The sequence below is a fragment of the Micromonospora sp. CNZ296 genome (assembly GCF_007827635.1).
Map to the genome: position 1 here is coordinate 224,047 of NZ_VISW01000004.1, position 57,394 is coordinate 281,440.

51 protein-coding genes and 1 tRNA gene (2 of these 52 running past the window's edge) are annotated in these 57,394 nt (G+C 72.2%); 16 read left to right on the forward strand and 36 right to left on the reverse strand.

What is annotated here, in order from left to right:
* Together FB455_RS09055 and FB455_RS09060 are read right to left on the reverse strand one after the other, a co-directional pair.
* Window positions 1–400: the 5' portion of an ABC transporter ATP-binding protein gene (locus tag FB455_RS09055; RefSeq protein ID WP_013288240.1), read on the reverse strand. The gene continues 281 nt to the left of window position 1, outside the view; only the first 400 of its 681 coding nucleotides appear in the window; its start codon is at window positions 398–400; its stop codon lies off the left edge, out of view.
* Window positions 397–921, reverse strand: coding sequence for a PadR family transcriptional regulator (locus FB455_RS09060; protein ID WP_013288241.1), 525 nt, complete (start codon window positions 919–921; stop codon window positions 397–399). The genes FB455_RS09055 and FB455_RS09060 overlap by 4 nt, the downstream gene beginning before the upstream one ends.
* Before the next feature lie 86 nt (window positions 922–1,007).
* Here FB455_RS09060 and FB455_RS09065 point away from each other — a divergent pair, with 86 nt between their 5' ends.
* From FB455_RS09065 to FB455_RS09075, 3 genes are all read left to right on the forward strand, one after another.
* A complete protein-coding gene (locus tag FB455_RS09065; protein WP_013288242.1) occupies window positions 1,008–1,856 on the forward strand; it encodes an ABC transporter ATP-binding protein in 849 nt (282 codons plus the stop codon).
* Window positions 1,853–2,698: an ABC transporter permease gene (locus tag FB455_RS09070; RefSeq protein ID WP_013288243.1), complete on the forward strand. Its 846-nt coding sequence runs from the start codon at window positions 1,853–1,855 to the stop codon at window positions 2,696–2,698. The genes FB455_RS09065 and FB455_RS09070 overlap by 4 nt, the downstream gene beginning before the upstream one ends.
* Before the next feature lie 86 nt (window positions 2,699–2,784).
* Window positions 2,785–3,594 carry an alpha/beta hydrolase gene (locus tag FB455_RS09075; RefSeq protein WP_145752877.1) on the forward strand — a complete coding sequence of 270 codons (810 nt, stop codon included), beginning with the start codon at window positions 2,785–2,787 and terminating at the stop codon, window positions 3,592–3,594.
* A gap of 57 nt (window positions 3,595–3,651) precedes the next feature.
* On the opposite strand, the gene FB455_RS09080 is transcribed toward FB455_RS09075, so the two are convergent.
* The gene (locus tag FB455_RS09080; protein WP_013288245.1) at window positions 3,652–4,500 is read right to left on the reverse strand and encodes a 3-hydroxyacyl-CoA dehydrogenase family protein; all 849 of its coding nucleotides are present in this window, start codon (window positions 4,498–4,500) and stop codon (window positions 3,652–3,654) included.
* 69 nt (window positions 4,501–4,569) lie between these two features.
* On the reverse strand, window positions 4,570–5,991 hold the full coding sequence (murA, locus tag FB455_RS09085) for a UDP-N-acetylglucosamine 1-carboxyvinyltransferase (protein ID WP_030271442.1): 1,422 nt from the start codon (window positions 5,989–5,991) through the stop codon (window positions 4,570–4,572).
* Here murA and FB455_RS09090 point away from each other — a divergent pair.
* Together FB455_RS09090 and FB455_RS09095 are read left to right on the forward strand one after the other, a co-directional pair.
* Entirely contained in the window at window positions 5,990–6,562 is a 573-nt protein-coding gene (locus FB455_RS09090) for a cob(I)yrinic acid a,c-diamide adenosyltransferase (protein ID WP_047893386.1), read from the forward strand. The genes murA and FB455_RS09090 overlap by 2 nt on opposite strands.
* A complete protein-coding gene (locus FB455_RS09095; protein WP_145752879.1) occupies window positions 6,538–6,954 on the forward strand; it encodes a VOC family protein in 417 nt (138 codons plus the stop codon). The genes FB455_RS09090 and FB455_RS09095 overlap by 25 nt, the downstream gene beginning before the upstream one ends.
* A gap of 59 nt (window positions 6,955–7,013) precedes the next feature.
* Here FB455_RS09095 and FB455_RS09100 read toward each other — a convergent pair whose 3' ends face one another.
* The 14 genes from FB455_RS09100 to FB455_RS09165 form a co-directional block, all read right to left on the reverse strand.
* Window positions 7,014–7,589, reverse strand: a complete 576-nt coding sequence (locus tag FB455_RS09100; protein WP_145752881.1) for a hypothetical protein — start codon at window positions 7,587–7,589, stop codon at window positions 7,014–7,016.
* Window positions 7,590–8,460: 871 nt separating this feature from the next.
* A complete protein-coding gene (locus FB455_RS09105) occupies window positions 8,461–8,916 on the reverse strand; it encodes a DUF2550 domain-containing protein (RefSeq protein WP_013475361.1) in 456 nt (151 codons plus the stop codon).
* 12 nt (window positions 8,917–8,928) lie between these two features.
* Entirely contained in the window at window positions 8,929–9,207 is a 279-nt protein-coding gene (locus FB455_RS09110) for a F0F1 ATP synthase subunit epsilon (protein WP_047893558.1), read from the reverse strand.
* 109 nt (window positions 9,208–9,316) lie between these two features.
* Window positions 9,317–10,462 (reverse strand): LCP family protein, encoded by a 1,146-nt coding sequence (locus FB455_RS09115; RefSeq protein WP_041799109.1) that lies wholly within the window; start codon window positions 10,460–10,462, stop codon window positions 9,317–9,319.
* 214 nt (window positions 10,463–10,676) lie between these two features.
* Window positions 10,677–12,122 carry a F0F1 ATP synthase subunit beta gene (atpD, locus tag FB455_RS09120; RefSeq protein WP_013288253.1) on the reverse strand — a complete coding sequence of 482 codons (1,446 nt, stop codon included), beginning with the start codon at window positions 12,120–12,122 and terminating at the stop codon, window positions 10,677–10,679.
* Complete coding sequence (locus tag FB455_RS09125) at window positions 12,122–13,051, reverse strand: F0F1 ATP synthase subunit gamma (RefSeq protein WP_013288254.1); 930 nt, start codon at window positions 13,049–13,051, stop codon at window positions 12,122–12,124. The genes atpD and FB455_RS09125 overlap by 1 nt, the downstream gene beginning before the upstream one ends.
* 4 nt (window positions 13,052–13,055) lie before the next feature.
* Window positions 13,056–14,708, reverse strand: a complete 1,653-nt coding sequence (gene atpA / locus FB455_RS09130) for a F0F1 ATP synthase subunit alpha (protein WP_145752883.1) — start codon at window positions 14,706–14,708, stop codon at window positions 13,056–13,058.
* A gap of 85 nt (window positions 14,709–14,793) precedes the next feature.
* Window positions 14,794–15,615: a F0F1 ATP synthase subunit delta gene (locus FB455_RS09135; protein WP_047893557.1), complete on the reverse strand. Its 822-nt coding sequence runs from the start codon at window positions 15,613–15,615 to the stop codon at window positions 14,794–14,796.
* Window positions 15,615–16,154, reverse strand: coding sequence for a F0F1 ATP synthase subunit B (locus FB455_RS09140; protein ID WP_013288257.1), 540 nt, complete (start codon window positions 16,152–16,154; stop codon window positions 15,615–15,617). The genes FB455_RS09135 and FB455_RS09140 overlap by 1 nt, the downstream gene beginning before the upstream one ends.
* A 27-nt stretch (window positions 16,155–16,181) precedes the next feature.
* Window positions 16,182–16,415 (reverse strand): ATP synthase F0 subunit C, encoded by a 234-nt coding sequence (locus tag FB455_RS09145; RefSeq protein WP_013288258.1) that lies wholly within the window; start codon window positions 16,413–16,415, stop codon window positions 16,182–16,184.
* 70 nt (window positions 16,416–16,485) lie between these two features.
* Window positions 16,486–17,283 carry a F0F1 ATP synthase subunit A gene (gene atpB / locus FB455_RS09150; protein ID WP_013288259.1) on the reverse strand — a complete coding sequence of 266 codons (798 nt, stop codon included), beginning with the start codon at window positions 17,281–17,283 and terminating at the stop codon, window positions 16,486–16,488.
* Window positions 17,284–17,294: 11 nt separating this feature from the next.
* Window positions 17,295–17,531: an AtpZ/AtpI family protein gene (locus FB455_RS09155; protein WP_013288260.1), complete on the reverse strand. Its 237-nt coding sequence runs from the start codon at window positions 17,529–17,531 to the stop codon at window positions 17,295–17,297.
* A gap of 174 nt (window positions 17,532–17,705) precedes the next feature.
* Entirely contained in the window at window positions 17,706–18,137 is a 432-nt protein-coding gene (locus tag FB455_RS09160; protein WP_013288261.1) for a Cg1360 family ATP-synthase-associated protein, read from the reverse strand.
* The gene (locus FB455_RS09165; RefSeq protein ID WP_030271779.1) at window positions 18,130–19,419 is read right to left on the reverse strand and encodes a serine hydroxymethyltransferase; all 1,290 of its coding nucleotides are present in this window, start codon (window positions 19,417–19,419) and stop codon (window positions 18,130–18,132) included. The genes FB455_RS09160 and FB455_RS09165 overlap by 8 nt, the downstream gene beginning before the upstream one ends.
* 35 nt (window positions 19,420–19,454) lie before the next feature.
* Between FB455_RS09165 and FB455_RS09170 the strand changes: the two genes are divergently transcribed.
* The gene (locus tag FB455_RS09170; RefSeq protein WP_013475359.1) at window positions 19,455–20,921 is read left to right on the forward strand and encodes an SDR family oxidoreductase; all 1,467 of its coding nucleotides are present in this window, start codon (window positions 19,455–19,457) and stop codon (window positions 20,919–20,921) included.
* Here FB455_RS09170 and FB455_RS09175 read toward each other — a convergent pair.
* Window positions 20,918–21,760, reverse strand: a complete 843-nt coding sequence (locus FB455_RS09175; protein ID WP_435820488.1) for an SDR family NAD(P)-dependent oxidoreductase — start codon at window positions 21,758–21,760, stop codon at window positions 20,918–20,920. The two genes, FB455_RS09170 and FB455_RS09175, sit on opposite strands and share 4 nt — an antisense overlap.
* 61 nt (window positions 21,761–21,821) lie before the next feature.
* On the opposite strand from FB455_RS09175, the gene FB455_RS09180 reads away from it, so the two are divergent.
* On the forward strand, window positions 21,822–22,448 hold the full coding sequence (locus tag FB455_RS09180) for a TetR/AcrR family transcriptional regulator (RefSeq protein ID WP_145752885.1): 627 nt from the start codon (window positions 21,822–21,824) through the stop codon (window positions 22,446–22,448).
* Window positions 22,449–22,458: 10 nt separating this feature from the next.
* On the opposite strand, the gene FB455_RS09185 is transcribed toward FB455_RS09180, so the two are convergent.
* The 4 genes from FB455_RS09185 to prmC form a co-directional block, all read right to left on the reverse strand.
* Window positions 22,459–24,567, reverse strand: coding sequence for a transglycosylase domain-containing protein (locus FB455_RS09185; RefSeq protein ID WP_145752888.1), 2,109 nt, complete (start codon window positions 24,565–24,567; stop codon window positions 22,459–22,461).
* 116 nt (window positions 24,568–24,683) lie between these two features.
* Window positions 24,684–25,295, reverse strand: coding sequence for an arsenate reductase/protein-tyrosine-phosphatase family protein (locus FB455_RS09190; RefSeq protein WP_013475356.1), 612 nt, complete (start codon window positions 25,293–25,295; stop codon window positions 24,684–24,686).
* Window positions 25,296–25,940 carry an L-threonylcarbamoyladenylate synthase gene (locus FB455_RS09195; protein ID WP_013288268.1) on the reverse strand — a complete coding sequence of 215 codons (645 nt, stop codon included), beginning with the start codon at window positions 25,938–25,940 and terminating at the stop codon, window positions 25,296–25,298.
* Complete coding sequence (gene prmC / locus FB455_RS09200; RefSeq protein WP_013475355.1) at window positions 25,940–26,830, reverse strand: peptide chain release factor N(5)-glutamine methyltransferase; 891 nt, start codon at window positions 26,828–26,830, stop codon at window positions 25,940–25,942. The genes FB455_RS09195 and prmC overlap by 1 nt, the downstream gene beginning before the upstream one ends.
* Window positions 26,831–26,960: 130 nt before the next feature.
* On the opposite strand from prmC, the gene FB455_RS09205 reads away from it, so the two are divergent.
* Window positions 26,961–28,514 carry a GGDEF domain-containing protein gene (locus tag FB455_RS09205; protein WP_013288270.1) on the forward strand — a complete coding sequence of 518 codons (1,554 nt, stop codon included), beginning with the start codon at window positions 26,961–26,963 and terminating at the stop codon, window positions 28,512–28,514.
* A 68-nt stretch (window positions 28,515–28,582) separates the two neighbouring features.
* Here the strand turns inward: FB455_RS09205 and prfA are convergent, their stop codons facing one another.
* The 12 genes from prfA to argS form a co-directional block, all read right to left on the reverse strand.
* Entirely contained in the window at window positions 28,583–29,671 is a 1,089-nt protein-coding gene (gene prfA, locus FB455_RS09210; RefSeq protein WP_013288271.1) for a peptide chain release factor 1, read from the reverse strand.
* 91 nt (window positions 29,672–29,762) lie between these two features.
* On the reverse strand, window positions 29,763–29,987 hold the full coding sequence (rpmE, locus tag FB455_RS09215) for a 50S ribosomal protein L31 (RefSeq protein WP_013288272.1): 225 nt from the start codon (window positions 29,985–29,987) through the stop codon (window positions 29,763–29,765).
* Window positions 29,988–30,343: 356 nt separating this feature from the next.
* On the reverse strand, window positions 30,344–33,769 hold the full coding sequence (locus tag FB455_RS09220) for a phosphodiester glycosidase family protein (protein WP_145752890.1): 3,426 nt from the start codon (window positions 33,767–33,769) through the stop codon (window positions 30,344–30,346).
* Window positions 33,770–33,910: 141 nt separating this feature from the next.
* Entirely contained in the window at window positions 33,911–36,016 is a 2,106-nt protein-coding gene (gene rho / locus FB455_RS09225) for a transcription termination factor Rho (protein ID WP_013288274.1), read from the reverse strand.
* 337 nt (window positions 36,017–36,353) lie between these two features.
* Window positions 36,354–37,256: a homoserine kinase gene (gene thrB, locus FB455_RS09230; RefSeq protein ID WP_013288275.1), complete on the reverse strand. Its 903-nt coding sequence runs from the start codon at window positions 37,254–37,256 to the stop codon at window positions 36,354–36,356.
* A gap of 64 nt (window positions 37,257–37,320) precedes the next feature.
* A complete protein-coding gene (locus tag FB455_RS09235) occupies window positions 37,321–38,565 on the reverse strand; it encodes an MFS transporter (protein ID WP_013288276.1) in 1,245 nt (414 codons plus the stop codon).
* Between the two features lie 9 nt (window positions 38,566–38,574).
* Window positions 38,575–39,396, reverse strand: coding sequence for a polysaccharide deacetylase family protein (locus FB455_RS09240; protein WP_013288277.1), 822 nt, complete (start codon window positions 39,394–39,396; stop codon window positions 38,575–38,577).
* Between the two features lie 117 nt (window positions 39,397–39,513).
* Complete coding sequence (locus FB455_RS09245; RefSeq protein WP_013288278.1) at window positions 39,514–42,759, reverse strand: efflux RND transporter permease subunit; 3,246 nt, start codon at window positions 42,757–42,759, stop codon at window positions 39,514–39,516.
* A 544-nt stretch (window positions 42,760–43,303) separates the two neighbouring features.
* The gene (gene thrC / locus FB455_RS09250) at window positions 43,304–44,353 is read right to left on the reverse strand and encodes a threonine synthase (protein ID WP_013288279.1); all 1,050 of its coding nucleotides are present in this window, start codon (window positions 44,351–44,353) and stop codon (window positions 43,304–43,306) included.
* A gap of 112 nt (window positions 44,354–44,465) precedes the next feature.
* Window positions 44,466–45,770: a homoserine dehydrogenase gene (locus FB455_RS09255; protein WP_013288280.1), complete on the reverse strand. Its 1,305-nt coding sequence runs from the start codon at window positions 45,768–45,770 to the stop codon at window positions 44,466–44,468.
* Window positions 45,767–47,152, reverse strand: a complete 1,386-nt coding sequence (lysA, locus tag FB455_RS09260) for a diaminopimelate decarboxylase (RefSeq protein ID WP_013288281.1) — start codon at window positions 47,150–47,152, stop codon at window positions 45,767–45,769. Before lysA ends, FB455_RS09255 begins: the two co-directional genes overlap by 4 nt.
* A gap of 4 nt (window positions 47,153–47,156) precedes the next feature.
* Window positions 47,157–48,824: an arginine--tRNA ligase gene (gene argS / locus FB455_RS09265; RefSeq protein WP_013288282.1), complete on the reverse strand. Its 1,668-nt coding sequence runs from the start codon at window positions 48,822–48,824 to the stop codon at window positions 47,157–47,159.
* A 98-nt stretch (window positions 48,825–48,922) separates the two neighbouring features.
* Here argS and FB455_RS09270 point away from each other — a divergent pair, with 98 nt between their 5' ends.
* From FB455_RS09270 to FB455_RS09305, 8 genes are all read left to right on the forward strand, one after another.
* Complete coding sequence (locus tag FB455_RS09270; protein ID WP_013288283.1) at window positions 48,923–49,759, forward strand: thioredoxin-like domain-containing protein; 837 nt, start codon at window positions 48,923–48,925, stop codon at window positions 49,757–49,759.
* Between the two features lie 10 nt (window positions 49,760–49,769).
* The gene (locus tag FB455_RS09275) at window positions 49,770–50,444 is read left to right on the forward strand and encodes a DUF305 domain-containing protein (protein ID WP_013475348.1); all 675 of its coding nucleotides are present in this window, start codon (window positions 49,770–49,772) and stop codon (window positions 50,442–50,444) included.
* 425 nt (window positions 50,445–50,869) lie between these two features.
* Window positions 50,870–51,565 carry a winged helix-turn-helix domain-containing protein gene (locus FB455_RS09280; RefSeq protein WP_013475347.1) on the forward strand — a complete coding sequence of 232 codons (696 nt, stop codon included), beginning with the start codon at window positions 50,870–50,872 and terminating at the stop codon, window positions 51,563–51,565.
* A gap of 76 nt (window positions 51,566–51,641) precedes the next feature.
* A tRNA-Arg gene (locus FB455_RS09285) sits at window positions 51,642–51,713 on the forward strand.
* Between the two features lie 174 nt (window positions 51,714–51,887).
* Entirely contained in the window at window positions 51,888–52,283 is a 396-nt protein-coding gene (locus FB455_RS09290) for a GntR family transcriptional regulator (RefSeq protein WP_013288286.1), read from the forward strand.
* Entirely contained in the window at window positions 52,280–53,179 is a 900-nt protein-coding gene (locus FB455_RS09295) for an ABC transporter ATP-binding protein (protein ID WP_013475326.1), read from the forward strand. The genes FB455_RS09290 and FB455_RS09295 overlap by 4 nt, the downstream gene beginning before the upstream one ends.
* On the forward strand, window positions 53,176–54,147 hold the full coding sequence (locus FB455_RS09300; RefSeq protein ID WP_145752892.1) for an ABC transporter permease subunit: 972 nt from the start codon (window positions 53,176–53,178) through the stop codon (window positions 54,145–54,147). The genes FB455_RS09295 and FB455_RS09300 overlap by 4 nt, the downstream gene beginning before the upstream one ends.
* Window positions 54,148–54,262: 115 nt before the next feature.
* A complete protein-coding gene (locus FB455_RS09305; protein WP_145752894.1) occupies window positions 54,263–56,272 on the forward strand; it encodes a helix-turn-helix domain-containing protein in 2,010 nt (669 codons plus the stop codon).
* Between the two features lie 61 nt (window positions 56,273–56,333).
* Here FB455_RS09305 and FB455_RS09310 read toward each other — a convergent pair whose 3' ends face one another.
* Window positions 56,334–57,394, reverse strand: partial view of a cupin domain-containing protein gene (locus FB455_RS09310; protein ID WP_013288290.1) — the 3' portion only. 40 nt of this gene lie beyond the right edge of the window; the window shows 1,061 of its 1,101 coding nt (coding positions 41–1,101); its start codon lies off the right edge, out of view; it ends in the stop codon at window positions 56,334–56,336.

Sequence of the window (57,394 nt, forward strand, 5' to 3'; positions counted from 1 at the left end):
CCAGGCCGGCCAGGCCGAGCCGCTCGAACCAGCCCCGGGCGGCGCGCAGCGCCGGAGTGCGGCGGACGCCGCGCAGCAGCAGTGGCAACGCCACGTTCTCCGCCGCGGTGAGTTCCGGCACGAGCTGCCCGAACTGGAAGACGAAGCCGAAGCTGTCGCGGCGCAGCGTGCTGCGGTCGGCCTCGCCGAGGGTGTCGATCCGGGTGCCGTCGAACCGGACCTCGCCGGAGTCGGGGCGCAGGATGCCGGCCAGGCAGTGCAGCAGCGTCGACTTGCCGGAGCCGCTCGGTCCCATCACGGCGACGACCTCACCGGCCGACACGGCGAGGCTCGCGCCGCGCAGGGCGGGTGTCTCGCCGAACGCGTACGTGACGTCCCGGGCCTCGATCATCGGGCTCATGGCCGAACCGCCTTTCTCAGGGCGTCCAGCCGGGCGCCCGTCGTCTCGATCCACCGCAGGTCCGCCTCCAGGTGGTAGAGGCCGTGGTCGGCGAGCATCACGTCGACGAGTTCGCCGCTGCGTTTGATCTCGGTGAGTTCGCGCATCCGGCGCAGGTGGGCGGCGCGCTGGGTGTCCAGGTACTCCTCGGCCGGGCGGTCGAGCATCAGCGCGAGCACGACCTTGGTGAACAACAGGGTCTGGAGGTGCGGTTCCGGCTCGACCGGCTCGGTCAGCCAGTGCTCGACCTCGGTGGCGCCCCGGTCGGTGATGACGTAGCGCTTGCGGTCCGGCCCGGCGCCGGGAGCGACGTCACCGACCACCACCTTGCCGTCGCGGGCCAGCCGGCTCAGCGTCGAGTAGACCTGCCCGTACGGCAGCGGCTTGCCGCGCCCGAAGAAGGTGTCGTAGTCGCGCTTGAGGTCGTAGCCGTGGCTCGGTTCGCGTTCGAGCAGCCCGAGCAGGGTCAGGGGAACCGTCATGACCAGAGACTACACTGAGTGTATACCCCGCGTATATAGCTGACCCGGCAGTGGAACGGGCGACCGCACGACGCACACTTGACGTCATGGAGAACGAGCTCGCGATTTCCGTGCGAGGGCTGCGCAAGGCGTACGGCGACAACGTCGCGGTCGCGTCGGTGGACCTGGACGTCCGCCGGGGCGAGGTGTTCGCTCTGCTCGGTCCCAACGGCGCCGGCAAGACCACCACGGTCGAGATCCTGGAGGGCTACCGGCAGCGCGACGCCGGCGAGGTACGCGTCCTCGGCGCCGACCCCGCCCACCCCGACGCCGGCTGGCGCTCCCGCGTCGGCATCGTGCTCCAGGGCACCGGCGAGTTCGACGAGCTCACAGTCGGCGAGGTGGTCCGCCACTTCTCCGGCTTCTATCCCGACGCCGACGACCCGGACAAGGTGGTCGAGCGGGTCGGGCTGGGGGCCAAGGCCAAGGCGCGTACGCACACGCTCTCCGGCGGGCAGAAGCGCCGCCTCGACGTGGCGCTGGGCATCATCGGCCGCCCCGAGCTGCTCTTCCTCGACGAGCCGACCACCGGCTTCGACCCGGAGGCCCGGCGCGAGTTCTGGGAGCTGATCCGGGACCTGTCCGCCGCGGGCACCACGATCGTGCTCACCACCCACTACCTGGACGAGGCCGAGGCGCTCGCCGACCGGGTCGGCGTGATCGCCGCCGGACGGGTGATCGAGGTCGCCCCGCCGAACGCGCTGGGCAACCGGCAGGAGTCGCTCGCGACCGTCTCCTGGCGTACCCCCGACGGGACGCCGGCCTCGGCGGAGACCGCGACGCCGACGGCGCTGGTGGCCGACCTGGCCGCGCGCTTCGGCGGCGAGGTGCCCGGCCTGACGGTGACCCGGCCGACCCTGGAAGACGTCTACCTGCGGATGATCGGACACTCATGACCACCACGACGAAGCCGGCGGCCCCGGTCGCCGCCACCTCCGCCCGGCGGTCCGGGGCGGGCGCGCTGGCACTGCGTCAGGGGCGGCTGGAGATCACCCAGTTCCTGCGCAGCCGGGAGTCCGTCGTGTTCACGATGGGCTTCCCGATCATCATGATCCTGATCTTCGCGGCGATCTTCAGCGACGAGATCGCGCCCGGGGTCAGCTACACCCAGTACTTCATCACCGGCATGATCGCGACCGGCCTGATGACCGTGAGCTTCCAGAACCTCGGCATCTGGATCCCGATCGAGCGGGACCGGGGCGTGCTCAAGCGCTACCGCGGCACGCCGATGCCGAAATGGGTCTGGTTCGCCGGCAAGGTGATCATGGTGGTGGTCATCGGCATCGCCGAGACCGCGCTGCTGCTCGCCGTCTCGGTGGCGATGTTCGACCTGCAACTGCCGCAGACCACCGGCAAGTGGCTGACGTTCGCCTGGGTCGCTGTCCTCGGCGTCACCGCCTGCACGCTGTGCGGTATCGCCATCTCGTCGCTGGCCCGCACCGCCCGCAGCGGCTCGGCCGTGGTCACCCCGGTCGCGCTGGTGCTCCAGTTCATCTCCGGCGTGTTCTTCGTCTTCACCAGCCTGCCCACCTGGATGCAGCAGGTCGCGGCGATCTTCCCGCTCAAGTGGATGTGCCAGGGGCTGCGCTCGGTCTTCCTGCCGGACAGCTTCGGCGCCCGGGAGCCGGGCGGCTCGTTCGAGCTGGGCACCGTCGCGCTGGTGCTGGGCGCCTGGTGCGTCATCGGCCTGGTGCTGTGCCTGACCACGTTCCGCTGGACCACCAAGCGCGACGGCTGAGGTGTAAGGAAGGGCCCCCTCTTAACGCCTGCGGTAGAGGAAGGGCCCCTTCTTAACGCGCGCCTCGCGGTGCCACACTCGCCGGCATGGCATCGACGCTGACCCGGCGTACCCTGCTCGGCGCCGCCGCCGGCGTGGCCGGCGCCGCGGTGGTCGGCGGCCTCGCCGCCCGGCAGCTCTCCGGCCCTCGCCCGGGACCGGCACCGGCCCTGCCGGACGCGCCGGCCGGCGACGAACGGCTCATCCGCATCGCGTCCGGCGCGCGCGGCCGCGAGGTGGACTTCTGGACGGCCGTGCCCGAGGGGTACGGCGACGGCCGCGGCCTGCCCGTCTGCCTGGTGCTGCACGGCGCATCGGCCACCCCGCGCGACTACGGCCGGTTCGGGCTGGCCCGCTTCCTCACCGACGCGGTACGCCGCGGCGCCCCGCCGTTCGCGCTCGCCGGCGCCACCGGCGGGCGGCTGTCCTGGCGCGCCGCCGGTGACGACGACCCGCAGCGGATGGTGCGCGAGGAGGTGCCCACCTGGTGCGCCCGGCGCGGGTTCGACAGCAGCCGGCTGGCCGTGTGGGGCTGGTCGATGGGCGGCTTCGGCGCGTTGCTGCTCGCCGAGACGTACCCGAAGTGGCTGCGGATGACCGCGGCCTTCTCCCCCGCGGTCAGCGCCGGCGACGCGGTCTTCACCGGCGTGGAGAGGCTGCGCGGCACCCCGGTCGGGCTCTGGTGCGGGCGGCAGGACAATTTTCTGAAGGACGTGCGCGCGCTGGCCCGGGCGCTGCCCGAGGAGCCGGTACGCGCCGCCTGGGCCGACGGGCGGCACAACTTCGGCTACTGGGGCACAGTCATCCCGGACGCGTTCGCGCTGATCGGCGCCGCGCTCGACCCGCCCCGGACGTGAACCGGCACCGCACGTGAACCGCCCCCGGCCGCGCGGGCCGGGGGCGGAACGGGCCGGTCAGTACGAGTAGAAGCCCTGGCCGGTCTTGCGGCCCAGGTCGCCGGCGGTCGCCATGCGCTGGAGCAGCTCCGGCGGGAAGAACTTCTCGTCGGCGGTGTCGGTGTAGATGTTGCGGGTGGCGTTGAGCAGCACGTCCACGCCGGTCAGGTCGACCGTCGCGAGCGGGCCCATGGCGTGACCGAAGCCCAGCTTGCAGGCGGTGTCCAGGTCCTCCGCGGAGATCACGCCGGACTCGACGAGCTTGACCGCCTCCATCGCCAGCGCGCAGATCAGCCGGGTGGTGACGAAACCGGCGATGTCCCGGTTGACCACCACGACGGTCTTGCCGATCTCCTCGGCGAACGACTTGACCGTCTCCATGGTCGCGTCGCTGGTCTTGTAGCCGCGTACCAGCTCGCAGAGCTTCATCATCGGCACCGGCGAGAAGAAGTGCGTGCCGACGACCGACTCCGGGCGCTCGGTGGCGGTGGCGATCTGGGTCACCGGGATGGCCGACGTGTTGGTGGCGAGCACCGCGTCCGCCTTGCAGATCTTGTCGAGCGCGCGGAACACCTCGTGCTTGATCTCGATCTTCTCGAAGACCGCCTCGACCACGATGTCCGCGTCGGCGGCGGCCTCCAGGTCGGTGGTCGGGGTGATCCGGCCCAGCGTCGCCTCGACGTCGGACGCCTCGATCTTGCCCTTCTCGGCGAACTTCGTCAGCGACTTCCGGATGCCGTCCACACCGCGCTTCGTGGCCGCGTCGTCGATGTCGCGCAGCGTCACCTGCCAGCCCGCCTGCGCCGCCACCTGGGCGATGCCCGAGCCCATCAGCCCGGCACCGACGACCGCGAGTCGACCCGCCATCTGCTTCTCCCTCGCCGTGTTCTGCAACGTCTGGGAGAACCCTACTTAACGAGGGATAAGCCCCGGCCGTCAGATGGCCAGGTCCGGCTCCTCCGGCGCGGTGCCGCGCTCCACCTCGACGCCGAGCGCCCGCAGGTCGGCCACGAAGTCCGGATAGCCCCTGTCGACGTGGTGCACGTGCGAGACCTCGGTGAGGCCGTCGGCGCAGAGCCCGGCGATGATCAGGCCGGCACCGGCCCGGATGTCGGTGGCGCGTACCGGGGCGCCGGACAGCCGCTCCCGGCCGCACACCAGGGCGTGGTGACCGTCGGTACGGATCTCCGCGCCCAGCCGCATCATCTCGTTGGCGAACATGAACCGGCCGTCGAAGATGTTCTCGGTGATCAGCGAGCCGCCCTCGCTGACCGCCGCCAGCCCGATCGCCATCGGCAGCAGGTCGGTGGCGAAGCCCGGGTAGGGCAGCGTGACCACGTCGACCGCCCTCGGGCGGTCGTCCATGCGTACCCGGAAGGCGTCGCCTCGCGTCTCCACCAGGCCGCCGGCCGCGACCAGCTTGTCCAGCGCGACCTCCAGGTACGCCGGGTCCAGGCCGGTCACCGTCACGTCGCCGCGGGTCATCGCGGCGGCGAACGCCCACGTGCCGGCCACGATCCGGTCCCCCACCGTGGCGTGCCGGACCGGCCGCAGCTCGGGTACGCCGACGATGTGCAGCGTCGACGTGCCGGCCCCCTCGATCCGGGCGCCCATCCGGTTCAGCATCGTGCAGATGTCGACGATCTCCGGCTCCCGGGCCGCGTTGTCGATCGTCGTCGCGCCCCGGGCCAGCACCGCCGCCATGACCAGGTTCTCGGTCGCGCCCACGCTCGGGAAGTCCAGCACGATGTCGGCGCCGTGCAGCCCGCCCGGCGCCTCGGCGATGACGAAGCCGTGCTCACCGGAGATCTCCGCGCCCATCCGGGCCAGCCCGGCGATGTGCATGTCCAGACCGCGCGAGCCGATGGCGTCGCCGCCCGGGTGGGCCACCCGGACGTACCCCCGGCGGGCCAGCAGCGGGCCGAGTACGCAGATCGACGCGCGCAGCCGCCGCACCAGGTCGTAGTCGGCCTCCGCGCCCGGCCGTTCCGGCACGTCGATGAGCACCGAGCGGGACCGCTCCACACCGCCGTGCGCCACCATCGGGTCGACCGGGTCGTCCGGCCCGAAACGTACGCCGCAACCGAGCCGCCGCAGCACCTCGCCCATGATCGCGATGTCGGTGATCCGGGGCACGTTGGTGATCAGGCTGCGGCCGGGCGCGAGCAGCGCGGCGGCCATCAGCTTCAGCGCGGAGTTCTTCGCACCCACCACGTGCACGGTGCCGGCGAGCCGGGCGTCACCGCGTACCCGGATGACGTCGACGTCGTTGACCGCCGGATCTCCCGCGTCCCCTGGCCCCACCGGGCTCGGCCGGGCCGGGATGGTCAGGTCCGGTATCCGTAGGCTGTGCGTCATGGCCGTCCACCTCACGCGCATCTACACCAAGGCCGGCGACGCCGGCATGACCAGGCTGAGCAACAACGAGCAGGTGCCGAAGACCGATCCGCGCATCGCCGCGTACGCGGACGTGGACGAGTGCAACGCCTCGATCGGCGTCGCGCTCGCCCTGGGGCAGCTCCCGGACGAGCTGCGGGCCGTGCTGGAATCCGTGCAGAACGACATGTTCGACGTCGGCGCGGACCTGGCGACGCCTGTCGAACCGGACCCGAAGTACCCGCCGCTGCGGGTGACCGAGGAGTACGTCGAGCGCCTCGAGGGCTGGTGCGACGAGTACAACGCGCGCCTGAGCAAGCTCGACTCCTTCATCCTCCCCGGCGGCACCGCGGGCGCGGCACTGCTGCACGTGGCACGGACGACCGCCCGGCGCGCCGAGCGTGCGGCATGGGCGCTGGTCGCACACGACCCCGATCGGACCAGTCCCCTCCCGGCAAAGTATCTCAACCGGCTCTCCGATTTGCTCTTTATCCTGTCAAGAACGGCAAATCCGGACGGCGACGTGCTATGGGTGCCGGGCGGGAAGCGCTGACCATCGGCGGCCTCCATCACGTGGAGGTGTGGGTACCCGACCTGGCAGCGGCCAGTCGTTCCTGGGGCTGGCTTCTCGGCGAACTGGGCTGGACGCCGTACCAGGACTGGCCCGCCGGCCGCTCCTGGCGGCTCGGCGCCACGTACGTCGTGCTGGAGGCGTCACCGGCGCTCACCGGCCGCACCCACGACAGGCGTGCGCCCGGCCTGAACCACCTGGCCTTCCACGCCGGCCCGCCGGCCGCCGTCGAACGCCTGGTCGCTGCCGCCGGAGGGTACGGCTGGACGCTGCTGTTCCCGGACCGGCACCCACACGCGGGCGGCCCGGACAGCTACGCCGCCTACCTCACCGACGGGCAGGGGTACGAGGTCGAGTTGGTCGCGGAGACGTGAGAAGGCCGGCACCCCGTTGGTTCGGGGTGCCGGCCTTCAGCTTGGTCTCACTTGTTCTCTTAGCTGTTCCAGTGCTGGGCGACGAGGTCGGCGGCCTGCTGCTCCCACTGGGCGTAGTGGTCCGGGTAGGCCGACACCTGGACGGTCTGGGCGGCCTTGGTCAGCGGCATGTCCTGCCAGCCGTCGACCTGCTTCAGACCCTTCAGGAACGCCGTCGTGGAGTACTCCGGGTCGGTGATCTGCTCCACGGTGCCCCAACCACTGGAGGGGCGCTGCTGGAACAGGCCCTGCGAGTCGTGGTCGTTACGGTCACCGAGGTGGCCGAGGTTCTCCAGCTTCGACTCCTGCAACGCCGTGGCGATCGACACGACCGCGGCGCGCTCGTCCATACCGGCCTTCTTGGTGGCGGCGATGATGGCCTTGACGTTGGCGGTCTGCTCGTCGTTCAGGTCGATACGCGACTGGTTGCCCTGCACGCCGTGCGGGATCAGCTTGTCACCCTGCACGCTCACACTGACCGGCTTCGCCACGTGCGGGGTCTCCGCCGCGTGAGCGGCCACCGGACCGGCGAACACGCCACCGGTGAAAGCCAGACCAGCAACACCCAGAATGCTCTTAGCCAGGATCGTGTTCATGGGGGGCTCCATTCGGGGGATCGACGCCCACACCGACAGGGGGGCCGGCGCGGGTGCGAGCACCGTCAGGCGCTCAAGAAAGTCTTCGGGGGATCCGGCTGCTCGCGAGGGCAGGGGGGCCTCGTCGCGGCGCCGGAAGCATGTTCAACGACCCGCCACCCGCCACCATTCCCCGGGGGCGCGCCACACGCCACCGGAGAGCAGGCGCGGGGGTTCACGTCGTCGGAACCGTGTTCAACGACCAGCCGGCCAGGATGATTCCCGGGCCTGCGGATGCCGCCCCGCTCGCGGGGCGCGCCGCCGACGCTCGGTCGTTCACCCGGTTACAACGCCACCCACCCGCCAGCGATTCCACCCTCAGAGTGCCACCCACCACCCCCGAACCGGACACCCTCGCCCACACCGGCACGGGTCGCACCACAGGCACCCGCCCCCGCGCCGTCGATCATGAAGTTGACGCCGACAAACCGGACACCAAACACCGCCAACTTCATGATCGACCCCGAGCCAGGCAGGGCTGACCCGGGCGGGCTGACCCAGGCAGGGCTGACCCGGGGCGGGTTGGCCCGAGCGGGGCTGGCCCGAGCGGGGCTGGCTGGGTGCGGAGCGCGACGCCAACCGGGGTCGCCCGCACGACCACCCGCGCGATCTTGCAGTTCGAGCCCTCTGGGCGTCTCATTTGCGAGGTTTGCCGGGCACCAAAGTGCAAGATCGCGGGAGGCGCCGGGAAGAGTGCGGCGATCTTGGAGTTGTGGCACCTCACTAACGGCGCGAACCGGGCATTTCCTGGCGCCACAACTCCAAGATCGGCGTCAGCGGCGGTGCCCCGGCACGACCCCCGTGACCCGTTGACGGGGTGTTGGGGTGAGGGTCAGGCGGCGGGCCAGTCCTGGGAGGCCAGACGCGGCGAGGCCGCCCCGGGTGGGGCGGCCTCGAGCCAGGACAGGAATCCGGTGACCGTGGATCGCGCCATGGCGATCTCGATCGGCGCGTGGTGGCTGGTACAGCGCAGGATCACCCACTCGGCGGGCATCGACATGCGCTCCTGCCCCTCGGGCAGCCGACGACGCTCGACCGCCAGCCCCTTGCGGGAGAGCACCCGCTTGGGGCGCAGCGCGAAGCTGAACATGCGGTACCAGCGGAGTTCGTCGCCCACGAAGCGACCGAACCCGGGTGACCAGCCACGACCGTCGAGGATCGTGTTGACCCGGACGCTCAGCCGGATGATGCCACCGCTACGCGTGAACAGGGCCCGCCGGATGAAGAGGATCAGAAGCGCGACGACGACGATCGCGAAGCCGATTCCGATCCCTTCGACGATCTCCATCGGCGGGTCGGCTCAGCGGGCCGGGGTGGCGGGGGTTGCGCTCTCGGCGAGGACTGTGACGCCCTCACCGGTCACCGACAGGAAGCCGCCGGCCACGTCGTACGCGACCTGCTGGCCACCGGCCTGCTTGATGCGTACCTGGCTGGGTTCGGCGAGCTGGCCGAGCAGCGGTGCGTGCCCAGGCAGCACACCGAGCTCACCCTCGGTCGTCCGGGCGACGACCATCTCGGCCTCGCCGGTCCAGACCTTCTCCTCGACGGCTACGAGCTCGACGTGAAGCTGCTGTGCCACGCTGTCTCCTTGCTGCGGCGGCGGATTGCCGAAAGTCTAGTCGCGACCCCGCAGCCCACCCAACGCGGGTGGTGAGAGCCGGACCACCACGGTCCCGCACCCGCTCAGGCTACTTGGTCTTCTGCTTGAAGTCGGGGTGCTCCAGCAGGAATGCGTCGAGCTGTTCGGTACGCAGGGCGGTGAAGAAGTCCTCCGCCGGTTCGAGCAGTTGCTCACCCCGGTAGTTGCTGCCGGTACCGATCGGGCCGCCCGGCAGCTTGATCGTCTCGATCGCCTCGGGCCGGATGTCCTTCAGGGCCAGCCCGAAGTCGACCACGCTGTTGCCGCGGCCGTTGAACACCAGCGATTTCCCGGCCGCGCGCAGCACCCGGTCCAGCTTGACCGGGTTGGCCACCACGTCGGCGCTGAACGCCTGGCTCACCATCGCCTTGACGAACTGCTGCTGGTGCCGCTGCCGGCCGTAGTCGGCGTCCGGCACGCCGTTCTTCGGGTAGCGCTGCCGGACGTAGTCCAGCGCCTGCCATCCCTTGAGGTGGGCGTTGCCCTTCTTGTACACGGCCTGCGGCCCGAGGTAGCCACCACCGCCGGGCTTGAGCTGGCGCGGCGTGCCGTCCGGCTGGAGGTGCTCCGAGCGCACCTCCCGCTCGATGTACATGTCGACGCCGCCCATGGCGTCGACGATCTTCTTGAAACCGCTGAAGTTGATGATCGCACCGGCGTCGAAGCGCTTGATGCCGGTGACCTCCTGCACGGTGTTGGCGAGCAGCTCGAAGCCCTGCGGGGTGCTGGGGTTCTGCCCCGGCACGTTGCTGCCGTGCGACATGGCCGCGTTGAGCCGGTCGTTGGCGCCCGAGTAGTCGGCCTTGGGGAACTCCGGGATGTCCACCCGCAGGTCACGCGGCAGCGAGAAGAGGTAGCCGCGGTCCATGGTGGCGGGCACGTGCAGGACCATGATCGAGTCGGCGAGCGGGCGGGCGGTCGCGGTCCGGGGGTCCACGCCGACGAGCAGGATGTTGAGCGGGCCCTTGATGTCGCTCTTCTTCTCGTTGGCGCCGGCGGCCTGGTCACCGAAGAGGTCGGCCTTGCCCACCGATCCCTCGTAGCGGGCGACGAGGGCGCGCGAGCCGATCAGCACGGAGCCGCTGAGCACCACCATGACGATGCCCAGGATCGTGCAGACGCGGGCCCACCGGGGCACGCCGCGCCACATGGACCGCTTCCCGCGATCCGCGCCGCCCTTACCGCCCACGAGCATCTCCAATCGTCGCGCCCACGGGTAGGAAGACGGGCGCGGGGGTCCGTTTGGTTGCAGAGATCAACGGCCGGATGTGAAGTCGTGTCAGGAACGGTACCGCGCGATCCGGCGAACTGCTTGCCGGAGAACCGGGCATCTGGTAGTGCAGTGCCCGGAAAAGGCGAAGGCCGCCCCGGCTTTCGCCGGGACGGCCCTCGTGGGTGTGAGCGGGCTCTCAGCCCTCCTCGCCCATCAGCTCCTTGGCCTTGGCCCGCAGGTCGTCCAGGCCGCCGCACATGAAGAACGCCTGCTCCGGGAAGTGGTCGAACTCCCCCTCGCTGATCCGGCGGAAGGCGTCGATGGTCTCGGCGATCGGGACCGTCGAGCCGGGCACGCCGGTGAACTGCTCCGCCGCGTACGTGTTCTGCGAGAGGAACCGCTCGATCCGGCGGGCGCGGCCGACGGTGAGCTTGTCCTCCTCGGAGAGCTCCTCGATACCGAGGATGGCGATGATGTCCTGCAGGTCCTTGTAGCGCTGCAGGATCCGCTTCACCTCGGTGGCGACGGCGAAGTGCTCCTCGCCGACGAACTCCGGGGCGAGGATCCGGGACGAGGACGCCAGCGGGTCCACGGCCGGGTAGATGCCCTTGTCGGAGATCGACCGCTCCAGGTTGGTGGTCGCGTCGAGGTGGGCGAACGTGGTGGCCGGCGCCGGGTCGGTGTAGTCGTCGGCGGGCACGTAGATCGCCTGCATCGAGGTGATGGCCTGGCCCCGGACGGAGGTGATCCGCTCCTGGAGCTCGCCCATCTCGTCGGCCAGGGTCGGCTGGTAACCCACGGCGCTCGGCATGCGGCCGAGCAGCGTGGAGACCTCGGAACCGGCCTGGGTGAAGCGGAAGATGTTGTCGATGAAGAGCAGCACCTCCTGCTTCTTCACGTCACGGAAGTACTCCGCCATGGTCAGCGCGGACAGCGCGACCCGCAGGCGGGTGCCCGGCGGCTCGTCCATCTGGCCGTAGACCAGCGCGGTCTTGTCGATGACGCCCGACTCGGTCATCTCGGCGATGAGGTCGTTGCCCTCGCGGGTGCGCTCACCCACGCCGGCGAAGACCGAGGTACCACCGAAGTTGCGGGCGACACGGGTGATCATCTCCTGGATGAGCACCGTCTTGCCCACGCCCGCGCCGCCGAACAGGCCGATCTTGCCGCCCTTGACGTACGGGGCGAGCAGGTCGATGACCTTGATGCCGGTCTCCAGCATCTCGGTCTTCGGCTCCAGGTCGGCGAAGGCCGGGGCCTTGCGGTGGATGCCCCACCGGTCGTCGGCCTGGATGGTCTCGCCCTCGGTGAGGTTGAGGCACTCGCCGATCGCGTTGAACACGTGGCCCTTGACCGCGTCGCCCACCGGCACGCTGATCGGCGCGCCGGTGTCGCGCACCTCGGTGCCGCGGACCAGGCCGTCGGTCGGCTGCATCGAGATGGCGCGGATCAGGTTGTCACCCAGGTGCTGGGCGACCTCCAGGGTCAGCGTCTTCTCACCGCCGGAGAGGGTCACGTCGACGTGCAGGGCGTTGAACAGCCCCGGCATGGCGTCGCGCGGGAACTCGGCGTCGACGACCGGGCCGATGACCCGGACCACGCGACCCGTGGCCGTCTTGGTCTCAACTGCGGATACAGTCATCACACTTCACTTCCCGACGCGGCCAGCGCGTTCGCGCCGCCGACGATCTCACTGATCTCCTGGGTGATGCCGGCCTGACGAGCCGAGTTCATCTCACGCGTGTACTTCTCGATCATCTCTTCGGCGTTGTCGGTGGCGCTCTTCATCGCCCGCCGACGGGCGGCCGACTCACTGGCCGCCGACTCCAGCAACGCCGCGAAGATCCGCGTGTTGATGTACTTCGGCAGCAGGGCGTCGAGCAGCGACTCCGGCTCCGGCTCGAACTCGTACGCCGGCAGCAGGCCCTCGGACCGGGGCCGGTCCTCGACCTGCATCGGACCGACGATCCGGGTCACCGGGTTCTGTGTCATCAGGGACTTGAACTCGGTGTAGACGATGTGCAGCTCGTCCACGCCGAGGATCCCGTCGGCGCCGGCCTCGTTGTCGGTGTCGTCCGCGCCGGCGGTGAACGCCTTGATCAGCGTCTCACCGACCTCGCGGGCGTCCTCGAACGACGGCTGCTCGGAGAAACCCGTCCAGCTGGCGGCGATCTGCCGGTTGCGGAACCGGTAGAACGCCACGCCCTTGCGGCCGATGACGTAGAGCACGGGCTCCTTGCCGTCGGCACGCAGGCGGGCGATCAGCGACTCGGCGGTCCGGATCGCGTTCGAGCTGTAGCCACCGGCCAGGCCCCGGTCGGCGGTGACCAGCAGGACGCCCGCCCGCCGCACCCGCTCGCGCGGGGTGAGCAGCGGGTGGTCGATCCGCGCGTTCGAGGCCAGCGCCGTCAGCACGCCGGTGATCGCCTCGGCGTACGGCAGCGAGGCCGCCACCTTGGCCTGGGCCTTGGCGATGCGGCTCGTCGCGACGAGCTCCATCGCCTTGGTGATCTTCTTCATCCCCTTGGCGGAACGGATCCGCTGCCGGAGAACGCGTACCTGGGCGGCCATCGGATCAGCTCTCGGCCGGGCGGTCGGTGGTGCCGTCGCGGAAGCGGGTCACCGTCTCGCGGGTCTCCTCGCCCTCCAGCGGCTTGGCCGGCGCGTCGTTGACCCGGACCTCGTCCTCCTTGCCCAGGAAGACCTGCTTGAACTCGCTGATCGCGGAGTCGAGCGAGGAGATGATCTCGTCGTCCCACTTGTTGTCGGCGATTCCGGCCAGGACGCCCTCGTGCTTGTGGCGGAGGTACTGGAGGAACTCGGACTCGAAGCGGCGGACCTCGCCGACCGGGACGTCGTCCAGCTTGCCCTCGGTGCCGGCCCAGACGGAGACGACCTGCTCCTGCACCGGGTACGGCGAGTAGTTCGGCTGCTTGAGCAGCTCGACCAGGCGGGAACCCCGGTCCAGCTGGGCGCGGGAGGCCCGGTCCAGGTCGGAGGCGAAGGCGGCGAACGCCTCCAGCTCGCGGTACTGGGCCAGGTTCAGCCGCAGCGAGCCGGCGACCTTCTTCATCGGCTTCACCTGCGCGGCGCCACCGACCCGGGAGACCGAGGTGCCGACGTTGATGGCCGGCCGGACGCCCTGGTTGAACAGGTCGGTCTCGAGGAAGATCTGGCCGTCGGTGATGGAGATGACGTTGGTCGGGATGAACGCCGAGATGTCGTTCGCCTTGGTCTCGATGATCGGCAGACCGGTCATCGAGCCGCCGCCCAGCTCGTCGGAGAGCTTGGCGCAGCGCTCCAGCAGACGCGAGTGCAGGTAGAAGACGTCACCCGGGTAGGCCTCGCGGCCCGGCGGGCGGCGCAGCAGCAGCGACACGGCGCGGTACGCCTCGGCCTGCTTGCTCAGGTCGTCGAAGACGATCAGGACGTGCTTGCCGCCGTACATCCAGTGCTGCCCGATGGACGAGCCGGTGTAGGGGGCGAGGTACTTGAAGCCGGCCGGGTCGGAGGCCGGGGAGGCGACGATGGTGGTGTACTCCATCGCGCCCGCCTCCTCCAGCGTCCCCTTGATGGAGGCGATGGTGGAGGCCTTCTGGCCGATCGCGACGTAGATGCAGCGGACCTGCCTCTTCGGGTCGCCGGAGCGCCAGTTCTCGCGCTGGTTGAGGATGGTGTCCAGGGCGACAGTGGTCTTGCCGGTCTTGCGGTCACCGATGATCAGCTGGCGCTGGCCACGGCCGATCGGGGTCATCGCGTCGACGGCCTTGATGCCCGTCTGCAGCGGCTCGTCGACCGACTTGCGGGACATCACGTTCGGGGCCTGGAGCTCCAGCTCGCGGAAGCCCTCGTTGGCGATGTCGCCGAGGCCGTCGATCGGCTCGCCGAGCGCGTTCACCACGCGGCCGAGGAACGCGTCGCCGACGGGCACGGAGAGCACCCGGCCGGTGCGCTTGACGCGCTGACCCTCTTCGATCCCGCCGAAGTCACCGAGGACGACGACACCGATCTCCCGGACGTCGAGGTTCAGCGCCACGCCGAGCGTGCCGTCCTCGAACTCCAGGAGCTCGTTGGTCATGGTCGAGGGGAGACCCTCGACGTGGGCGATGCCGTCACCGGCGTCGGCGACGGTGCCGACCTCCTCGCGGGAGACGTCGGCCGTGTAGGAGGAGACGTAGCGCTCCAGGGCGCCGCGGATCTCCTCCGTCGAGATGGTCAGCTCGGCCATCCTCTGCTTCCTTAAGTATCAGGGGCCCGGGATACCTAGTACCGACCGGTCCGATGGCGTCGAATCAGGGCTGCTAAGACGCTGGTCAGCGCTTCGCGAGCGCGTTGCGGGTCTCGTTGAGGCGGCGCAGGACGGTCCCGTCGTACAGGTCGGATCCGACCCGCACGCGCACTCCGCCGAGCACGTCGGGGTCGACCGTCTGCTTGACGGAGACCTCCCGACCGTACATCTGGGAGAGGCGGGCGCCGAGGCGTCGCTCCTCCTCGTCGTTCAGCGGAGCCGCCACGGTCACGTACGCGACCTGACGGTCCCGCCGGTCGGCGGCCAGCTCGACCAGCCGGGTGAGCGCACCGGTGAAGGAGCGTCCCCCGAAGCCGGCGAGCGCGGCCTCGACGAGGCGGACGGTGACCGGCCGGGCCTTGCCGGCCAGCAGCTGCTGGGCCAGTTCGGCCCGCCGCTGCACCGGGGCCATCGGGTCGGAGAGCGCGTTGGACAGCTCGCCGGAACCGGAGACGACCTTCCCGAAGCGGAACAGCTCGTCCTCGACCTCGCCCAGATCGCCGGCCGAGTCGGCGCTCGCGAGGAGCGCCTCCACGCCGATCCGCTCGACGCCGTCGAGCAGCTCCGACGGGGCCGACCAGCGACCGGAGACCAGCGTGGTGAGCAGGTCGAGCGCGTCCGCGCCGACCTTCCCGCCCAGGATCCCGGTGAGCAGAGCCGCGCGGTCCTCACCCGAGCGCGCCGGGTCGGCCAGCGCCCGGCGCAGCCGCGGCTCGCGCCGCAGCAGGTCGGCGACGGAGAGGATGTCGTCGGCGGTGGAGGCCACCGCCGACGGCTCCGCGCCGCGGGCGTACGCGTCGAGGCGCTCGGCCCCGGCGGAGTACGACTCCCGGCTGGCGGCCTGCATCAGCGGGCCCCCGTGCTCTCGAGACCGCTCAGGAACCGGTCGACGGTGCCCTTGCGACGCGCCTCGTCGGCCAGCGACTCACCGACGATCTTGCTGGCCAGGTCCACCGCGATGGTGCCGACCTCGGTGCGCAGCTCGCGCACGATGGTGGCCCGCTCCGCGGCGAGCTGCTCCTTGCCGGCGGCGATGATCCGGTCGGACTCCTCGCGCGCCTTGGCGAGGATGTCCTGGCGGATGCCCTCGGCGTCGGCCCGGGCGTCGTCCCGGATCTTGGCGGCGTCGGTACGCGCCTCCGCGAGCTGGGCCCGGTACTGCTCGAGCAGCTGGTTCGCCTCGGCCTGCGCGGCCTCGGCGCGCTTGATGCCGCCCTCGATCGCGTCGACCCGGGCCTGGAACGTCTGCTCCATGCGCGGGAAGACGAACTTCATCAGCACGAAGCAGAGCACGATGAAGGCGATCCCACCGACCACGATCTCCTGCCAGACAGGGATGATCGGGTTGTGGGTCGTCTCACCACCCTCAGCGGCGAGGAAGTACATCGGAAACCTCCCGGTCTCAGGGCCGAATTAGAGGTTGCCCTGCCAGATGAAGCCGAAGGCGATACCCAGCAGCGCGAGGGCCTCGATGACGGCGAAGCCGATCCAGACGTACGGCAGGGTCATCCGGGACGACTCCGGCTGGCGGGCGGTCGACTGGATGTAGGCCGAGAAGACCAGGCCCACGCCGATGCCCGGGCCGATGGCCGCGAGACCGTAGCCGATGGCGGCGGTGCTGCCCTCTACCGCGGCGTAGATGTCCATTGGTTGGTTCCTCCTGGTTATCACGCGTGACGGTCACGCGGGACGACAACGGTTGGTGCGAAAGATCGGATCAGTGCTCGTCGGCGAGGGCGCCCTGCACGTAGCTGGCGGTCAGCACCGTGAAGACGTACGCCTGCAGACAGATCACCAGGAACTCGAGGAAGGTCAGCGCCACAGTCATCGTCCACGACAGCACCGAGACCGGTGCCAGCCAGGCGTTGGCGCTGATCATGGCGAACCCGCCGAGCGTGAAGACCAGCAGGAGCATGTGGCCGGCGAACATGTTCGCGAAGAGACGGACGGCCAGCGAGAACGGCCGGACGATGAAGGTCGAGAACAGCTCGATCGGGATCAGCAGCGGCAGGATGAACCAGGGCGCCGGCGGGACCAGAGCGTTCTTGAAGTACTTCACGAAGCCGTGGTGCCGGATGCCGACGTAGTTGAACATCACGTAGCTGATCACGGCGAGGAAGGCCGGGAAGGCGATGTGCGAGTTCGGCGAGATCTGGAAGAACGGCACGATCGCGAAGAAGTTCGTCAGCAGGATGAAGCAGAAGAGCGTGGTGAAGTACGGCGCGAACCGCACTCCCGCGTGACCGATCATGTCCACGGCGATGTTGTTGCGCACGAAGCCGTAGATCGACTCGGCCAGCCACTGCTTCTTGGTGGGGACCAGCTGCGGCTTCCGGTACGTGGCCAGGAAGAAGATGATCAGCACGCCGACGGCGATCCACACCATCGCCGTGATCTTGGTGAACCAGTACGAGTTCTCCGCACCCCAGGGCAGGATGCTGGGCAGGTAGAAGTCCCCCACGCTCGGTGGGAATTCCGCCTGGCCCTGAGCCAGGACGTTCGCCTGTCCGAACACCGCGTCCCTTCCTAAGTAGGCGTGCCAAGTCGGCGGACGACCAGGATGATCCCCCCGGCCATGCCGAGCACGACCCCGATACCGGTGGCGATGCCGCCGGTGTCGAGCCAACGGTCGACCAGCCAGCCGATGAAACCCCAGACGAGCATGCCCCCGATGAGGTATGAGAGCGCGGTCCAACCCTGACCGGCACCGGACGGAACGTCGCCCGAGCCGCCAGTGTTGGGGGGTTTCTGGTCACCGGCCATGACGGGGCGAACGATATCAGTCGAGCAGAAGAGGTTGTGCCTCACCCCCCGCACAACCTGGTTGTGTGGGACACGGGCGGGCGAAGTCGTCTGGAGGAACGGTACTCCTCCCCCGCCACTGAGAGAATGACCGATCGCGGACAGAACCACGCGTCGCCCGAAGGGTGGGACGGCTCAGCGCAGCATCCGTCGGGCATGGACGGTCGTGAGCCACCAGACGTGCACGCCGGTCCAGACCACCACGCCCGCGGCGATGCCGAAACAGAACGGGATCAGTCCCGGCCAGCCGGTCGAGGCCACCAGCACCATCACCCCGCCGAGCGCGGTGATCTTGGCGACGTAGAGGCCCAGCCCGAACGGCAGCACGAGCTGCGGATCCTTCGAGTCCGCCCAGGCAAGCACCACTGTGGTGAGCGTGTAGCTCGCAGCCGTGACGGCCACCCCGGCCGCCGCGCCGAGCGCGCCGTCCGCGCCGCGCCACACCCCGCCGACCACCGCGGCGACAGCGGCCAGCACCGCCACCGCGGCCAGCAGCACCGGCAGATGGCGCAGTCGCCAGCCGCGGTCCGCCGTCGCCTCCGCCGCGCGCGTCCCGGGCTCAGCCACGGGGGTACGCCGGGAACTCGGTGACCAGCTCGGTCACGTCGGCGGCGATCCGGGTCAGCTCGTCGCCGCCCCCGGGGGACTCCGGATCGGTCCGCACCGCCCGACCGATCAACGTGGCGATCCGGCGCATCTCCCCTTCCCGCATGCCCTGGGTGGTGACGCTCGGCGAGCCCACCCGGATGCCGGAGGCCACCGCCGGCGGCTGCGGGTCGTACGGGACGGCGTTCTTGTTCAGCGTGATGCCGGCGGCGTCGCAGCGGGCCTCGGCCTGGGCGCCGGTCACACCGGTCTCGCGCAGGTCGAGCAGGGCCAGGTGGGTGTCGGTGCCGCCGGAGACCGCCGGCAGTCCCTCCGCGGCCAGCCCGTCGGCGAGCGCGCGGGCGTTGGTGACCACCTGGGCGGCGTACGTGCGGAACTCGGGCTGCGCGGCCTCGCGCAGCGCGACCGCCTTGGCGGCGACGGCGTGCATCAGCGGGCCGCCCTGGGTGAACGGGAAGACCGCCTTGTCGATCCGGGCCGCCAGCGGCTCCCGGCAGAGGATCATGCCGCCGCGCGGGCCGCGCAGCACCTTGTGGGTGGTCGCGGTGACCACGTCGGCGTACGGCACGGGCGACGGGATCGCGCCGCCGGCCACCAGGCCGATGAAGTGCGCGGCGTCCACCATCAGGTACGCGTCGACCTCGTCGGCGATCTCCCGGAAGCGGGCGAAGTCGATCAGCCGCGGGTACGCCGTCGCGCCGCAGATGATCATCTTCGGCCGGTGCGCGCGGGCCAGGTCGCGTACCTCGTCGTAGTCGATCGTCCCGGTGTCCCGCCGGACGGTGTAGCCGACCGGGTGGAACCACTTGCCGGAGAAGTTCACCCGGCTGCCGTGGGTCAGGTGCCCGCCGTGCGGCAGGTCCATCGCCAGCACCGTGTCACCCGGCTGCACCAGGGCGGCGTACGCGGCCAGGTTGGCGCTCGCCCCGGAGTGCGGCTGGACGTTCGCGTGCTCGGCGCCGAACAGCTCCTTCGCCCGGGAGATCGCCAGTTCCTCGGCCCGGTCCACCTCGGCGCAGCCGCCGTAGTAGCGCCGCCCCGGGTAGCCCTCGGCGTACTTGTTGGTGAGCGTGGAGCCCAGCGCGGCCAGCACCGCGGGCGAGGTGAGGTTCTCGCTGGCGATCAGTTGCAGGCCGCCGCGCAGCCGGTCCAGCTCACCCAGCACCACCTCGGCGATCTCCGGGTCGACGGTACTGAGCTGCTGAAAGTCCGGCCCCCAGAAGGTGTCCCTCGCGTTCTCCACAGCGAAGGAGTCTACGGAGCCGCACACTGGATGCCGTGCGATGCCTCGTCACCGGTGCGACCGGCTACATCGGCGGACGCCTCGCGCCCCGGCTGCTGGCCGAGGGGCACACCGTACGCTGCCTGGCCCGCACCGCCGGACGGCTGCGGGACGTGCCGTGGGCGGCCGAGGCGGAGGTCGTCGAGGGCGACCTCCGCCGGCCGGAGACGCTGCCGGCCGTGTTCGCAGGCGTGGAGGTGGCGTACTACCTGGTCCACTCGCTGGGCCAGCGTGGTTTCGAGGCGGCCGACCGGGAGGCGGCGACGAACTTCGCCGAGGCGGCGCGCGCCGCGGGCGTACGCCGGATCGTGTATCTCGGCGGGCCGGAGCCGGCGGAGCGCGACGGCCTGCCCTCGGCGCACCTGCGCTCCCGGGCGGAGGTCGCGCGGATCCTGCTGGACAGCGGCGTGCCCACTGCGGTGCTGCGCGCCGCCGTGATCATCGGATCCGGTTCGGCCTCGTTCGAGATGCTGCGCCACCTGACCGAGCGGCTCCCGGCGATGGTCACCCCGCGCTGGGTGCGCAACCGGATCCAGCCGATCGCGGTCCGGGACGTGCTGCGCTACCTGGCCGGCTGCGCGCACCTGCCGGCCGACGTCAACCGGGCCTTCGACATCGGCGGCCCGGACGTGCTGACGTTCTCCGAGATGATGCAGCGGTACGCCCGGGTGGCCGGGCTGCGGCGCCGGGTCATCCTGCCGGTACGCCCGCTCACCCCGTCGCTCTCCTCGCACTGGGTCGGCCTGATCACGCCGGTGCCGAACGCGATCGCCCGGCCGCTCGTGGAGAGCCTGGTGCACGAGGCGGTGGCGCACGAGCACGACATCGCCCGGTACGTGCCGGACCCGCCGGACGGGCTGATCGGCTTCGACCAGGCGGTCGCGCTGGCGCTGACCAAGGTGCGGGACGCGGAGGTGGAGACGCGCTGGTCGAACGCGAGCGGGCCGGACGCGCCCGCCGAGCCGCTGCCGTCGGATCCGCACTGGTCCGGCGGCACCGCGTACACCGATCTGCGGGAGCGGACGGTGGACGCGCCACCGGCGGCGTTGTGGCGGGTCATCGAGGGCGTCGGCGGCGAGAACGGCTGGTACTCGTTCCCGCTCGCCTGGTCGGTGCGCGGCTGGATGGACCGCCTGATCGGCGGCGTCGGGCTGCGCCGGGGACGGCGCGACCCGCACCGGCTCCAGGTCGGCGAGGCGCTGGACTTCTGGCGGGTCGAGGAGATCGTCCCGGGTGAGCTGCTGCGGCTGCGCGCCGAGATGCGGCTGCCCGGCCGCGCCTGGCTGGAGATGCGCGCCGAGCCGGACGGGGACGGCCGCAGCAGGTACGTGCAGCGGGCCGTGTTCCTCCCGCGCGGCCTGCCCGGCCACCTCTACTGGGCCTCGGTGGCCCCCTTCCACGCCGTCGTCTTCGGCGGCATGGCCCGCAACATCGCCCGGGGCGCCGAACACCCCGCCGGTTAGGACGGAGAGCCGTTCTTCAGTGCGGGGCCGAGGAGCAGCCCTCCGTCGATGACGTACTCGGCGCCGGTGATGAAGGCCGCGTCCGGCGACGTGAGGAACAACAGCAGCGCGGTGATGTCGGCGGGCTGCCCGAGTCGCGGGACGGCGAACGGCTCGGGCGAGTAGAAGTCGGCGATCGGGGCGTCGCTGCCGGCCGCCGGCTCGGTGATGAACGGGGTGGCGACCACGCCGGGGTGGATCGCGTTGACGCGGATGTTGTCGCGGCCCAGTTCGAGGGCGGCGGTCCGGGTGAGACCTCGAACCGCCCACTTGCCGGCGACGTAGGGCGCGTAGAGGGCGGTACCGCCGAGGCCCGTGGTGGAGCCGATGTTGACGATCGTTCCTCCCCCCGCGCGCCGCAGCGCCGGGGCGGCTGCCCTGATGCCGAGGAACGTGCCGGTGAGGTTGACGTCGAGGATGCGGGCCCACGTGGCCAGGTCGGTGGACTCGATGACGGCCGGCGGGTTCTGCACCCCGGCGTTGTTGACGAGGATCGTGAGCGCACCGAATGTCTTCTCGGTCTCCGCGACGGCGGCGGCCCACGACTCCTCCCGGGTGACGTCCAGGCGGACGGAGAGGGCCCGGTGTCCCAGCTCGGCGGCGAGGCCGGCGCCACGGTCGGCGTCGATGCCACCGATGACGACGTTGGCGCCTTCGGCGTGCAGGGCGCGGACGTGGCTGGCCCCCTGCCCGCCGCTGCCTCCGGTGACGAGAACTGTCTGATCGGCGAAACGGGACATCGGATCCTCCGGTACGTACGGGACGACCACCCGGGACAGGTGGTGAGTCGATCGACTCACCACTCGAAGCTACGCCCCCGCAGATGGTGAGTCAACCCACTCACCTCGCTATGATGGGCGCATGACCCCAGCGCCGTCGGCCTATCACCAGCGCGTGGCGGAGGAGAAGCGCGCGCTGATCCTGCAGGCCGCCACCGAGCTCTTCCTGGAGTCGGGCTACGACCGGGCGTCACTGGCGCGTATCGCCGAGAGTGCCGGCGTGTCGAAGGCGACGCTGTTCAAGCAGTTCCCGACGAAGGCGGCACTGTTCGATGCCATCGTCATCGACTCGTGGGCCCGCAACGACGTCGCCGACGTGCCGCCCGCCGGTGACCTGACGGCCGGCCTGACGGTTCTCGGGCGGCACTACGCGACGCTGTTGAGCCGGCCGGAGATGACCGATCTGTTCCGCATCGTGATCGCCGAACTGCCACGCTTTCCCGAACTGGCCCGAGCGCACTTCTCCCAGGGCAAACTGCCGTACTTCGAGTCCGTCCGGACCTACCTCGTGACCGAGCACGAGGCGGGAGCCGCGGACGTCGACGACCCGGAGATGGCCGCTACGCAGTTCCTCGGGATGATCTCCAATTACCTGTTCTGGCCGCGCCTGGTCCTCCCGGACTGGACGGTCACCCCTGACCGCACGACAGCGGTGGTGGACGAAGCCGTCCGGACCACTGTCGCGCGGTACGGCAGGTCGACGAGCTGACGGAAGTCTCTCAGTTGCCGGTGCGCGGGCTGGTGTGCTGGAAGGCCACCGCCTGGCCGGGCGGGACGAAGTCGCGTACCGGCTCGTCGCGCAGCGACCACGCGAGGATGCGGCCCACGGCGGCGATCTGCCGCTTCTGCACGCCGCCGCCGACCGCGTCCCGGGGGTCGTCCGGGTTCGCGGCGATCGTCGCCACCGACAGCTGCGGGGTGAACGCGACGACCGTCTCGGTGGCGTTCCGCTCCGAGCTGCCGGTCTTGCCCGCCACCGGCCGGCGCAGACCAGGGGCCAGTTCCTCGGCGGTGCCGCCGTCGCAGCGCCGGTACATCGACTGGTCGCCGACCGGGCAGCGACTGGCGTCGGCCGCCGCGCGGGCCACCTCGGTGTCGAGCACCTGCCGGCAGTCGGTGTTCCCGGCCGGCACCGTCTTGCCGCCCGGATCGGTGATCGAGGTGACCGGCGTGGGCCGGCACCAGGTGCCCTCGGCGGCCACCGCGGCGTACGCGCCGGCCAGGTCCAGCGGCGTGGTGGCAGAGACCCCGAGCGTGAACGGTCCCCAGCTCTTGGCGCCCTCGCGGGCTATCCGGGCGTCCGCCGGGGCACGGAAGACGATGCCCAGCCGCTGGGCCATCTCGACCACCCGGTCCGCGCCGACGCGCTCGGTCAGCCACGCGAAGTACGTGTTCACCGACCGGCCGAACGCGTCCCACATGTCCCGGTCGCCGTCCATCCAGTAGGTGTTGGCGTTCGCCGGGCACCACCGGCCGCCGCAGCTCGCCGGGCCCGCGCCGACCGGGTACTGCGTCACGTAGACGCGTGGCGCGTCGAACTCGGTGTCCAGCGGCAGCCCGGACTCCAGCGCGGCCAGCAGGGCGAACAGCTTGAACGTGGAGCCCGCCTGATAGCCGGTGATGCCACCACCACCGGCCACGAGCTGGTTGACCGTGTTCGGGTAGTTCTGCTGCCCGTCCGGGTTGGCGGTCGTGCCGTAGGTGCGGTTCACCGCCATGGCCAGCACCCGGCCGGTGCCCGGCTGCACCACGGCGGTCGGCGCCGCCCGCGCGATCGTCTCCGGGTAGATCTCCCGCACCTGCTCGCTCGCCTTGGCCTGCACGTCCGGGTCGAGCGAGGACACGATCTTCCAGCCGCCGCGGCGCAGCGTCCGCTGCCGCTCGTCGACGTTCTCGCCGAACGCCGGCTGGGCGTTCCACCACTGGGTGAACCAGTCGCAGAAGAAGCCCCAGTCGTTGTGGTCGGCGGGCACCGCGGCGCAGTCGTTCGGTGTGGTGTTGGGCTTGAGGGCCAGCTCCGTTGCCTTCGCCGCCTCGGCGTCGGCCGCGCTGACCCGGCCGGTCTCCACCATCCGGTCCAGCACGTACGCCCGCCGCTGCCGGGCCGCCTCGGCGTCGCCGTTGATCGGGTCGTCGGCCGGGGACCGGACCAGCCCGGCGAGCAGCGCGGCCTGGGCCAGCGTGAGCCGCTCCGGGGTGGTGGAGAAGTAGCGCTTGCTGGCGGCGGCGATGCCGTACGCCCCGGCGCCGAAGTACGCGATGTTCAGGTAGCGCCCGAGGATCTCGTCCTTGCCGATCTGCCGTTCCAGCGTCAGCGCGTACCGCATCTCGCGGATCTTGCGCCCGACGGTGATCTCGGTGGCGGCGGCGCGCTGCTCCTCGGTCAGCCGGGGGTCACCGGCGAGCGCGTTGCGCACGTACTGCATGGTCAGCGTGGAGGCGCCCTGGCGGGTGCCCTCGCGGCGGTTGGCCGTGAACGCCCGCGCCACGCCGCGCACGTCGACGCCGTGGTGCTCGTAGAAGCGCACGTCCTCGGCGGCCACGATGGCGTCGCGCATCACCGGCGCCACCTCGCCGACCGGCACGTCCACCCGGTCCTCGACGTAGAACGAGGTGATGAGCGTCCGCCCGTCGTTGGCGTACAGGTTGGACCGCTGCGCCGGCTGCGGCGTCTTGAGCGCCTCCGGCAGCACCGTGTACGGCATCAGGTTCTTCACGCCCAGCCCGAAGACCAGCGCGGCCGGCAGCGCGGCTGCGGCCAGGGCCAGTCCGGCGAGCACGCCGGCGAGCACAACGGTGAACAGCTTGTCGAGATAGGCCCGGTTCATCAGCTCTCCCCGCAGGAGCCGGCCGTACGGACCCGTTCAGAATGACCGGAATGGCCGCTTTCGCCGCCGTCTTCCGCGAAATGCGCAGGAAGTTCGCGAGGAAGGATGAACCGCGATCAGGGGAGCAGCACGGCAGCCAGCGGCTGCACCGTCTCCTCGATCTCGTCGGCGACCCGGCTGAAGCACTGGTCGCCCCGCCCCCACGGGTCGTCCAGGTCGTCGGTGGGCAGCGCGGAGGCGTTCTGCCGGGCCGCGTCGACGGCCGCGACGAGGGCGACGCCGCGCGCGTACACGGCGTCCGGCGTCGGCTCGGCCGGCGGCAGGGCGGACCGGTCCAGCGCGCCGAGCAGGCGGCCGAACTCCCCGAGCACGAACGTGCGCGCGGCGGCGTCCGGCCGCAGCGCCACCACGTACTCCTGCTGGTCGGCGGTGGCGGTGAGCACCAGGTCGGCGGCGTCGATCAGGTCGGAGCGCAGCCGCCGGGCGGCGAACCCGTCGGTGTCACCGCCGCGCGAGATCACCTGCCGGGCGGCGGGCGGGTTCATCTCCTCCCCCGCGTGCCAGCCGCCGGTGCCGGCGCTGTGGCTGTGCACGAGCGCGTCCGACCCGGCCGGATCGACGTCGAGGCGGGCCAGCCGCTCCCGGACCGCGAGCAGCAGCAGCCGCTCGGCCATCGGCGACCGGCAGATGTTGCCCATGCAGACGTGCAGGACGGTGAAGGGCGGCACTCAGACCCCCCGCTCGTCGAGGATGTCCGGCACGACCTCGCGCAGCTTCGCCAGCGTCACCGCGCCCTCGCGCAGCACCCGCGGCACGTCGCCGGTCAGGTCGACGATGGTGCTCGGCACCGGGTCCACCGCCGGCCCGGCCTCCAGGTACGCCCGGACGCCGTAGCCGAGCTGGTCACGAGCCTCCTCGGCGGTGAGCGCGGCGGGCTGGCCGATCTTGTTGGCCGACGCGACGGCCATCGGCCCGGTCTCCCGCAGCACCTCCAGCGCGACCGGGTGCAGGGGCATCCGCACCGCCACCGTGCCGCTGGAGTCGCCCAGGTCCCAGGCCAGGCTCGGCGAGTGCTCCACCACGATGGTCAACGCGCCGGGCCAGAACGCCTCGACCAGGTCGCGGGCCGCGCCGGGCAGCGAGAAGACCAGGCCGTCGAGCGTGTGCCGGGAACCGATGAGCACCGGGGGCGCCTGCCGGGCGCCACCCTTCGTGTCCGCCAGGGCCTTCACCGCGTACGGGGTGAAGGCGTCCGCCCCGATGCCGTAGACCGTGTCGGTCGGCAGGACGACGAGTTCCCCGTTCTTGACCGCCTCGATGGCAGCGGCGATGCCGCGGTCCCGGTCGGCGGGCGACCGACAGTCGTAGAGCATCACGAGGAGTCAGTCTGCCACGCCCGGGCGGGGTCGGCGTGGGTGCCGTCCGCCCGCCGGGACGCGCTCGCCCAGCGGGGCCGCCCGGCCAGGTCCCGGTGCTCCTCCACCCGGTCGTAGCGGCCGTCGCCGCGCAGCAGCGCGGGCACCGCCGCCGCGTGCGTGTCGTCGTGCTCGATGCCGATCGCCCCGCCCGGACGCAGCAACGCGGCGGCCCGGCCGACCACCGGACGGATCACGTCCAGCCCGTCCGCGCCGCCGAACACCGCCTCGTCCGGGTCGTGCCCGGCCACCTCCGGCGGCACCGCTACCGACCTCGGCACGTACGGCGGGTTGCACAGCAGCACGTCGACCCGTCCGGCCAGGTCGGCCAGCAGGTCCGGATCGGTCACGTCGGCGGCCACCACCTCGACCGGCCGGTCCCCGGCGGCGGCGCGCCCGGCCACATTGCGCCGCAGCCAGGCCAGCGCGGCCGGGGACCGCTCCACCGCCACCACCCGGGCCGCGGGCACCTCCTGCGCGACAGCGAGGGCGATCGCGCCGGAACCGCTGCACAGGTCGACCACGAGCGGCGCGGCGTGCTCCCGGGCACGCTCGATCCCCCACCCGGCCAGCAGCTCGGTCTCCGGCCGGGGCACGAAGACGCCCGGCCCGACGGCCAGCTCCAGGTGCCGGAAACCGGCCGAGCCGAGCAGGTGCTGCAACGGCTCGCGGGTCACCCGCCGCCCGACGAGCGCGTCCAACCGGTCGCGCTGCGCCGGGGTGAAGCCGTCGGCCAGCGCCAGCCGGCCACGCGGCACGTCCAGGACGTACGCGGCGAGCTGCTCGGCCTCGGCGCGGGGCGCCTCGACGCCCGCCGCGGCGAGCGCGCGCGCCACCCGGATGATCACCAGCGAGGGGCGTTCGCGTTCTGTCCCTTCGGACGGGTGTTGCGGGAGTGCGGTCACGCAATAATCATGAGGCGTCGCGGCCCACCTCACGAGCGGGTGCGTCCGGGCGCACACCGCAGGGAGGTCGCGAGTGGGCTGGCTCGACCAGGTCGAGGACCAGGTTGACGCTCTCCGACGCGCTCGGTCACTCCAGGAGGCCAGCCGGTCCGCGGAGGCGTGTGCCCTGCTCGACCGCGTCATCCGCACCACCGACGACCCGTACGCCCGCGCCGACGCGCTCGTGCAACGCCTGTCCGCGCTGATCAATCTCGGCCGGACCGCCGAGTTCACCCGGGCCGTCGAGGACGCCTCCGCCGCCGTACGCGACCTGACCGAGCCCTACCTGCACGGGCACCTCAACGCGCTGGCCGCGCTCGCCGCACACCACCAGGGCGCGCTGGACCGATGCGTGATGCACCTGGTCCGGGCCGCCCGCGCGCTCAGCGCCGACGACACGCCCGACCGGGACACCGCCTGGGGCTGGCACGACCTGGCGATGGCGTACTCGTACCTGAGCTTCCACGGCCACGCGCTCGGCGCGATCGAGCGGGCCCGGGAGGTCGGGCTCAGCGTCGGCATCCCCGAGGAGACGTTCGCCGCCCCCGGGATCCGGCTGCGCAACGCGGTCGCGCTCGACCACAACGGCGACAGCGACGGCTGCCTGCGGGTGCTGCGCGACGTCGCCGGTGACCTCGCCCGGTTCCTGCGCGGCGGGGGTGCCGGCAACCTGCGCCCGAGCAGCCTGGCCGCGTACGGCTACGCCGCCGCCCGGCGGGCCGCGCTCGGCGACCGGGTGGAGTCCGCCGGGGACGCCGACCCGAACCGGCTGCTCGGCCACGGCGGTGACAGTGCCCGCGCCCGCGACCTGCGCCAGCTCGGTCAGGTCTGCCTCGCGGTGGCCGCCGGCCGCCCGATCGAGGCGGTCACCCGCCTGGACTCGCTGCGGGTATCCGACGAGACGCTCGGCGCAGCCGAGGCACCCCGGCTGCGCAGCGTGGCGCTGGCCCGGGCCGGTGACCACGCGGGCGCGCACCGGGCCGACCGGCACGCGTTCCGGCTGGCGGCGCGGCGCAGCGACCGGCTGCGGGACGTCTACATCGACGGCATCGCCGCCCGGATCGACCACGAGGAGATGCGCCGCGAGGCGGCCCGGTACGAGGGCGAGGCGCTCACCGACCCGCTCACCGGCCTGCCCAACCGGCGCCGGCTGGAGCGCTACCTGGGCGCCGTGGTGTCCCGGGGCGAGCGGGTGGTGATCGGCGTCTGCGACCTCGACGGGTTCAAGGCGGTGAACACCCGGCACGGCCACCACTCCGGGGACCTGGTGCTGCAACGGGTCGCCGGGGTGATCAACCGGGTGATGCGGCGGGGCGACTTCGTGGCGCGCTACGGCGGCGACGAGTTCGTCGTGGTGCTGCCCGACACCGGCATGCCGGAGGCGGTCGAGGTGGCCCGCCGGATCGAGGCGGCCGTCCGCACCGAGGACTGGGAGTCCCTGGTCCCGGGCACGCCGGTCGGGGTGACGATCGGCTTCGCCGAGGTCGACGGCAGCACCACCGTGAGCGTCCGGGAGGCGCTGGGCGCCGCGTTCGAGCTGGCCGACCGGGAGATGCTGCGCGCCAAGGCGCGGTTGCGGGCGAGCTGAGCGGTAAGGAGGGGGCCCTTGTTAACGCCTCCGGTAGAGGAAGGGCCCCCGCTTAACACCCCCGGCGGTCAGCGGCGGGACAGCTCGGTCTCGCCGGCCAGCCGGGCCGCGCGGTCCGCCTCGGCCAGCGCGTCGAGCACCCCGTCCAGTTCGCCGGCCAGCGCCAGGTCCAGGTTGTACGCGGTGTAGCCGATGCGGTGGTCGGTGATCCGGTTCTGCGGGAAGTTGTAGGTGCGGATCCGCTCGGACCGGTCCACGGTCCGGACCTGCGCCTTGCGGGCGTCCGACGCCGCCGCGTCCGCCTGCTCCTGGGCGGCGGCCAGCAGCCGGGCGCGCAGGATGCGCATGGCCTGCTCCCGGTTCTGCAACTGCGACTTCTCGTTCTGGCAGGAGACCACGATGCCGGTCGGCACGTGGGTGATCCGTACCGCCGAGTCGGTGGTGTTCACCGACTGCCCACCGGGGCCGGACGAGCGGAACACGTCGATGCGCAGCTCGTTCGGGTCGATGGTGACGTCCACGTCCTCCGCCTCGGGCAGCACCAGCACGCCGGCGGCGCTGGTGTGGATCCGCCCCTGCGACTCGGTGACCGGGACGCGCTGCACCCGGTGCACACCGCCCTCCCACTTGAGCCGGGACCAGACGCCGTTGCCGCCCTCCGGGACGCCCTTGCTCTTGATCGCCAGGGAGACGTCCTTGACGCCGCCGAGGTCGGAGTCCTGCGCGTCGATCACCTCGGTGACCCAGCCGTGCCGCTCGGCGTACCGGGTGTACATCCGCAGCAGGTCACCGGCGAACAGCGCGGACTCCTCGCCACCCTCGCCGGCCTTGATCTCGACGATCACGTCCTTGGCGTCGTGCGGGTCGCGCGGGATGAGCAGTTCCGCGAGCCGTTCCTCAAGGGCCGGCAGGGAGGCGGCGATGGTGTCCGCCTCGACGGCGAACGTCGCGTCCTCGGCGGCCAGTTCCCGGGCGGCGGCCAGGTCGGCGCGGGCCTGCTCCAGCTCACCGGCCGCCTTGTGCAGCGGGACCAGTTCGGCGTACCGACGGCCGACCCGCCGGGCGGTGCCCTGGTCGGCGTGGATGGCCGGGTCGGCCAGCCGCCGCTCCAGCTCGGCGTACTCGTCGAGGAGGGCGGCCAGGCGCTCACTGCTCATGCTGCGGATGCTCCTTGGGGGAGATGAAACCGGCGCAAACGGACGAACGCCCGTGCCCGGCAGGAGCCGGACACGGGCGTCGTCGACGGAGCTACTTGGCCTTCTTGGCCTGAACCTTGGCGTACTTCTGCTGGAACTTCGCGACCCGGCCGGCGGTGTCCAGCACGCGCTGCTTACCGGTGTAGAACGGGTGGCAGGCGCTGCAGGTCTCGACGCTGATGGCGCCGCCCTTGGCGGTGCTGCGGGTCGTGAACGTGTTGCCGCAGGAGCAGCGGACCTCGGTGGTCACGTACTCCGGGTGGATGTTGGGCTTCATGTCGCCTCGGTCCTTTCGTCGGTGGTCGCCGGGTCGCCGTCGGTGCGCCCCGTCGTCACGACGGGCTCGGGCGTGAACCGGAACCGGTGGCCGATTGACCAGTCTGCCACGGGCATCTTCCACCCGGCACAGGAGGTCCGCCACCCCCAACGCCGGCCCACCCGTCAGCATTCCCATCCCCACCCCACCCACTCCCCCACCGACCCGGGGCGCCGGGCCGACCCGGGCCCGGCCTGCCCCGGCGATCATGAAGTTAGCGGCATTTCCTGTCGCTTTTGTCCAGGTCAACTTCATGATCACCGGGGCGAGAGCCAGGTGGGCGAAGGCCGGGGCGGGGCGGGGGCAGGGCCCGGGGGTTACGGGGTGGTGGTCACCTGGGCCTCGGCCTTCACTCCGTTCACCGTCACAGTCAGCTGGACCTGGGCGCCGGGGCGCAGGGCGGTCAGTTTGCCGGTCAGCGGGTCGAATCGGGCGGCGTGCCAGGGACGTACGCCCGCGGCGCCGCCGATGTGCAGGTTCGGCGAACCGGACCAGTCGGCGCTGACCGGCGCGCCCACCGGCACCTGCCGGCCGCTCGGCTGGGTGAGCGAGGCCGTGACGTCGGCCGGCGTACGCCGGGGCACCTGCGCGGGTGCGGTCAGCGCGAGCCGGTCGACGTGCGCGTGCATCTCCGCGCTCACCCACCGCGGTCCCTCGGCCAGCGGGTCACGGCGGGCCCGCTCGGCCTCCCCCGGCGTCACCGGGTCCACCCCGAACTCGGTCCAGCCGGTGAACCCGCCGAGCGCCGCCGGGGTGGACGGGTCCTTGCCCGAGTTGCCGTTGATCACGTACGGCACGCCGTCCACCCGGTCGGCGTGGAACGTGCCGACGTGACCGTTGACCATCAGCGCGCCCTTGCCGGTGCGGTGCTGGAAGTCGGCCAGCCACTGCTCGACCAGCGCCGCCTCCTTGCGGTCGCCGAGCTGGCTCGCCTTGGCCGGGCTCGGGTCGCGCGGCGGGTGGTGGAAGAGCACCGCCACCGAACCGACCGAGCGGTCGGCGGCGGCCTGGTCGAGCGTCCGGCGCAGCAGCTCCACCTGGTCGAACCCGCCTCCGCGCAGCGAGCCGGTGGCGGTGCTGAGCGTGAGGAACCGCGTGCCCCGGTGGTCGAAGACGCGCGAGGTGTCCCCGAAGACGCTGCGGAAGTTGTCGATCGGCGCGCCCATGATCTCGTGGTTGCCCGGCACGTAGTGGTACGGCACCTGGCCGTCCAGTTCCTCGTCCAGGATGCGCTTGGCCAGGGCGAAGTCCGCCGGGTAGGCGGTGTCCACGAAGTCGCCGTTGATGATCAGGAAGTCCGGCCGGGCGGCGCGGACCTCGCGCAGCGTACGGCGGGCCCGGGCGACCAGGTCGCTGTCCGGGTTCGCGGCGACGAACTGGGCGTCGGAGAGCACCGCGAAGCGCCAGGGCGCCCCGTCCACCGTGCCGTCGCGTACCACCACCCGGTCGGTGCGGTTCGGCTCCGGCGGCGCCTGCACGTCCGGCGGCACCCGGGCCACCAGGTCGTCGATCACCACCTCGCTGCGGTACTGCTCGGCCGGGTCGGTCTCGGCGACGTAGAACCGGCGCACCCGCACCGGGTACTGCACGCCCGGCGGTACGGCGAACTCGACGTACTTCCAGCCGGTCCAGTCCAGGTACGGGCCGCGCAGCACGAACTGGGTGTCCTGCGCGTCGTGGAGGTGCAGGCTGGGCCACTCGCCGGTCCCGTTCGCCTTGATCCACATGCCGAACGCCTGCGGCTGGCCGGGTACGTCGATCCAGGCGGGCGGGTCGGCGTACGCGGCCCGCGTTCCGGTGGACTGGCTGAAGTCGTACGACATCCGCAGCCCGCTCCCGGTGTGCCCGTCGGCCGGTGCGACCGACCCGGAGGCGCGGGCCTGGCTGAACTTCCAGGACGCCGCGTCGTCGAACCCGGCCACCGGCACGTCGGTCAGCCCGACGGTCACCGGCAGGACCGTGGTGCGGTTGCCGACCCGGGCGGTGACCAGCGCCGAGCCGGTCGCGGCGAGCGCCGTGACGGACAGGTTGCCGTCGGCGGTGGGGGTGACGGAGAGCAGGTCGCTGTCGTACTCCAGCCTCAGGTCGGCCGGCTCGATCGGCGCGGTGTTGCCCTCGGCGTCGTAGCCGACGACGCCGAACAGGCCGCTGTCGCCGGCCCGGTCCAGGCCGACCCGGTCGACGGTGCCGTCGATGCGCGCGAGCGGGCCGAGCACCGTCAGCTCGATCGTGCCCCGGGCGCGGCCGCGGGCGGCGGTGACGGTGCTGCGGCCGGGGACGGCGGCCCGGAACACGCCGTCGCCGTCGACCCGGCCGTGGGTGGCGTGCCAGCGCGGCTCGCCGGCGGCCGGGCCGTACGTCTCGTCGTATCCGGCGGCGGTGAGCCGGCGGGTGAGGCCGGGGAAGACCCGGTCCGGCCGGCCGCCGCGCACCGGCGCGACACCGGGTGCGGCGGTCGGGTCGCTGGCGGTCTCCAGCCAGTAGCCGGTGAGCCGGCCGCTGCCCTTCGGCGCGTAGACGGCGAGCCCGTTGGGCACCGGCCGCTCACTGCCGTCGGACGGACTGTTCTCCACCTGGACCGTGGCCGCGCCCGGCTCCCGGGCGAGCAGCGTGGAGGAGCCGCCGCCGTCGAGGTTGAGCGCGTTCGCGGCGCCCAGCTCGGCCATCATGCGGCCCATCTCGGTCTGGGTGACGCCCCGGCTGTCCACCTGCCGGCCGTCCACGGTCAGCATGATCATCTTGCGGCCGTCGGCGGAGAAGCCGACAGCGGTCCGCGGGGCCAGCGACGCGTCGGCGATGCTCTGCACCACGCCGTCGCGGACCAGCACGTTGCCGCCGCCCACGGCGGCGCGCAGGTCACCGCCGTCGGAGGCACGCGGCCGCCAGGTCAGGTCCACCGCGTCGCCGGGACGCAGCGCGGCGAGCGCGTCGGCGCCGGCCTCGCGGCCGAGCAGCACGGTGCTGCCGGCCGGGATCGGCCCCTCGCCCGCCGTGGTGGCGACGGTCGCCACCCGGCCGCCGGTCAGCGTCACCTCGACCGTCCGGGCCGCGCCCTCCACGGCCCGCTTGCGGGTGTACGAGCCCCAGAGCGGCGTGAACACTCCGACGCCGTCGCGCTGCACCATGTTGTTGAACTGGGTGAGCGGCACCGGCCCGGCGGGCAGCGTCGCGGTGCCCTCGAAGCCGACCTGGACGACCCGGCCGATGCCCTGGGCGCTGATCCCGACGGCGTTGGGGTGCCCGGCGACTGGCGACTGCACCAGTTCGCCGGAGCGGACGCCGACGCCCTGGGCGGCACCGGAGTTGTTGATGTCGAAGAAGTCGCCGTTCACCGCCGCGACGGCACGGGACCGGTCCACCGCGGCGCGCAGCGGCTCGTCCTTGGTGACCTCGCCGGAGTTCACGTAGTCGACTGTCAGCCCGCCGGCCAGGTCGGCGGTGAGGGCGTCGGCGCGCAGCCAGCCGGCCGCGTCGTACCTGTCGAAGGAGGTCAGGTCGAGGCCGGGCGCGACCGGCCGGGTGGTCTTGGCGGTCTCCAGGCCGCCGGCCGGTTCCACACCGGCCAGCGCGACGGCGGAGTCGGGGCGGGACGAGGCGCGTGGCGCGTCCTCGGCGGCGGTGCCCGGCGGCGCGACGGCCGACGGCGCGGCAGTGGCGGCGGACGGTGCCGGCGCGGTGAGGGTCAGCAACGGCGTCAGCAGCAGGACGCCGGCGAGGCGGGCGGGTCGACTGCGGGTTCGCATGGACGACAGTCAACCCGACGGTGAACAGAAGTTTCAATACCTAGCGGCTTAACCGTAGAAAAACTTCACGGCCTGCGGCCCGGTACGCGACGAGGGGCACGGCCGATGCGGCCGTGCCCCTCGTTCGTCGGATCCGTCAGCTCACTCGCCCGGAGTGGACTTCGCGATCTGCATCAGGAACTCGATGTTGGTGCGGGACTGCTTGAGCCGGTCCAGCAGGAGGTCGAGCGCCGCCTGCGAGTCCAGCGAGTGCAGCACCTTGCGGAGCTTGTGGATGATCGCCAGCTCCTCCGGCGCGAGCAGGACCTCCTCCTTGCGGGTGCCGGAGGGGTTGATGTCGATCGCCGGGAAGACCCGCTTGTCGGCGATCTTCCGGTCCAGCTTCAGCTCGGCGTTACCCGTGCCCTTGAACTCCTCGAAGATGACCGTGTCCGCCATGGATCCGGTCTCCACCAGCGCGGTGGCGAGAATGGTCAGCGAACCGCCGTTCTCGATGTTGCGCGCCGCGCCGAGGAAGCGCTTGGGCGGGTAGAGCGCGGTGGAGTCGATACCACCCGACATGATCCGGCCGCTGGCCGGTGCCGCCAGGTTGTACGACCGCCCGAGCCGGGTCACCGAGTCGAGCAGCACGACCACGTCGTGCCCCAGCTCGACCAGGCGCTTGGCCCGCTCGATCGCCAGCTCCGCCACTGTGGTGTGGTCCTGCGGCGGACGGTCGAACGTGGCCGCGATGACCTCGCCCTTCACCGACCGCTGCATGTCGGTGACCTCTTCGGGCCGCTCGTCGACCAGCACCACCATCAGGTGGCACTCCGGGTTGTTGCGGGTGATCGCGTTCGCGATCGCCTGCAGCACCATCGTCTTACCGGCCTTCGGCGGCGACACGATGAGCGCCCGCTGGCCCTTGCCGATCGGCATGACCAGGTCGATCACCCGGGTGGTGAGGATGTGCGGCTCGGTCTCCAGCCGCAGGCGCTCCTGCGGGTAGAGCGGCGTGAGCTTGTAGAACTCCGGCCGGCGCTTCGCCTCGTCCGGCTCCATCCCGTTGATGGTGTCCAGCCGGACCAGCGGGTTGTACTTGTCGCGCCGCTGCTCGCCGTCCCGTGCGGCCCGCACGGCGCCGGTGATCGCGTCACCGCGGCGCAGGCCGTACTTCTTGATCTGGGACATCGAGACGTACACGTCGTTCGGGCCGGCCAGGTAGCCGGTGGTCCGGACGAAGGCGTAGTTGTCGAGCACGTCGATGATGCCGGCGACCGGGACGAGCACGTCGTCCTCGCCGACCTGCGGCTCGCGACCGCCACCGCTCTCGCCCTCGCCCCGCTCGCCGCGGCCGCGGCGACGGTCCCGGAACCGGCTGCGCCGGCCCCGCCGGCCGCCGCCCTCGCCGTCGTCGTCGCCGTCGTTGTCCCGCTCGGCGCGCTGACCACGGTCGTTGCGGTCACCACGGTCGTTGCGGTCGTTACGGTCGCCGCCCCGGTCGTTCCGCTCGTTCCGGTCGTTGCGCTCGGCGCGCTCGCCCCGCTCGTTGCGGTCGCCACGCTCGGCCCGGTCGCCACGCTCGGCACGGTCACCACGGTCGTTGCGCTCACCACGGTCGTTGCGCTCACCGCGCTCGGCCCGATCACCGCCGCGCTCGCCACGGTCGGCCCGCTCGCCGCCACGCTCGGCGCCACGCTCGGCCCGGTCACCGCCGCGCTCACGGCCCCGGCCCTCGTTGCGCTCACCGCGCTCGGCCCGGTCACCGCCACGCTCGGCGCGCTCACCGGTCTCGGCGGGCGCCTCCTCGGCGCGCGTCGTCTCGGCCGGACGCGCCTCGGTCGCCGGCGCCTCGGCCGGTCGCGCCTCGGTGGTCGCGGCGGCGGCCCGGCTGCGGCGACCACGGGTACGACCCTCGGTCACCTCGGCGGCCGGCGCCTGCTCGGCGGGGCGTGCCTCGGCCCGCTCCTCACGGACCTCCGCGTGCACCTCCTCACGGGCGGGAGCGGACGCAGCCGCCACCTCGGCTCGCGGTCGAGGGGTTCCGGCCGCGCCGCCCTGCTGCCGCTCGGTGATAGCACTGATCAGCTCGCCCTTGCGCATGCGAGCGGTACCAGAGATGCCGAGCGACGCGGCCAGGCTCTGCAGCTCCGGCAGCAGCATCGCCGACAGACCGGTGCCGCTCCGCCGGCGGCGCGTGGGGGCGGCGGTGGTGGCATCGCCAGCGACGTTGGAAACATCCGACGTCACGTCGGTGGTGTCGCTCAATGGATTCCTTCCCTCGATAGGCCGGGGCTGCCCGGAGTCGTGGAACCAGGTGGCCGGGCGGCCTCGGTGCACCCGCCTCGCATGGACGCGTCGCGGGAGTCTGTGACACAGCAGCCGGTGGTTTCCCAACTCACCACCATCGGTGAGCAGGTCTCGCCGTCTGCGGCGACCTGTGGAAACTGCGGTGCGGCGTGGGCCTTGAGCAGGGGTGACGGGCTACCGCCGAGAGCTTCGGGGGTGCGCCGAACCGCAGGAAGATCGCATGCTTCGCGGCTGTGCTAGGTCTAGAGCGTAATCGCCTCGTCCGACCTGCGGCAACAGGGCCCCGCTCGGCGTGTCAAAGTCTACCCCGGATGACCCGGGCACCGCTGACATCTATCGGCAACTCCCACCGGCGCCAATCTGTTCCCGCCTGGAATCCCGCCGGGACCTCGGAGAGCGCCAGCACCGTCGGCCCCGCCCCACTGACCACAGCCGCCACACCCGCCGCACGCAGCTCACCGACGAGCGCCGCCGTGGCGGGCATCCCCGGCGCCCGCTGCTCCTGGTGCAGCCGGTCGACGGTGGCCGGCAGCAGCAGCGCGGGATCAGCGGTCAGCGCGTGCACCAGCAGGGCCGCCCGGCCCGCGTTCGACGCCGCGTCGGCGTGCGGCACGGTGGCGGGCAGCGCCGCCCGGGCCACCGAGGTCAGGCCGCGCTCGGCGGGCACGAACACGGTCGGGTGCACGGCCGGCGCCACCGGCAGCGAGACCGCCCGCGCGCCGCCCGGTTCGGTCCAGGCGATCGTGAAGCCGCCGAGCAGACAGGGAGCGACGTTGTCCGGGTGCCCCTCCAGCTCGGCCGCCAGTCGCAGCGCGGCGTCGTCGTCCATCCGCCGGTCGCCGTCGGCCACCAGCGCGCGGGCCGCCAGCACCCCGGCCACGATCGCCGCCGACGACGAGCCGAGCCCTCGGGCCTGCGGGATGCGGTTGACGCACTCCAGCGCCAGGCCGGCCGGCTGCGCGCCGAACGCGTCGAATGTGGCCCGCATGGCGGTGACGATCAGGTGCCGCTCGTCCGACGGCAGCTCGCCGGCGCCCTCCCCGGTGACCGACACCCGTACGCCGCCGTCTGTCACCTCGGCCGTGACGTCGTCGTGGCGGCCGAGGGCCAACCCGAGCGCGTCGAAGCCGGGGCCCAGGTTGGCGCTGGTCGCGGGCACCCGGACCCGCACCGGGCCGGGGGTGAATGTGGTCGGCACCGGCTCATGCTAGGACGTCACCCCGACAGCCCGGCCGGACCGCCCGGAGCGTGGGACCGGCGTGTCAGGCGGCGCGCTCGGGGGCCGGCGCGTCGACCGGGTCGGTGAGCGAGAGCCGCCGGGTGGCGAACCGCCAGCCGATCGCGTACACGACGGTGACCAGGCCGCAGCCGGCCAGCACGGTGCGCTCGTCCACCCGGTCCACCACGAGCGCCACCACGAGCTGGCTCACCGCGATGGCGAGCGTCGCCAGCATCATGTCGGTGGCGAAGACCCGGCCGCGCAGCCGGTCCGGCACCTCGCCCTGCAACGCGTAGTTGGACAGCACCCAGTTGCTGCCGCCGCCCAGGTGGGCCAGGAACACCAGGACCAGCACCAGCGGGAACCAGGTCACCACCGAGGCGCCCAGGTAGGCCAGGCCGTACAACGACATGGACAGTGCCAGGCCGGTGAGCAGCCAGGCCCTGTTGCTCAGCACCCGGCGCATCATGATCGGGCCGACCAGGGCTCCGGCGCCGCGGGCGGCGAAGAGCAGCCCGGCGCCGACCGCGCCCACCCCGTACACCCCGGCGAGCAGCGGGAAGACGGTGAGCACGCCGTTGCCCAGGCCGACCGCCGACTTGACCGTGACCAGCGCCAGCACGCGCGGGCGGTGGGCGATGTAGCGCAGCGCCTCGCGGATCGCCGCCCAGGTGCGCGGCACCGTCGCCGCCGGGTCGCGCGGCGCCTGCAACGGCCGGCGGATCAGCGCGGCCAGGCCCGCGGCGGCGACCAGGCCGACTGCCGCCACCCAGAAGCTGGCGTACGGGCCCGCGACGGCGCTCAGGATGCCGCCGAGCGAGGCCCCGACCACAGTCATCGTGCCCCACGCCGAGCCGGCGACCGCGTTGCCCGCGGCCAGGTCCTCCGGGTCGACCACGTTCGGCAGCGCGGCCTGGGCAGCGGGCGAGTAGAACGCCTTCGCCACCGCCACCAGCGCGATCGCCGCCAGCGCCAGCCAGGCCGTGCCGGCGCTGCGCACGCCGAGCAGCAGCAGCACACCGGCCAGCGCGCCCACGTTCGCCACCATCATCACCTTGCGGCGGTCGAACCGGTCGGCGATCGTTCCGGCGTACGGGAGCAGCAACGCGGTCGTGCCGGTGTCCACCGCCAGCACCAGCGCGCCCCAGACACCGCTGCCGGTCAGGTCGGGCAGCAGCACCAGCAACGGCACCATGACGAACCAGTCCGCGCCGAAGACCACCAGCTCGGCGAGGAACAGATGGCGGAAGTCGCGGTTGCGGACGAGGACCGAGAGGGTGGGTGACACGCGGGCACCCTACCGGGCCGCCCCGGGCGCGGCAGCGCGGCGCAGCAGGTCGGAGACCGTGACGAAGGTGTATCCCCGGGCCCGCAGACCGCCGATCATGTCGGGCAGGCCGCGGAGCGCGACGAGCCGGCCGTCGTTGCCGACGTCGTGGCCGAGCACTATCGTGCCGGGGCGCACGTCGGCGACGATGCGCCGGGCGTGCCCGGCCGGGTCGTGCGGGAACTCGCTCTCGACCATCTGGAGCGTCCAGAGCACCAGGCGGTAGCCCAGCCGGGCCGACGCGTACAGCACCGACCCGCCGAGGTGCCCCCAGGGCGGGCGGAGCAGCCGGGGCGCCGAGCCGGTGGCCGCCGTGATCGCGTCGTGGCTGCGGCGCAGGTCGTCGTAGACCGTCGCGGCGTCCATCCGGGCCAGGTCGCGGTGCGCCCAGCTGTGGTTGCCGACCTCGTGGGCGTCCATCCGGCCGCGGACCAGCGCGGCGTGCTCGCGGGCCCGCTCACCGACCAGGAAGAAGGTGGCCGGGACGCGGTGCTCGGCGAGCGTGTCGAGCACCATCGGGGTCCACTGTGGGCGGGGACCGTCGTCGAAGGTGAGCGCCACCAGGGGCTCTTCGGTGCGTACCCCCCAGACGACCTGCACCCCGCCGGTGCCGACGTCCTGATGGCGGTTGCCGAGCGTGGCGCTCGCCGGGCCGCCCGCGATCGGGAGCCTCCGATCGGCCACCCAGGTGCTCTCGGCGGTCGCGAACGAGCCGACCACGGCCCCGCCGAGCAGCAGCGCGGAGCGGCGCAGCACGGTGCGCCGATCCCACCGGCCCGCTCCCCCCGCCATCGCACCCCCGAACCGAAAGTAGGCAGCAGCTCACTGAGCGTACCGCCCGGCGCGGTTCGGGTGTGTCCCGCACGCCGAGGTGCCGGGAGGGGCCCGCGCGGGGCCCCTCCCGGTCCGTCACTCGGTCGGCGGGAGCGGCGACTGGCGGCTCTTGGGCAGGCGGAGCACCTCGAACTGGTCGGTGCCGTCGACCAGCGCGCCCGACGGGCGGGTCGGCGGCGGCGCCACCACGCCCCGTTCCTCGGCGCGCTCCCCGCCGCCGACCGCCACCGGCACCGGGTCCGGCTCCGGCTGCGGCTCGACCGGCTCGGGAGCGCCGCCCCGCCGCCGGTTCCGGAACGAGCCCTTGGTGTGCTCGACCATCGTGTAGAGCGTCGGCACCAGCACCAGCGTCAGCAGCGTCGAGCTGAGCAGGCCGCCGATCACCACGATCGCCAGCGGCTTGGAGATGAAGCCGCCCTCGCCGGTCAGGCCGAGCGCCATCGGCAGCAACGCGAAGATGGTGGCGACGGCGGTCATCAGGATGGGCCGCAGGCGGCGCCGGCCGCCCTCCACCACGGCCTCGGTCACGTCCATGCCCTGGGCCCGGTACTGGTTGATCAGGTCGAGCAGCACGATCGCGTTCGTCACCACGATGCCGACGAGCATGAGCACGCCGATCAGCGCCGGCACACCCAGCGGCGTACCGGTGACCAGCAGCAGCCCGATCGCGCCGGTCGCGGCGAACGGCACCGAGATCAGCAGGATCAGCGCCTGGGTCAGGCTGCGGAACGTCGCCACCATGATCAGGAAGACGATCGCGATGGCGGCCAGCACCGCGAGGCCGAGGTCCGCGAACGCGTCGGCCTGGTCGGCGCTGACGCCGCCGATCACGTACGTGGCGCCCGGCACGTCCAGCGCGTCCAGCCGCTTCTGCAGCTCCTGCGTCGTGGCGCCGAGGTTCGAGCCGGTCGCCGTACCGGTGACCGAAACGCTGCGCTCCCCGTCGATCCGGGTCACCTGCTGCGGGCCGTCGACCTGCTCGACGTCCGCGATCGCGTCCAGCGGCACCGCGCCGACCCGCAGCGCCCGCAGCTCGTCGACGGTCAGCGGCGGCCGGGCACCGCTGCTCAGCACCACGCTCTGCGCCGTACCGTCGAGCGTCACCTGCCCGAGCGGCGCTCCCCGGTACGTCTGCGCGACGAGCTGCCCGACGGCCGCCTCGGTGAGACCCGCGCGGGCCGCGGCCACCCGGTCCACAGTCACCTCGACGCGCGGCACCTGGGTGGCCAGGCTGCTGGTGACGTCCTCCACGCCCGGCGTGCCGGCCATCGCGCCCCGTACCGCCTCGGCCGCCCGGGTCAGCGTCTCCTGGTCGGCGGCCTGCACGACCACCTCGACCTGGTTGGCGGAGGCGTTCTGCCCGCCGCCGAACGTCAACTCGCCGACCTCCGGGCCGAGCGCGTCGAACTCCTTGCGCAGGCCCTGCCGTACCGTCGCGGCGTCGGTGTCGTCGGACAGCGACAGCGACCAGGTGGCCTGGTCACTGCCGCCGCCGGCGAAGGGATTGTCCCCACCACCGGCGCTGACCTGGTAGGTCTCCACCCCCGGGGTACGCCGCAGCACCTCCTCGACCCGGGCGGCGGCCCGGTCGGTGCCGGCGAGCGAGGTGCCGGCCGGCATCTCCTGCCGGATGGCGAGCGTGTCCTGGCCGGAGTCGTCCAGGAAGTTCGTCTCCAGCTTCTGCGCCAGGCCGAACGTGCCCAGGAGCACCAGCAGGCCCAGGCCCACAGTGGCCCAGCGGGTCTTCCGCGAGCGGGTGGCGAAGTCGATCACCGGCAGGTACGCCCGCTGCAACGGGTTGCGCAGCTCCTTCTCCTCGGCGGCGCGCCGGGCGGCGGCGTCGTCCGCACCGCCGCGCGGCCGCAGGAACCAGTACGCCAGCACCGGGATGACGGTCAGCGACACCAGCAGCGAGGCGAGCAGCGCCACCGTCACGGTGATCGCGAACGGGGCGAACAGCTGCCCGACGAAGCCGCCCACCAGGGCGATCGGCGCGAACACGGCGACAGTGGTGAGCGTGGACGCGGTCACCGCGCCGGCCACCTCGCGGACCGCGGTGAGGATCGCGTCCCGCTTCGGTTCGCCGTACTCCAGATGGCGTTTGATGTTCTCCAGCACCACGATGGAGTCGTCCACCACCCGCCCGACCGCGATGGTCAACGCGCCGAGGGTGAGCAGGTTCAGCGAGTAGTCGCCGGACCAGAGCACGATCAGCGCGACCAGCACCGACAGCGGGATGGACACCGCGGTGACCACCGTGGAACGCACCGACAGCAGGAACACCAGGATCACCACGACCGCCATGACCAGGCCGAGCAGGCCCTCGGTGGTCAGGCTCTCGATCGACCGCTCGACGAACGGCGCCTGGTCGAAGACCACAGTCAGCTCGGCGCCCGCGGCGTCACCCAGCTCGTCCAGCCGGTCCCGGATGTCGTGCGAGATGTCGACCGCGTTGCCGTCCGGCGCGGCGGTCACCGCGATGCCGAGGCTGGGCTTGCCGTTGGTCCGGGTCAGCGAGGTGGCGGGGGCGAGCTGCTGCTCCACGGCGGCCACGTCGCCGAGGCGTACCGGGGCGGCGGGAGCCGTGGTCAGCACGATGCCGCGCAGGTCGTCGACGGTCCGGATCGGCGTGCCCACCTGCACCGGCAGCGACCGGTCGCCGTCGGCGAGCGCACCGGCCGGCACGGCCACGCCGTTGCTCTTGAGTGCCGACGCGATGGCGGTCGGCGCCACCTTGGCGGCGGCCAGCTTCGCCGGGTCCGGCGTGATCGTCACGACCTGGTTGCGGGCGCCGGTGACGTCCACCGAGCGGACGCCGTCCAGCGCCTCCAGCTCTGGTACGACGGCGCTGCGCAGCTTCTCCGCCAGCGCCCGCTCGTCGCCGTCACCGGTCGCGGCGACCACCACTGCGGGCAGGTCGTCGGTGCTACCGGCGATCACCTGCGGGTCGACGCCCTCGGGGAGCTGGGAGTCGATCCGGTTGAGCGCGGTCTCCATCTTGTTGACCACGTCGTCCAGGTCGGTGCCGAACTCGTACTGCACCTGGACCGTGGCCGCGCCCTCGCGCGAGGTCGAGGTGACCTTGTCGAGGCCCGGGATGCCCTGGAGGCTGTTCTCGATCGGCTCGGCGACCTGGGATTCCACGATCTCCGGCGCGGCGCCCGGGTACGTCGCCACGATGAACGCGGCGGGGAACTCCAGCGACGGCAGGAGCTGCTGCTTCAGCGACGGCACGGCGAACAGGCCGAAGGCCGTGGTCACCAACGCGACGAGGGCGATCAGCCCCCGGTTGGCGAGGCTGAATCTGGCGAGCAGCGACATCGGCGTTACTCACTCCTGAAGAGGTGTCCGGCGGGGGTGTCTGAGTCTGCCGCACGCCCCGACACTCCCGGCATCCGCCCCAGCCGATGACACTTCCGCGCTCGGGGGTCGCCCGTGCCCGCCTTGATCGACACCAGCTCGCCGAAGTGGCTGCATTCCACCCACTCCGACCCGCGACCTCCCCGAGCTGGTGTCGATCAAGCACGACGCCGGGAGCGCGGACGCGCGAGGCGAGCGGGGATGCCCTCCGTCGGGCCGACCCGCCACCTCCTCACCCTTGATCGACTCCATTTCGCCGAAGGGGCTGCATCCCACACACCCCGATCCCGCCACCTCCCCGAGCTGGAGTGGATCAGGACGGGGGATGCCACCACCTCCCCGAGCTGGTGCAGATCGGGGGATGCCGTCACCTCCCCCAAGTGAGGTCCGGCAGAGGAAGCGCGGAGGCCCGCGAGGTCCAGCGGAGTGCGTCGCCCGAGGCACCCCGGACGGAGGTGTGAATCGGGGCCGGGCAAGGCCCGGGGAAGCCGCGGGGACGGAGCGATCAGACCAGGTCTAGCGAGCGGGCGGCGGCCAGCGCGTCGTTGGCGATGGTCACCGGCGCCGGCGCGGTGGAGATGGCCCACTCCGGGTCCTTCAGGCCGTGCCCGGTGACCGTGCAGACCACCCGCGACCCGGCCGGCACCCGCCCGGCCTCGGCCTGCTGGAGCAGACCGGCGACGCTGGCCGCGCTGCCCAGCTCGACGAAGGCGCCCACCTCGCGGGCCAGCAGCCGGTACGCCGACAGGATCTCCCGGTCGGTGACCGCCGAGATCAGACCGTCGGAGGCGTCCCGCGCGTCGATGGCCTTCGTCCAGCTCGCCGGGTTGCCGATCCGGATGGCGGTGGCGATCGTCGACGGCTCCGGCACCACCTGACCGGTGACGATGGGAGCGGCGCCGGCCGCCTGGAAGCCGTACATCCGGGGGGCCTTCGTGGCGTTGCCGTCGCGCAGGTCCTCGGAGTAGCCCATCCAGTACGCGGTGATGTTGCCGGCGTTGCCGACCGGCAGGCAGTGGATGTCGGGCGCGTCGCCGAGCGCCTCGACGATCTCGAAGGCGGCTGTCTTCTGGCCGTGCAGCCGGTCGATGTTGACGGAGTTGACCAGCGCGACCGGGTAGTCCTGGGCGAGCTTGCCGGCGAGCCCGAGGCAGTCGTCGAAGTTGCCCTGCACCTGGAGCAGCTTCGCGCCGTGCACGAGCGCCTGGGCCAGCTTGCCCAGCGCGATCTTGCCCTGCGGCACCAGAACCGCGCAGGTGATCCCGGCGCGGGCCGCGTACGCGGCGGCGGAGGCGCTGGTGTTGCCGGTGGAGGCGCAGATGATCGCCTTGTCACCGGCCTCGACGGCCTTGGAGACCGCGACAGTCATGCCGCGGTCCTTGAACGAGCCGGTCGGGTTGGCGCCCTCGACCTTGAGCCACACGTCCGCGCCGACCCGGGCGGAGAGCACCGGTGCCGGCAGCAGCGGCGTGTTGCCCTCGTGCAGGGTGACGACGGGAGTCGCCCCGGTGACCGGCAGCCGATCCCGGTACGCCTCGATCAGTCCCCGCCACATGTCGTGCTCCTCGCCTCCGTCGCCCCGCTCCGGGGCCTGTCACCAGCGTGGACCAGCCTGCTCGGCCGACCACCGGCACACCCTGCTCTAACCATCAGGCGGGACGCGCGGGTTACGCGCCACCCTCCACCCGCAGCACACTCGTCACCGAACGGACGATGTCGAGTCCGCGCAGCTCACCGACGGTGGCCGCGAGCGCGGCATCCGGCGCGACGTGGGTGACGATGACCAGTTCGGCGTCCCCGCCTGCCGGACCCTGCCGGACGGTGGCGATGGACACCTCGTGCCGGGCGAAGACGCCTGCCACCCCGGCCAGCACGCCCGGCCGGTCGGCCACGTCGAGGCTGATGTGGTAGCGGGTGAGCGCCTCGCCCATCGGGCGCACCGGCAGGTCCGCGTACGCCGACTCGCTCGCCGCGTGCACCCCGGCGAGGCGGTTGCGGGCCACCGCCACCACGTCGCCGAGCACCGCACTGGCGGTGGGCGCGCCACCGGCGCCCCGGCCGTAGAACATGAGCTGCCCGGCGGCGTCGGCCTCGACGAAGACCGCGTTGAACGCGTCGCCGACGCTCGCAAGCGGATGCGTCAGCGGGATCATCGCCGGGTGCACCCGGACGTTGACGGTCTCCCGGCCCTCCGCGTCGACGCCCCGGGCCGCGATGCAGAGCAGTTTGATCGTGCAGCCCATGGCCTTGGCGCTGGCCACGTCGGCGGCGGTCACCTCGGTGATGCCCTCGCGGTGCACGTCGGCGGCGGTCACCCGGGTGTGGAACGCCAGCGAGGCGAGGATGGCGGCCTTGGCGGCGGCGTCGAAGCCCTCCACGTCGGCCGTCGGGTCGGCCTCGGCGTACCCCAGCTCGGTGGCCTCCTCCAGCGCCTCGGCGAACCCGGCGCCGGTGGCGTCCATGGCGGAGAGGATGAAGTTCGTGGTGCCGTTCACGATGCCGGTGACCCGGGTGATCCGGTCGCCGTGCAGCGACTCGCGCAGCGGGCGCAGCAGCGGGATGGCCCCGGCGACGCTCGCCTCGTAGTAGAGGTCGGCGCCACCCTCGGCGGCGGCGTCGTGCAGGGCCGCGCCGTCCTCGGCGAGCAGCGCCTTGTTGGCGGTGACCACGCTCTTGCCGGCGCGCAGCGCCTCGACCAGCCAGCCGCGGGCCGGCTCGATGCCGCCGACCACCTCGACCACCACGTCCACGTCGTCGCGCTTGATCAGCCCGAGCGCGTCGGTGGTGAACAGCGCCGGGTCGACCGGCAGGTCGCCGCGGTCACGGCCGATCCGGCGTACGGCGATCCCGGCGATCTCCAGTGGGGCGCCGATCCGGGCGGCGAGGTCTTCCGACTGCTCGTGCAGCAGCCGGACCACGTCGCTGCCGACAGTGCCGCAGCCGAGCAGCGCCAAGCGAACCGGTGAGGTCATCCCACATCCAATGCCAGCAGGTCGTCTTCGGTCTCCCGGCGGACGATCAGCCGCGCCCGACCTTCGCGGACGGCGACGACCGGGGGCCGCGGGACATGGTTGTAGTTGCTCGCCATGCTCCGGCAGTAGGCCCCGGTGCCGGGCACCGCGACAAGATCTCCGGGCTGCACGTCAGCGGGCAGGAATTCATCCTTCACCACGATGTCCCCGGACTCACAATGCTTTCCCACCACGCGGGCGAGCATCGGCTGCGCGGTTGACGTGCGGTTCGCCAGCGTCGCCGAGTACGAGGCGTCGTAGAGCGCGGTACGGATGTTGTCACTCATCCCCCCGTCCACGCTCACGTAGGTCCGCAGGCCGTCCACATCTTTCACGGTCCCGGCCTGATAGAGCGTGAACACCGCCGGGCCGACGATCGCGCGGCCCGGCTCGACGGACAGATGCGGCACGGCCAGGTTCTCCGCCGCGCACTCCCCGTCCACGATCTTGCGCAGCCGCTTCGCCAGGTCGTGCGGCGACGCCGGGTCGTCCTGCGTGGTGTACGCGATGCCGAAGCCGCCGCCCAGGTCCAGCTCGGGCAGCTCCACGCCGCGGGCGTCGCGGATCTGCGACTGGAGGGCGAGCACCCGGCGGGCGGACACCTCGAAGCCGCTGGCGTCGAAGATCTGCGAGCCGATGTGCGAGTGCAGGCCGCGCAGCTCCAGCACGTCCTCGTCGAGGATCTTGAACGCGGCCGCCGCGGCGGCCCCGCCCGCGAGGGAGAAGCCGAACTTCTGGTCCTCGTGGGCGGTGGCGATGAACTCGTGGGTGTGCGCCTCCACCCCGACGGTGACCCGGACCAGCACCTTGGGGCGTACCCCGCGCTCGCGGGCCAGCTCGGAGAGCCGGTCGATCTCGGTGAACGAGTCGACGATGATCCGGCCCACCCCGGCGTCGACCGCCCGGGTCAGCTCCGCCACCGACTTGTTGTTGCCGTGGAAGCCGATCCGCTCGGGCGGCATCCCGGCCGACAGCGCGGTGGCCAGCTCGCCGCCGGTGCAGACGTCGAGGAACATGCCCTCCTCGGCGATCATCCGGACCACGGCGCGGCACAGGAACGCCTTGCCGGCGTAGTAGACGTCCGCGTCCGGGAAGGCCGCCCGGAACTCGCGGCAGCGCTCGCGCAGGTCGTCCTCGTCCAGCACGTACGCCGGGGTGCCGTACTCCGCGGCCAGGCCGCGGACGTCCAGGCCCGCGACTGTGAGCGCGCCGCCGGAGCCGCGCGCCACGTTGCGCGGCCACAGTTGCGGCACCAGGGCGTTGACGTCGACCGGGGTACGCAGCCAGGCAGGCCCTCGGGTACCGATCTCGCCGTGCAGTGCGCCTGCCTCGTGAGCCCGCATGTCGCTACATCCGCTCCGGCGCGGACACCCCGAGCAGGTGCAGGCCGTTGGCGATGACCACCCGGGTGGCGTCGTTGAGCCAGAGCCGCGCCCGGTGGGTGTCGGTGATCTCCTCGTCGCCCTGCGGGGCGATCCGGCAGTTGTCGTAGAACCGGTGGTACGCCTGCGCGACGCTCTCCTCCAGGTAGCGGGCGACCCGGTGCGGCTCGCGCAGCTCGGCGGCGGTGGCCACCACCGCGGGGAACTCCGCGAGCGCCTTGAGCAGCTCGTTCTCCTTGTCGTGGCCGAGCAGCTCCGGCTGGAACGCGGCGGCGTCACCCCGGGTCAGCCCGATCTCGGCCGCGTTGCGGGCCACCCCGGCGGTACGGGCCGCGACGTACTGCACGTAGTAGACCGGGTTGTCGTTCTTGGCCCGGGTCCACAGCTCCACGTCGATGTCGATGGGCGAGTCGGCCGAGTAGCGGGCCAGCGCGTACCGGGCCGCGTCCACACCGATCGCGTCGACCAGGTCCTCCAGCGTGACCACGGTGCCGGCCCGCTTGCTCATCCGCACCGGGGCGCCGTCGCGGACCAGGTTGACCAGCTGGCCGATGAGGATCTCCAGGTTGCGCGCCGGGTCGTCGCCGAAGCACGCGGACATCGCCTTCATCCGGCCGATGTAGCCGTGGTGGTCGGCGCCCAGCATGATCACGACCCGGTCGAAGCCGCGCTCCCGCTTGTTCAGGTAGTAGGCGCAGTCGGCGGCGAAGTACGTCCACTCGCCGTTGGACTTGCGCAGCACCCGGTCCTTGTCGTCGCCGAACTCGGTGGTGCGCAGCCAGGTCGCGCCCTCGGACTCGAAGACGTGCCCCTGCTCCCGCAGCCGGTCCAGCGCCGCGTCCAGCGCACCCCCGTCGTGCAGGTCCTTCTCGTTGAAGTAGGTGTCGAACTCCACACCGAAGTCGCGCAGCGAGGACTTGATCTCGGCGAACATCAACTGGACGCCCTCGTTCCGGAACACCTCCTGGGCGGCGTCCTCGGGGAGGTCGAGCACGTCCGGCCGCAGCCGGACCACCTCGGCGGCGATCTCCGCGATGTACGCGCCGCCGTAGCCGTCCTCCGGCGCGGGCTCGCCCTTGGCGGCGGCCAGCAGCGAGCGGGCGAACCGGTCGATCTGCGAGCCGGCGTCGTTGAAGTAGTACTCCGTGCCCACGTCGGCGCCGGTGGCGCGGAGCAGGCGGCTGAGCGCGTCGCCGACGGCCGCCCAGCGGACCCCGCCGATGTGCACCGGGCCGGTCGGGTTCGCCGAGACGAACTCCAGGTTGATCCGCTGGCCGGCGAGCGTGTCGCTGCGCCCGTACGCCGGACCGGCCTCGACGATGACCTTGGCGAGCTGACCGGCGGCGGCCGCGTCGAGGCGGACGTTCAGGAAGCCGGGCCCGGCGATCTCCACCGACTTGATCCCCGGCGCCTTGGCCAGTTCGTCGGCCAGCGCGGTCGCCAGCTCCCGCGGGGGTACGCCCACCTTCTTGCTGAGCTGGAGCGCCAGCGTCGAGGCGTAGTCACCGTGATCGGGATTACGGGGTCGCTCGACGGTGGTCTGCGCGGGCAGCGCGGCGCGGTCCAGTCCCCGCTCGTCGAAGACGGCGTGGGCTGCGGCGAGGACGACCTCGGCGAGTTCTGCGGGAGTCACCGAACCATGTTATCGGGGGTAGACTCGGGCACCGCGGAGGCGACCCAGCATGTGAACCGGCCCCGCGCTCCCCTGACCGACCGACCTGACGAGGCACGATGAGCATCAGCACCCCGGGCGGCCCGGAGCGCCGTCCCACCGTGGTCAGCACCGGCAAGAAGCCGGCCGCCGGCCGGCCCGCGGCTGCCGACAAGCCCGCCGCGAAGGCCGGCTCGGGCAAGGCCGGGGGCGGCAAGGGCACGCCACGGCAGGGCGCCGGGGGCAAGGGCCGCAAGCCGGTCACCCCGGTGAAGGTGAGCCAGGGCCGCTCCTGGGGCCCGATCGCCCTCTTCGTCGCGGTCGGCGTACTGGCCGTGGGCATCATCGGCGTCGGCGCCTGGGCGGTCTACCAGGGCGGCCAGCCGTGGCAGAAGCGCGCCGAGGCGATCGACGGCATCGTCGACTACCGCGCGAAGGACAAGGACCTGGTCAAGGGCGGCAACCACCAGCCCGGCGCGATCAAGTACGACATCACCCCGCCGGTCGGCGGCCCGCACAACCAGGCGTGGCAGAACTGCATGGGTGACGTCTACGACGCCCCGATCGCCAACGAGCACGCGGTGCACAGCCTGGAGCACGGCACGGTCTGGATCACCTACCGCCCGGACCTGCCCGCCGACCAGGTGGAGAAGCTCCGCAGCAAGGTGCAGGGCAAGGAGAAGCTGATGCTCAGCCCGTTCGAGGGGCTGGACAAGCCGATCTCCCTCCAGGCCTGGGGCTACCAGCTCAAGGTCGACAACGCCGACGACGGCCGGATCGACGACTTCATCAAGACCCTGCGGGTGAACGCCTCCATCGAGGGCCCGAACGCGCTCTGCGACCAGGGCGTCACCGCCACCGGCACCACCCCGCGCGACAACCTCCAGAACACCATGCCCCAGCAGCCCACCCAGTAAGGACGCCGCGATGACCGCTCCGGTGACCACCGACAGCGAGACCGACGAGGCTCCGGCCGCCGACCAGGGCGGCCGGGGCGCGGTGCGCCGTTACGGCCTGCTGGCCGTGGCCGCCGCCCTCGTGGTCGGGCTGGTCCTCGGGTACGCGGGCGGCCTGCTCACCCCGACGCTCACCCGTCCGGGTGAGAACTCGGCGGAGGCCGGGTTCGCCCGGGACATGACCGCCCACCACAACCAGGCCGTCGCGATGGGTCTGCTGGCGTTCAGCCAGGGCCAGGACCCGGAGGTACGCCAGGTCGGCGTGGACATCGCCACCGGCCAGCAGGGCGAGATCGGCACCATGCAGACCTGGCTGCGCTCCTGGAAGCTGGACCCGACCGGTGACCAGGCCCCGATGGCGTGGATGAAGGACGGCGGCGGGTTGGTCAAGAACGGCCTGATGCCGGGCATGGCGACGCCGGAGGAGATGGCGAAGCTGCGCGCGGCGAGCGGCCGCGAGTTCGACGTGCTCTTCCTCCAGATGATGATCCGCCACCACATCGGGGGGGTGCACATGATCGACGGCATCCTCGACGAGGGGCACGACGACGACGTGCTGGCGGTCGCCCAGACGATGAAGAACACCCAGCAGAACGACCTGACCAACCTGGGCGCGGCGCTGAAGCGCCTGGGCGGCACCCCGTAACCACCCGCCCCACCCGATCCACCGAGGCCCGGTCCCCCTCCCAGGGGCACCGGGCCTCACCGTCCCCGCGCTCCCTCGCCCCGTCCCCGTCCCGCCCCGCCCCGCCCCGCCCCGCCGCGCCGCGCCGCCCCGGCGATCTTGCAGTTGCTGCCCCGGTGATGCCGGATTCACCCCGTTATCGGAGGGCGGCAAGTGCAAGATCGCGGGGACGGGGGCGGCGGGGTCGCGCCAGGAGATCTTGGTACGGAAGGGCCCTCAGGAGGGCCGTTTCGTACCAAGATCTCGAACTCGGGAGCCTCAGGGCTGCCCGGAATGTTCTGTATGGGTGTTTGTAACGGTTTGGGGTTAACGGGTCATTGTGGAGGTTGGAGAGTTTTCTACCCACATATCGTGACCAGTTGCGATTCGGGCTCGTTGCCCAAGACGTGGGGGTTGCACTCAGAGACGCAGGGCGGTCGGTGACCAGCTGGTGCCGACGCCACACCATCGGCGGTGACGGAGCGGTGGCAGCCGTCCGTCGCGGACTGCGGCAGGGCGAGCCGGGAACGCTCAGCCGCGAACAGGAACTCGAACTCATCGACGTGCTCCGGGGGGTCCACCCCGACGAGTTCGGCCTCGACGAGGAGCTCTGGACACGACAGAGCCTGACCGCCCTCATCGAGCGCCGGTTCGGGCTGGCGATGGACGCCGGCACCGTCGGGGCGTACCTCCGGGCCTGGGGTCTGGGGCCGCGCGAGCCGCGCGAGCGGGCCTGCGGCCTGTGCGTCGGCGCTGTCGAGCGCTGGGTACGCAGCGAGTATCCGGCGATCACGCGGGCGGCCCAGGAGCACGCGGCGGAGGTCTACTGGATCGGCCGGGTACGCCTGCGCGGCACCATGCCCGCCGCCGACGTGGTGTCGGCGGTCTCCTCGCGGGGACGGGTGCGGTTCATGGTCACGACGCCGTCGGTGGATCCGCCACTGCCCCGGGACTTCGTGCTGCGGCTCAGCGGCACCGAGGAACGCACCGTGCACCTGATCGTGGACGGCTCGTGGCCGCGCAACGAGTGGCCCCGCCGGCTGCCCCGCCGGGTCGTGCTGCACCCGCTGCCGAGCTGCGGTCGCGCCGTCGCCGCGGCCTGATCCGACGAAGATCGACTCGCGGGGGTACCGATTCGGTGATCCGGGAGGGGGTTTGCTACTCTTCTCGGGTCGCTGAGCCCCCGTAGCTCAGGGGATAGAGCACCGCCCTCCGGAGGCGGGAGCGCAGGTTCGAATCCTGCCGGGGGCACCTCACAGAACCGCCGCTCATCGATCGGCGACAGATCTCCACGAGCCCGACAGCCGCCCCGGCTGCCGGGCTCGTTCCGTTTCCGGGCGATCCCTCGGCAGGCCGGGCGCGCCGGCTCCCTTGACCACCGATCCACTGCTTTACTACGTTACTAGTAAAGCAGTGAGGAGCACCGTGTTCGTCTTCCGGCTCGACACCCACTCCGGCGTGCCGCCGTACCTGCAACTCGTCCAGCAGGTCCGGCAGGCGGTGCTGCTGGGCTTCCTCCAGCCCGGTGACCGCCTCCCGCTCATCCGCGAGGTGGTCGAGGACCTGGCGATCAACCCGAACACCGTCGCCAAGGCGTACCGGCAGATGGAGCAGGAGAACCTGGTCACCGGCCGGCCCGGCCAGGGCACGTTCGTCAACGCACAGCAGTCGGCCGTGATGTCGGCGTCGACGTACACGTCGCTGCGCCGCGGCCTGGAGACCTGGTTGCGCCGCGCCTACGCCGCCGGCCTCGACGAACAGGCGGTCGACGCGCTCTTCACCTCCGTCCACCAGCAGACGAGGAACGAGGACGTGGCGTGACAGCGACCGGGTTCGCGCTGCGCACCGACGGTGCGGGCAAGCGGTACCGGAAGGGCTGGGCGCTGCGTGACTGCACCCTGGCGCTGCCGGCGGGCGGCGTGATCGCCCTGGTCGGGCCGAACGGCGCGGGCAAGACCACGCTGCTGCGCCTGGTCGTCGGGTTGCTGGCACCGAGCACCGGCACGGTGGAGGTCCTCGGCCGGGACGTCACTGCGAGCACCCCGCAGACGCTGTCCCGGATCGGGTTCCTGGCCCAGGACCACCCGCTGTACAAGCGCTTCACAGTCGCCGAGATGCTCCGCTTCGGCCGGGCCTGCAACCTCCGCTTCGACCAGGGGTTGGCCGAGCGCCGGCTGGCGAAGCTGGGCATACCCCTCGACCGCAGGGCCGGCACGCTCTCCGGCGGGCAGCAGGCCCAGGTCGCGTTGGCCCTGGCGCTGGCGAAGCGGCCGGACCTGCTCGTCCTCGACGAGCCGGTGGCCAGCCTCGACCCGCTGGCCCGGCACGAGTTCCTCCAGGTCCTCATGGGCGCGGTGGCCGAGGGCGGGGTGACCGTCCTGTTCTCCTCCCACGTCGTGCACGAACTGGAGCGCGTCTGCGACCACCTGGTCGTGCTCAACCAGGGCCGGGTCACGCTCACCGGTGACATCGACACCCTCCTCGCCGAGCACCGGCTGCTCGTCGGCCCGCGCACGGCCGACGACCTCGACCGGGCCGGCACCGTCGTGGAGGCCGTCCACAGCGACAGGCACACGACCCTGCTGGTACGTGACGGCGGGCTCCCGGCCGCGCCCGGATGGCAGGCCCAGCCGGTCGCGCTGGAGGATCTGGTGCTGGCGTACCTGCGCCGGCCGTCCGAGCCGGGCGCCGCGGTCACCTCGGGGGTGCCGGCGTGACGTGGTTGATCTGGCGCCAGCACCGGACCGAGGTCTGCGTCCTGGGTCTGCTCGTCGGCGTGTTCGGCGTCGCCCTGCTCGTTCTCGGGACGCAGGCCCACGACCTGTTCCCCGGCGGTCCCGCCCGGTGCGCGGGACAGGCCGGCGTCGACACGGCCTGCACGGCCTCCTTCCGCCGGCTCGACGAGGAGTACGGGTACGTCGAGAACCTCCTGGCGGCCTTCTACCTGGTCCCCGTCGTCATCGGCGCGTTCCTCGGCGCACCGCTGCTGGCGCGCGAACTGGAGGACGGCACCTGGCAGCTCGCCTGGACGCAGGCCGTGCCGCGGATGCGCTGGCTGGCGGCAAAGCTCGCGGCACTGGCCGGCGTCACCGTCGCGCTCACCGGGGTGTTCACAGCGGTGCTCACCTGGTTCCGTCAGCCGTTCGACGCGTGGGAGGGGCGGTTCCAGTACGACGCATTCGACCTGGAGGGACTCGTCCCGGTGGCGTACGCGCTGTTCGCGTTCGGTGTCGCCACCGCCGCGGGGGCGATCCTGCGGCGCAGCCTGCCCGCGTTCGGCGTCGCGTTCGGGGCGTTCCTCGCCGCCCGGATGTCGGTGGGGCTGTTGGCCCGTCCCGCGTACGCCACGCCGCTCACGACCATGGAGCCGGTGCCCGTGGGCGACTCGCAGGACCGGGCGGGGCACCTGCCGGGCGTGGCCGACTGGGTGATCGAGCGCGGCTACGCGGACGCCACCGGGCGCAGGCTGAGCGGGGCCGAGTACTACGAGCTGGAGGACGCCGCCGACCTGGCCGGCACCAACCTCAACCAGTTCCTGCACGCGCGCGGCGTCCAGCAGTTCGGGGTCTACCACCCGGCGGACCGGTTCTGGACGTTCCAGCTCATCGAGGCGGCAGTGTTCGTCACCGTCGCGGCGATCCTGGTCGGTGTGGTGGTGTGGCGGGTCCGGCGCCGCGTCATCTAGCGGCCGGCACCGGAGATCCGGAGCCGCCCTCACCTTTGTCCCCCGATTCGGGGATGAGCAGGTCACGAGCTGGCTAACCTCGCGGTGAACGGGTCGAAACCCAGCACCTGCGAAGGTGAGCCAGTTGCCCGAGACGCCGTTGACCAACCGTCCCAAGATGCACACCGGCGTACCCTCGTCGCTCACCACCGTGCAGCGGTGGGTCCTGCGCGGCGTCGCCGTCGCGGACGCCCCCTGCGGCCTGTGGTTCCTCGAAGCGGTGGCCGTTCGCACCGGCATCACGCCGGACGAGCCGGTCGACGCGACTGTGGAGGAGCTGATCGCGCGCGGGTTCCTCGTCGACACCGCGGCCGGGCTGCGACTGGCCTCGATCGCGCTGCGCGACGACGTCCTGCGGGACACGCCGGCCTCGGTGCGCCAGGCGCTGCGCGAGGCGGCCGCCGAGGTGCTCGCCGACGGCGGACGCCCGGCCCAGGCCGCCCGGCAGCTCCTGCGGGTCCTGCCGGCGGTGAGCCGGTCCGCCCGGGCGCTCGCCACGCGGCTGGCGGCCGACCCGGCGGTCGGACCCAGCCTCGCCGCGGACCTGCTGCTGGCCGCCCCGGCACCGGGCCCGGCCGACGAGCGCCTGGCCTGGCTGGTCGACGTCGCCGACAACCTCTACCTGGCCGGCCGGGTGGACGAGACGCTGCGCATGCTGCACCGGGAGGTCGCCGCCGACAGGTACGGGCCACGGCAGCGGGCGATGCTGCTCGGGCGGCTCGGGGCCTACTACGCGACACAGCGCCCCTCGCTGTCCCTGACGTACCTCGGGCGGGCGCTGAACCAGGAGCTGGACGCCGCCGGGCGGAGCTGGACGCTCACCATGCTGGCGTCGCTGGCGGCCCGGTTCGGGCATCCCGACGCCGCCGAGCTGGTGGCGGCGGCGGAGCGGGCGCACGAGCGCAGCCCCTCCCCCGGCGGCGGCATCCGGCTGGCCCTGGCGAACGCGTCCCGGGCCACCGCCACCGGCGACCTGCCCCGCGCCGCGCGGATCCTGCGGGAGGTGGACGCGGGCGAGCCGGCTGCCCGTACCCAGGCGATCTTCCTGCGCGTCGACCGGGTGGCGAACCAGATCGCGCTCGGCCGGTACGTCGACGCGGCGACCGCGCTGGACGGCGTCGCCGGGGAGATCGACACGCTGGGCGCGGTGGCGCAGCCGCTGGTGACCGCGCTGGACTGCGTCCTGCGGCTGAGCACCGGCGAGCTGGCCGAGGCCGAGGCGCGGGCCCGCCTCGCGTTGTCCGAACACGGTGTCGCCCTGCCGGCGCAGGCCCGGGTGGATCTGCTCGCCACGGTCGTGGAGGTGCTGCTGCGCCGGGGTGAGGTGGCCGCGGCCCGGAAGCTGCTGGCGGACGAACGCCCCACGGTGGGCTGGCCCGACGACATGCAGTGGTTCCGTCTGGGCTGCGCCGCCGCGGGCGACCCGGAACCGGGCCGGCACGCCGCGCTCCTGGGGGCCGCGTTCGCCATGCCGGACCGCTCGATGGCTCCCCTGCTGCTGGTGCCGCACCACGGCCCGCGGCTGGTCCGCGCGGCGCTGGCGCTGGGTGACCGGCAGCGGGCCGAGATCCTCGCCGACCACCTGAAGCGGGCCGCCGGGATGGCGAACAACGCGCTCTGGCGCGGGGTGGCGCACCAGGTCGACGGGCTGCTGACCGGTGATCCGGCGGCGCTGCGCGCGGCGGTACGGCTGCTCCGCACCACCTCCGCCCGGCCGGCCCTGGCCGACGCGCTGCACGACCTGGCGCGGTCGCCCGGGCTGCCGCCGGCGGAGGCGCCCGGCCTGCTCGCCGAGTGCGCCGCGATGTACACCCGGATGGGCGCCGGCGTCGCCGGGGACGGGACGCGGGAGCCCGACGGCACGACGGGAGACGACGCCTGCCGCCCGGCCGTGGCCGCGCTGACCCCCGCCGAGGTACGGGTGGCCGAACTGCTCGCGGTCGGCATGACGAAGCAGGAGGCGGCCCGGGACCTGTTCGTCTCGTTCCACACCGTCGACACCCACCTGCGGTCGATCTACGCGAAGCTCGGCGTCCACAACCGGGTGGAGCTGGCGCTGGTCTGGGAGTCGCGGGACGAAGGTTGAGGAATGCGGCGCGGAGCGCGGACACCACAGGGTCGCGGCGTCCGCGCTCAGCATCGCGTTCTCAGTGCCGTTGCAGCGGGCTCTTCGTCTTCGGAAGGGCCTCGATCAGCTCGCGTGGCACGTTGATCGTGTCCGCGACCACCTCCGGCGGGACGTTGGCCAGCCACTGGGCGAGCGACACGTCCTCGAACTTCGCGGTCCGGAACAGCTCCAGGTAGACGAAGGGCTTGTCACCGATGTTCTCGATGTAGTGGCCCATCGAGATCGGCACGTAGCCGACGTCGCCGGTCTCCATGTTGAAGGTGCGCGCGGTGCCGTGGTTGGCGAAGACGCCCATGCGTCCCTTGCCCGAGATCACGTACTGCATCTCCGCGCCGTTCGGGTGCCAGTGCAGTTCCCGCATCGCTCCGGGTTCGATCTCCACCATGGCGACCGTGGTGGTGATCGCCGCGGCGAAGTTGCTCGAGTCGGCGATGCGTACGCTGCCGCCCTCGAACTTCTCCGGCGTCTGGGCGAGCAGGCTGTGCTTGAACGTCCGGGGCACGTCGCCGGTAGGGCTGAAGACCCGGTCCTCGGCCAGCGGCGGCGGGCTCTGCCCCGGGAAGATGTATCGCTCGGACTCCGGCGGGAAGTTGGCCATCTGCTGCATCGTCCAGCCGAAGTTCTTGGCGATGACCTCCTTCGGCACGTGCGAGAAGAAGTCCGTGAGCTGGAACGTGGCGTCCTCGGAGTAGCAGCCGTCGTCGAAGACGAGCAGGAACTCCACGCCCTCGTCGTGCGCCTGGATGTGGTGCGGGATGCCGGCCGGGAAGTACCAGAGGTCGCCGGCCTTGACGTCCTCCAGGAAGTTGCGGCCCTCCTGGTCCACGGCGGCGATCCGGCAGCTGCCGGTGAGGACGAAGGCCCACTCGGACTGGATGTGCCAGTGCAGTTCCCGGTACGCCCCGGGGTTGAGCTTCATGTTCACGATCGCCAGGTCGTGGGCGATCGGCAGGAGCCGGTTGGTGACCTCCCGGGTCCAGCCGCCGCTCTCCTGCCGGGTGTGCGCCAGCGAGAACGGGAACACCAGGTTCGGCATGAGCCCGTTGTCTGTCGACGGCGGATGCACCAGGTCGGGGTGTG

What these genes read in the sequence shown, in the direction of transcription:
- FB455_RS09060 (WP_013288241.1), bottom strand. Translation starts at nt 921, where the DNA reads ATGACGGTTCCCCTGACCCTGCTCGGGCTGCTCGAACGCGAACCGAGC.
- FB455_RS09065 (WP_013288242.1), top strand. Translation starts at nt 1,008, where the DNA reads ATGGAGAACGAGCTCGCGATTTCCGTGCGAGGGCTGCGCAAGGCGTAC.
- FB455_RS09070 (WP_013288243.1), top strand. Translation starts at nt 1,853, where the DNA reads ATGACCACCACGACGAAGCCGGCGGCCCCGGTCGCCGCCACCTCCGCC.
- FB455_RS09075 (WP_145752877.1), top strand. Translation starts at nt 2,785, where the DNA reads ATGGCATCGACGCTGACCCGGCGTACCCTGCTCGGCGCCGCCGCCGGC.
- FB455_RS09080 (WP_013288245.1), bottom strand. Translation starts at nt 4,500, where the DNA reads ATGGCGGGTCGACTCGCGGTCGTCGGTGCCGGGCTGATGGGCTCGGGC.
- FB455_RS09090 (WP_047893386.1), top strand. Translation starts at nt 5,990, where the DNA reads ATGGCCGTCCACCTCACGCGCATCTACACCAAGGCCGGCGACGCCGGC.
- murA (WP_030271442.1), bottom strand. Translation starts at nt 5,991, where the DNA reads ATGACGCACAGCCTACGGATACCGGACCTGACCATCCCGGCCCGGCCG.
- FB455_RS09095 (WP_145752879.1), top strand. Translation starts at nt 6,538, where the DNA reads ATGGGTGCCGGGCGGGAAGCGCTGACCATCGGCGGCCTCCATCACGTG.
- FB455_RS09100 (WP_145752881.1), bottom strand. Translation starts at nt 7,589, where the DNA reads ATGAACACGATCCTGGCTAAGAGCATTCTGGGTGTTGCTGGTCTGGCT.
- FB455_RS09105 (WP_013475361.1), bottom strand. Translation starts at nt 8,916, where the DNA reads ATGGAGATCGTCGAAGGGATCGGAATCGGCTTCGCGATCGTCGTCGTC.
- FB455_RS09115 (WP_041799109.1), bottom strand. Translation starts at nt 10,462, where the DNA reads ATGCTCGTGGGCGGTAAGGGCGGCGCGGATCGCGGGAAGCGGTCCATG.
- atpD (WP_013288253.1), bottom strand. Translation starts at nt 12,122, where the DNA reads ATGACTGTATCCGCAGTTGAGACCAAGACGGCCACGGGTCGCGTGGTC.
- FB455_RS09125 (WP_013288254.1), bottom strand. Translation starts at nt 13,051, where the DNA reads ATGGCCGCCCAGGTACGCGTTCTCCGGCAGCGGATCCGTTCCGCCAAG.
- atpA (WP_145752883.1), bottom strand. Translation starts at nt 14,708, where the DNA reads ATGGCCGAGCTGACCATCTCGACGGAGGAGATCCGCGGCGCCCTGGAG.
- FB455_RS09135 (WP_047893557.1), bottom strand. Translation starts at nt 15,615, where the DNA reads ATGCAGGCCGCCAGCCGGGAGTCGTACTCCGCCGGGGCCGAGCGCCTC.
- FB455_RS09140 (WP_013288257.1), bottom strand. Translation starts at nt 16,154, where the DNA reads ATGTACTTCCTCGCCGCTGAGGGTGGTGAGACGACCCACAACCCGATC.
- FB455_RS09145 (WP_013288258.1), bottom strand. Translation starts at nt 16,415, where the DNA reads ATGGACATCTACGCCGCGGTAGAGGGCAGCACCGCCGCCATCGGCTAC.
- FB455_RS09155 (WP_013288260.1), bottom strand. Translation starts at nt 17,531, where the DNA reads ATGGCCGGTGACCAGAAACCCCCCAACACTGGCGGCTCGGGCGACGTT.
- FB455_RS09180 (WP_145752885.1), top strand. Translation starts at nt 21,822, where the DNA reads ATGACCCCAGCGCCGTCGGCCTATCACCAGCGCGTGGCGGAGGAGAAG.
- FB455_RS09185 (WP_145752888.1), bottom strand. Translation starts at nt 24,567, where the DNA reads ATGAACCGGGCCTATCTCGACAAGCTGTTCACCGTTGTGCTCGCCGGC.
- FB455_RS09195 (WP_013288268.1), bottom strand. Translation starts at nt 25,940, where the DNA reads ATGCTCTACGACTGTCGGTCGCCCGCCGACCGGGACCGCGGCATCGCC.
- prfA (WP_013288271.1), bottom strand. Translation starts at nt 29,671, where the DNA reads ATGAGCAGTGAGCGCCTGGCCGCCCTCCTCGACGAGTACGCCGAGCTG.
- rpmE (WP_013288272.1), bottom strand. Translation starts at nt 29,987, where the DNA reads ATGAAGCCCAACATCCACCCGGAGTACGTGACCACCGAGGTCCGCTGC.
- FB455_RS09220 (WP_145752890.1), bottom strand. Translation starts at nt 33,769, where the DNA reads ATGCGAACCCGCAGTCGACCCGCCCGCCTCGCCGGCGTCCTGCTGCTG.
- FB455_RS09240 (WP_013288277.1), bottom strand. Translation starts at nt 39,396, where the DNA reads ATGGCGGGGGGAGCGGGCCGGTGGGATCGGCGCACCGTGCTGCGCCGC.
- FB455_RS09245 (WP_013288278.1), bottom strand. Translation starts at nt 42,759, where the DNA reads ATGTCGCTGCTCGCCAGATTCAGCCTCGCCAACCGGGGGCTGATCGCC.
- thrC (WP_013288279.1), bottom strand. Translation starts at nt 44,353, where the DNA reads ATGTGGCGGGGACTGATCGAGGCGTACCGGGATCGGCTGCCGGTCACC.
- FB455_RS09255 (WP_013288280.1), bottom strand. Translation starts at nt 45,770, where the DNA reads ATGACCTCACCGGTTCGCTTGGCGCTGCTCGGCTGCGGCACTGTCGGC.
- lysA (WP_013288281.1), bottom strand. Translation starts at nt 47,152, where the DNA reads ATGCGGGCTCACGAGGCAGGCGCACTGCACGGCGAGATCGGTACCCGA.
- FB455_RS09270 (WP_013288283.1), top strand. Translation starts at nt 48,923, where the DNA reads ATGAGCATCAGCACCCCGGGCGGCCCGGAGCGCCGTCCCACCGTGGTC.
- FB455_RS09275 (WP_013475348.1), top strand. Translation starts at nt 49,770, where the DNA reads ATGACCGCTCCGGTGACCACCGACAGCGAGACCGACGAGGCTCCGGCC.